Origin of the sequence: Sanguibacter sp. Leaf3 (assembly GCF_001425965.1) — a bacterium.
Classification (GTDB): domain Bacteria; phylum Actinomycetota; class Actinomycetes; order Actinomycetales; family Cellulomonadaceae; genus Sanguibacter; species Sanguibacter inulinus.
Genome location: NZ_LMRH01000003.1, coordinates 57,672 through 115,342, shown reverse-complemented (window position 1 = coordinate 115,342; position 57,671 = coordinate 57,672). Strand labels below are relative to the sequence as shown.

Below are 57,671 nucleotides of genomic sequence, written 5' to 3'. Positions count from 1 at the left end.
GAAGCCCATCCCGAGGACTTGAGCCCGGATCCAGCAGCATCGAGGGAAGCCGTGATTCACGTGAAACACCGCGCTCGGGCGACCGTATGAGTGAGCTGCTCACCTCCTTTCCCGCAGAGGACGAGTCCACCCCGCTCGCCGCACAGCTCCTCGTGGATACTCGACGCCGGATGTCGCTCGAGGGCCGGCAGTTCCGCAAGCCCGAGAAGACGCGGATCATGACAGTCGCGAACCAGAAGGGCGGTGTCGGCAAGACGACGACCACCGTGAACCTGGCTGCAAGCCTCGCCCAGGGCGGTCTCAACGTGCTGGTCATCGACAACGACCCGCAAGGGAACGCCTCCACAGCGCTGGGTATCGATCACCGGTCGGGAGTTCCGTCGGTGTACGAAGTTCTGGTCGAAGGACTATCGATCGCGGAGACCGTCCAGGCCTGCCCGGAATTCCCGAATCTTCTGGTTGTTCCTGCCACGATTGACCTGTCGGGCGCTGAGATCGAGCTGGTCTCGCTCGTTTCACGTGAAACTCGACTCCGTCGAGCTGTCGACACCTACCTCACCGAACGGGAGGAGCAAGGGCTTCCGCGCATCGACTACGTTTTGGTCGACTGCCCTCCGAGCCTTGGTCTGCTCACCCTCAACGCCTTCGTGACGGGCCGTGAGGTGCTGATCCCTATCCAGTGCGAGTACTACGCACTGGAAGGCTTGAGTCAGCTGCTGAAGACCATCAAGCTCATTCAGGCCCACCTGAATCCCGACCTGCACGTCTCGACGATCTTGCTGACGATGTTCGACGCCCGCACGAACCTGGCCACGCAGGTGGCGTCCGAGGTGCGAGAGCACTTCGGTACAGAGACTCTCGCGACGTCCATCCCGCGTTCGGTCAGGGTGTCTGAGGCTCCGAGTCACGGTCAGACCGTGATCTCCTACGAGCCCAGCTCGACAGGCGCCCTCGCCTACCGTGAGGCTGCCCGTGAGCTCACAGAACGGGAGGCCGCGGCATGAGCATTCATCACCCGCAGATCCAGACAGTGTCCCGTCGCGCGGCGGCACAGGGGAATGGCAGCACGGTCGACGTCGACGTGTGGCACAGAGATGCAGCCCATTCCGTGATGACTACCGCTGGGGGCCCACCTTCAGCTCCTGGCATGCATCTTCGAGAGGATCACCTGTGAGCGAGAAGCGACGTGGGCTGGGTCGAGGGCTCGGCGCCCTGATCCCGACGGCTCCAGATCTCGAACGGCCCGTCGACGTGTTCTTCCCCCCGAAGCAGCCCGTCGAGGGGGAGGTGCCGAACACGACTGCTATCGCTGATTCGGCAGCGGTCGTGGCCAAGCTTCGCGCACCCCGCGAGACTAAGAAGACCACGAGCGGTGGGCAGCGATCCTCGATGCCCTCAGTCAGCTCCGGTGCGCCCGCACGCGATCGTGGGACCGTCCAGATCGAGGCTGTTTCACGTGAAACGTATCTTGCGGCGACCGGTGCTGAGCCAGAATCGTCCCTCGTGCCGGTCCCGGGGGCGACCTTCGCGCATCTTCCGGTCGAGTCGATCCGCCCTAACGCTCGTCAGCCCCGCACCGTCTTCGACGAGGCTGACCTAGCGGAGCTGGTGGGCTCGATCCGCGAGATCGGCGTGCTCCAGCCGATCGTCGTGCGTCCGACCTCCGAGCCCGACCAGTACGAGCTCATCATGGGCGAGCGGCGGTGGCGCGCGACGCAGGAGGCCGGGCTCGGCGCTATCCCAGCGATCATCAGGGAGACCGAAGACGGCGACCTGCTGCGTGACGCACTGCTGGAGAACCTCCACAGGTCGGCGCTCAACCCTCTCGAAGAGGCAGCTGCCTATCGTCAGCTCCTGGACGACTTCGGGTGCACGCACGAAGAGCTCGCGGTGCGGATCTCCAGGTCACGGCCGCAGATCTCGAACACCCTCCGGCTGCTGAGGCTGCCTCCTCTCGTGCAGCGACGCGTCGCTGCCGGGGTGCTCTCTGCCGGCCACGCCCGGGCACTCCTCGGACTCGCCGACGGGGCTCAGATCGAGCGCCTGGCGCAGCGCATCGTGGCCGAGGGACTCTCGGTCCGCGCGACAGAGGAGATCGTCGCCCTCGGAGGCGACGAGGAGCCCGCCAAGCCGGTTCAGCGTCCTCGGGCGGGCACCCGGGTCCAGGCGATCGACGACCTCGCCAGCAGGCTCTCAGACCGCTTCGAGACACGGGTGAAGGTGGACCTCGGCAAGACCAAGGGGAAGGTCACCGTCGAGTTCGCGACCGTCGACGACCTGAACCGCATCCTCAACGTCATGGCGCCCGAAGAGCCGGGGCTCTTCCAGAAGGACGTCTGAGCAGGAGGACGTCTAAGCGACACCGCAGAGGTGGAGGCGCACCTCGGCGCCCTGGACGACGAAGGGGACGGACCGCATGGTCCGTCCCCTTCGTCGCGCTCCAGCACCCGGTCTCGTCATCGGTGATCCGCCGGGAGCCGGGAGCCGGGAGCCGGGAACACAGCCCAGAGCCCCGGACCGAAACTCGGAACCCGGTGGAACCCGGTACCCAGACGCCAGACCTCAGACGACGGGCGCGGGCAGCGCGTTCTCGACGACCGACCTGTAGAGCGCCGGCAGGGCCCACCCGCTCGCCACCACGGCCTGAGGCAGCAGCGACGTCTCGGTCATCCCGGGTGCGACGTTGACCTCGAGGAACTGGATGGTCCCGTCAGGCTGCACGATGAGGTCGGTCCTCGAGATGTGCCGGAGCCCGAGGGCCTCGTGGGCAGCGATCGCCGTCGCGCCGACGGCCTCGGCCTGCGCCGACGTGAGTCGTGCCGGCGCGAAGTACTCCGTGCGCCCCGGGTTGTAGCGGGCGTCGTAGTCGTAGGGCCCGTCGGTGACGATCTCCACGGCAGGCAGGGCCCGCAGGCCCTCAGACGTCTCGACCACCGACGCGGCCACCTCGATGCCCTCGACGGCACGCTCGATGAGAGCCACGTCCCCGTAGGCGAAGCAGCTCACCATCGCCTGAGGCAGGTCGGTCGCCGACCGCACCAGGCTGACACCGAGCGCAGAACCACCGCGTGACGGCTTCACCACGAGAGGCAACCCGAGCTTGTCGACCACGGCTGCCATGACGGCCTGTGCTCCGAGCTCACGGAAGAGGCTCTGGGGGAGGGTCACATAGTCAGGCGTGTCGAGGCCCGCACGCGCCACGACAGACTTCGCGACGGGCTTGCTCCACGCGATCCGAGAGGCCCGCGGACCGGTGCCGACGTAGGGGACGTCGAGCAGGTCGAGGACGTCGCGGATGGAGCCGTCTTCACCGCTCGCCCCGTGCAGCAGGGGCCAGACGACGTCGGGCCGGGTCTGCGAGAGCGCGGGGAGGAGGTCTGCATCCACGTCGTGCACGGAGACGTCGATGTTGGCCGACCTGAGGGCCTCGGCGACACGTCGGCCAGAGCGCAGGGACACGTCGCGCTCGTGCGAGAGGCCACCGGCCAGCACGAGGACGCGGGGAGAGTGAGTCATACGAGGTCCGGTCCTGGGTTGTCGGTGTCTGTCACGTCGTCGAGGTGGGCTGTCGTGCCGAAGATCTCGACGAGCTCCCGCTCTGCGTTGACGACAGAGGCGAGGCGTCGGACGCCCTCACGGATGCGGTCGGGGGTCGGGAAGCAGTAGGAGAGCCGCATGTGGTCCCCGCCGGTGCCGTCGGCGAAGAAGGCCGTCCCCGGCACGTAGGCGACGCGACCGGTGACGGCGCGCGGGAGCATGGACTTGGAGTCCAGGCCCTCGGGGAGCTTGACCCACGTGTAGAAGCCACCGTCCGGCACGGTCCAGGACGCGTCGGGCATGTGCTCGGCCAACGCACCCACCATCGCGTCGCGACGTTCCCTGTAGAGCACCTGGAAGGCCTTGATCTGCGCCTTCCAGTCGCTGGTCTCGAGATAGGTCGAGATCGCCATCTGCGAGGCGTTGGACGGGCACAGGATCGCCGACTCGGACGCCAGGACGAGCTTCTCGCGGACGGCGTGAGGCGCGACGACCCAGCCGACCCGGAACCCGGGAGCGAAGGTCTTGGAGAAGGAACCGAGGTAGAGCACACCGTCACCGTCGGTGGCGCGCATGGCCTCGAGGGGTTCGGAGCCGAAGCCGAGCAGCCCGTACGGGTTGTCCTCGACCACGAGGACGCCGTGGCGCCGCGCGATCTCGAGGATCCGCGGCCGCCGCTCGAGGCTCAGGGTGACGCCGGCGGGGTTGTGGAAGTTCGGGATCGTGTAGAGCAGCTTGACCCTGCGCCCCTGTGCGGCGAGGGATGTGAGCGTCTCCTCGAGCGCCTCGGGGATCAGCCCGTGCTCGTCGAGCGGGACGTGCACCACGTCGGCCTGGTAGGAGCGGAACACCCCCAGCGCACCGACATAGCTCGGTGCCTCGGCGACGATGACGTCGCCCGGGTCGATGAAGATGCGGGTCACGAGGTCCAGGGCCTGCTGCGACCCCGTGGTGACCACCACGTCGTCAGGGTGCGCGTCGATGCCCTCGAGCTTCATGACCTCGAGGATCTGCTCGCGCAGCGCCTCGTGACCCTGACCGGAGCCGTACTGGAGCGCGGTGGTCCCGTGCGTCGCGATGAGGCGCTCCATGCTCGCGGCGATGCTCTCGAGCGGGAGACCTTCGAGGTAGGGCATGCCGCCGGCGAGCGAGACGACCTCGGGACGGTTCACCACGGCGAAGAGGGCTCGCACCTCGGAGGCCCGCATGTTGTGCGCGCGCATGGCGTACGCACCGAACCACGGGTCGAGCCGGGTGCCTGGTGTCGAGGGAGTCGGAGGCGTCACCTCGTCAGTCTCCCACGACCACTCAGAGGATCTCGTGAAGGAACACCAGACGGACGGTGCCGCTCTCGGCGGGTCGCCGCGTGCCGCAGACCGGGTGCCGCGTGCCGCAGACGGTGCGCCACCAGACGCAGGAGGGGTCCCTGGCGAGTGCCAGGGACCCCTCCTGCGTGCTGCTCGGTCAGGTCTGTGGACCGCACCGGCAACCGGGTCGTGCCTCGGTCAGCCGATCTCGGCGAGGACCGCCTCGATCTCCTCGACCAGCGCCTTCTTCGGGCGCGCACCGACGATGGACCTGACGAGCTCGCCCTGGTGGTAGATGTTCAGCAGCGGGATCGACACGACGCCGTAGGCGGCGGTCACCTGCGGGTTCTCCTCGGTGTCGACCTTCGCGATCGTCAGGCGTCCCGCGTAGTCGGCGGCGATCTCCTCGAGGACCGGCGCCACCAGACGGCACGGCCCGCACCACTCGGCCCAGAAGTCCACCAGGACGGGGACGTCGGACTCGAGGACGACGCTCTTGAAGGTCTCGTCGGTCGCGTGGACCGGGGTCGCGGTGCTCACTTCGCCTCCAGTGCTTCGACGGCCTCGACGAGCTCGGTCGGGGAGTCCTGCGCCCCGACGAGGTCTGCGAGGTAGTGCTGGGCGTCGAGAGCCGCGGCACAGCCAGAGCCTGCAGCGGTGATCGCCTGGCGGTAGGTGTGGTCGACGGCGTCGCCGCAGGCGAAGACACCCTCGAGGTTGGTGCGCGTCGAGCGACCCTGCACCTCGATGTACCCCTCGTCGTCGAGCGTGACCTGGCCCTTGACGAGCTCGGTGCGCGGGTCGTGGCCGATCGCGACGAAGAGCCCGCCGGCCGCGACGTCGCGCTCTTCACCGGTGAGGGTGTCGCGCAGACGCACGCCCTCGACCTTGTCGGCGCCGTGGATCGCGACGACCTCTGAGTTCCAGGCGAACTCGATCTTGGGGTCTGCGGCGGCGCGCTCGGCCATGATCTTCGAGGCGCGGAGCGTGTCGCGACGGTGCACCATCGTGACCTTCGAGGCAAAACGGGTGAGGAAGGTGGCCTCTTCGACTGCGGAGTCGCCGCCGCCGACGACCACGATCTCCTGGTCGCGGAAGAAGAACCCGTCGCAGGTCGCGCACCACGAGACACCGCGTCCGGACAGGCGTGTCTCGTCCTCGAGGCCGAGCTGACGGTAGGCGGAGCCTGTCGCGAGGATGACCGCGCGGGCCGAGAAGACCTCGCCGCCACCTGTCGTGACCACCTTGACGGGACCGTCGAGCTCGAGCGACACGGCGTCGTCCCACTCGATCTGAGCGCCGAAGCGCTCGGCCTGCTTCTGCATGTTCTCCATGAGCTCGGGGCCCATGATGCCGTCGACGAAGCCTGGGAAGTTCTCGACCTCGGTCGTGTTCATCAGGGCGCCACCGGCGGTCACCGAACCGGCGAGGACCAGCGGGGCCAGCCCTGCGCGCGCCGCGTAGACGGCAGCGGTGTACCCGGCCGGACCGGACCCGACGATGATGAGCTCGTGCGTGGGGGTGGTCTGTGCGGTCACTGGTCGTGTCCTTCGGTCGGTGTGTCTGTGCGACGGGCGTGGGGCTGTGCTGCTCGTGCCCGGCGGTGTCGCGGTTGCTAGGACGAGAACACCGGTCTGCACGGGCTTGTTCCCGTGCGGTGGTGCAGGAGTGGTTCGGACCCGAGGGCCCTGGAGATGGCTCCGCGGGGCCTCAGGAGAGGCTGATGTCGTAGATGTGGGCGCGGAACTTGCCGTCCGACGTCGCCGTCGGCAGGTCCGTGAAGAGGATCACGAGGTTCTGCGTCTCGACAGGGGCGGACAGCGTCATGGTGGTCTCACCGTCGAGGGGCCCTGAGGCGAGGACCTCGCCGCCCCGCGGGTTCGCGGCGTCGGTCGCGCGGATCTCGACGTTGCCGCCGGTGTTCTGCGTCGACAGGTAGACCGTCGAGACCGTCGCGGGCTGCTCGAGGGTGATCGCGTAGGCGAGGAGCCTGTCGAAGCCGCCGAAGTTCGAGGTCTTGTACTCGAGGGAGTACCAGGCCGTCGTGACGTCGTCGTCGATCGCGAGGCCGGCGTTCTCGTTGTAGTCCTCGTCGCCGGGGTTCGTGACGACCTGGCCGCCCGAGATCACGGGGAGGGCCGGTGCCGGGGGCGCTTCAGCGGGGGCTTCCTCAGCCGGGGGCTCGGCCGCGGGGTCGGCGTCCGCAGGGGCCTCCTCGGTCGGGGTCTGGCTCGCCTCGACCACGGCGGGCTCGAAGCCGGAGAACAGCGTGTTCTTCGCGACGACGCCGGCACCCACGACGAGCACGAGCATGAGGGCGAGCACGTAAGGAGTCGGGTTCAGGCGCAATCGTCTGCCGCTTTTCGTCGTCTGAGGGCGCGCGCCGGCGTCTGCAGGGCGTGCCGTGGTCGTTCCTGGGCCGTCCGGGCCACGGCCGGACGGGCCAGGCTCGGACAGCATCGCGGCAGGTGCCGCAGCAGGCTGGGTGGTGACGGGCTGGGTGGTGGTCGGTGCGCCTGCTGGAGCCGCTGGCGCCTGCTTGGTCGTCGTCGGGCCTGCAGCGCCAGCAGTGCCTGCCGCCGCTGCCGGACCCACCGGTGCCGCTGTGTGCCCGAGGGTCAGAGACGTCGCACCGGCAGCTGCCGCCGGAGGGGCGACCCTGGGGATGCGTCCGGTCGAGGGACGGCGGACCGGACCCGCGGGCGGCGGGGTACCAGGCCTGGCAGCCCCGCGCGAGGCCCCACCCGCCGCGAGGGTTCGGACGGACTGCCGGGTGACCTCGCGGGTCGCCGGGGGTTCGATCGGCTGCACGGCGACGGGGACCTCGCCGGTCACCGGGACGTGCTCCGAGTCCCAGGGTGCGAGCTCGGAGACGAGCTGTCCAGGAGTGACCGGTCCGTCGTCGTGGTCGCCGAGCGTGACCGAGCACAGGGTGTCGAGGTCACGCGGGACGGCCTGGTCGACGTCGCGGGGCGGGACCAGAGGAGCCCCGGGTGCCTGCAGGCGGGCCGGGCCGACGACACCGGGGTCGAGCGCCTCGACGTCGTGCGCGACGCGGGGCAGGTCGCCCGTCAGGGCGTAGTGCAGGAGTGCGACGAGGGCCACGGTGTCGGCGCGCGAGGCAGCGTCGCCGTCGAGCCGCGCCTCCCCGTGCACGAGGTCGCCGTCGATCCCGAGGCCCGTGACCCGGACCCTGCCCTGGTGGACGCGGATCGCCGAGGGACGGAGCGCACCGTGGTGGACGCCTCGGCGGCGCGCAGCCTCGAGGGCTGTCGCTGCGGCACCGATGACGGCTCGCGCGGCGTGCGGGGACAGCGGCTGGGCCTCGACGAGGTCGGCGAGGGTCGAGCCCACGTAGGGCTCGGTGACGACGATGCTGCGGGCCGCGTCGTGGAGGACGTCGATCACGCGGGTCACGTGCTCGTCGGAGACGAGGGCCGCACGGCGGGCCGCGTCGAGCGTGAGGGGAGCGTCGGCGGAGGTGATGATGCTCAGGCGGACGGGACGGTCGAGGATCTGGTCCGTCGCCTCCCAGGCCTCGATGCCGACGAGGTCGCTCGGGGCGCGTGCGTCGAGCCGGTAGCGGGCGACGACGAGCTCGCCACCTTGCAGGTCAGCCACCCCACGGACTCCCGTCAGTCGTCATCTGCGCGCGCCGGGACCGACGCCTGCCGCGCACCATCGTACGTGGCTCATGTGGAGAATCGGCGGGGGACGAAGCGGCGGAACGGTGCAGCCAGGCTCTTCAGCTCCGAGACCCCCATGATGCGCAGGGCGAGGACGTACACCGACGTCATGGTGGCCAGGACGAGGACCGTCACGCCCACCGCGCGGAGCCACGAGTCGCCCGGGGCGAAGCCCCACACGTGCAGGACGAGCCAGCCGAGCAGAGCCGCGATCAGGGCAGACACGACGAGCTGCACGTGCAGGCGCACGATGCGTGCGAGGTCGAGCCCCTCGAGCCTGTCGCGCATCCCTCGGACCCGCAGCAGCACGGCGCAGAGGTTGGACGCCGACATCGCGAGCGCGGCACCGACGGCCCACCACTGCCCGGGCGCCAAGAGCCAGACGGCGCCAGCGCCGACGACCAGCACGATGGTCACCGGGATCTGGATGAGGAAGACCGTGCGCCCGTCCTCGAAGGCGAAGTAGACCCACTTCATGAGGACCATCGCCCCGAGCGGCGCGAGACCGAGGGACATCGCCGCGAGGACGTTCCCGACAGCGGACAGCGAGTCGGCGTTGAGGGTCGGCACGATGATCTTGACGATCGGCCGTGACAGCACGAGGAACACTGCCGTCGCGAAGACCGTGAACACGCCGATGACCCGCATGCCCCGGGAGACGATCTCGCGCACCTTCGCGACGTCGCCCCCGGCCGCGGCCGCGCTCATGCCCGTGAACAGCGCCGTGGCGATCGACACGGTGATGAGGGAGTGCGGCAGCAGGTAGATCATCAGCGCCTGCGAGTACGCGCCCGGGCCGGCCACCGCGGCGTCGGCGATGCCCGCAGATGCTGCCTGCGGCGCCCCCGAGGTGATGTTCGCGGTGACGAGCACGGCGACCTGGTCGAGCAGGACCGCCGCGAAGGTCCACAGGCCGACGCGGCCGACCGAGCCCAGCCCGGCGCCCCGGAACCCGAAGCGCGGACGGTACCTGAAGCCGGATCGCCAGAGCGGCACGACGAGGATGAGCGCCTGCCCGACGACACCGAGGGTGGTGACAGCACCGAGGACGGTGACCTGCGCCGTGGACCAGGACGCGACGACCACGTCGGTCGGCAGGTGGGTCCCGGTGCTGGGGTCCACGAGCAGCACCCGGCCGAAGACGAGCAGGAAGATCGACAGCCCGACGATCGAGATGATGTTGTTGACGACAGGGGCCCACATGAACGGGCCGAACTGCCCGCGCGCGTTGAGCACCTGGCCGAGCAGCGTGTACATGCCGTAGAAGAACAGCTGTGGGATGCACCAGAAGGCGAAGGACACGGCCAGCGCCACCTGCGCGGGTGTCCAGCTGGAGTCCGTGTAGAGCGCGACCGCGACGCTCGCACCGAGCGTGCAGACGACAGTGATGACCAGCAGCACCGACCCGGCGAGCGTGAGCAGCTTGTCGAGGTACTCCTGGCCGTCGGGCGACCTGTAGGCCCGGACCACCTGCGGCACGATCACCGCGTTGAGCATGCCTCCCGCGATGACCGCGAAGAGGATGTTCGGGATCTTGTTGGCGATGTCGAAGGCGTCGGCGATCGGGCCCGTGGCACCGCCGACGACGGCCACCAGGAGGATGTTGCGGACGAGCCCGAGACCGCGCGAGACGGCCGTGCCCGACGCCATGACGATCGAGCTACGGCCCACCGACGAGGTCGAGGTGGCAGGCAGGGTCATCGGTCGTGTCCTTCGGCGTGCTGTGCGTCGTCTGCGGGCTCGACGAGCCCGACGGCGTCCGCGGAGACCCGGCGGTCCGAGCGTCCACGATGGACGGTACGCCAGATGCCACCGCCGAGCAGCAGCACGAGGAGACCGGCGACGACGGCCGTGCCCATGTTCTCCCAGTCGGCGCGGACCCTGACCTCGAAGGGCTCGGCGCTGCCGAGCACGGTCCCGTCGAGCGCGAGTACCTGGGCCGTCACGCGGACGTCGCCGCTGCCGACAGCACGCACCGGGACCTGCTCGCGGACCTCTTGGCCTGGTCCGATCGTCACTGGATCTGTCGTCTCGGCGACGAGCCGAGGGTCGTCAGGGTCGAGCGAGACCCGCAGCGTCACCGGCTGGTCGAGGTCGTTGACCACCTGGACGGGGATCTGGCTCCCCGTGCTGATGATGTTGAAGTTCTTGGCCGTCACGACCGAGACGGACGCCTTGATCCTGTCGACCTCTGCCACCGTCCCGGCGACGGCTGTGCTGCGACCGGCCGGGTCGGCGCGCCAGGAGACCGAGGTCACCGCTCGCGCGGCCTCCTCCACGGGGCCGACGAGGCTGGCCGGGTCGGGGACGACCTGGGCGAAGGTCCGCAGGTCGGCGACGGTGCTGTCGACCGTCGAGAGCTGGTCTCGGGTGATCGCACCCTCCGGGGCGGCGGACTCGGCCGGAGCCGTCCGCGCCACGTCGGTGTCCTCGGCGCCGATGAGCGTCGACACCGGACGCAGCCGGGTCCAGGGTGTCGACCCGAGAGACTCGAGCTGGGCACGCGCGACGGACGGGTCGGGCGCCCAGTCACGAGGGGCTGTCAGCAGGAGGTGGCGGCCCTCGGCGGGCCGCTCTCGGGAGACGATCGCGAGCTCGGCGAGCATCCGTTGACGGGCTGAGACGGCGGTCCCGGTCTGGGCCGAGGTCAGCTGGGCGCTGAGCGGGCCGTCGGGTACGAGCGCGGTGATCTCGCCGGACGACGTCGGGACCGAGGCGCGGCTGCTCGGGGTGTAGCTGAGCGTCGCCGACGGGGGCAACGAGCCGGGCGCTGCGACCACAGTGCTGGCCCCGGCGGCGGCGACGGCCGAGAGCGTCCGTGCGTCAGGTACGTCCTCTGCGGGCCACGACAGGTCCGTGCGCCAGGTGGCGGAGTCGCCCGAGAGGGTCGGTGACGACGGGACCGGGAGGCCGGCGGCGACGAGGGCCACGACGTCCTGGTCGTCCGCGGGCAGAGCGAAGACCTCGCGGTCTGCAGCCCCGTCGACGATCCTGCCGGAGGGCCCGGGGGAGGAGGTGTCCGTCGTGGCGGAGGCGTCGCCCCCTCCTGCTGGAGTCTGCTCCCGGACCAGGGACGGGTCTACGGCCCAGCCGACGTCGGCGAGGTCCTCGGTGCTCGCGAGCACCTTGGACAGCCGCCCGTCTGTCGAGGCCGCAGCGGTCAGGGAAGCCTCTGCCGCCGCAGGGTCGAGAGGGTCGACAGCCGGCCCGACGACGGGGACCAGGACGCTCACGTCGACGGGGGTCACCTCGGTGTCCTCGACCGGGAACCACAGGACGAAGGTGCGCAGCGCACCGACGGGGTCGAGGGAGGCCGGGGTCGTGCCGTCGCCGGCGAGCGTCACGGCCATGCCGCGCGGACCCCAGCCGTCGAGGCTGGTGAGCAGCCCCATCGAGTCGGCCTCGACCGAGAAGTCGACCATCGCCGAGTCTCCCGGAGCGAGGTCGGCCGGGACCTCGACAGACTCCAGGACAGTCCCGAAGGCGTCCGAGAGCGTGAGATCGGTCCAGGCGGTCAGGCGCTCGCGGGTGATGAAGCGGTACTTCGACACGCTCAGGGTCGCCACAGGCTGGGCGAGGGTCTCGGTCGTGGTGTTCGTGACCTCGGCGCGGACTGTGAGCGTGTCACCCGGGCGGACGACCTCGGGGTTCATCGAGACGAGCCGGACCGAGGTGGGGGTGGACGTGTCTGGCGTCGCCGCGGCGGCGAGAGACGTGGCCCAGGAGGGCGAGGCGAGACCGGCGACCAGGCACACGAGCAGGAGCGTGGCGAGGAGGAGTCCGGCGGCTCGCGCCGTGCGCGTCTGCGTGCCCCGCGCCCTGACGTCTAGGGCTGCCATGTCGGGGCGTCGGGCGGTGCGGTCCAGCTGCGCTGAGGGTCCTGCAGGATCTCGAAGGCTGCGGCGGCGAGCCGGCGCTCGTTGGGATAGCTGAGGGTCGCCGAGAGCTCTGTGAACGCCACCCAGGCGACGTCTTCTGCCTCGGAGTCCGGGTCGCCCTCGACCGTCAGGTACCCGCCGACGGCCTCGAGCAGGAAGTGGTGGACCACCTTGTGCACCCGGCGGTCGTCACCGGTGAACCAGTAGTCGATCACACCGAGCCGGCGGTGGATCGTCCCGACGATCCCGGTCTCCTCGGTGATCTCGCGGATCGCGGCCTCTTCGGCCGTCTCGACCCCTTCGAGGTGGCCCTTGGGCAGGCACCACTCCAGGCGGCCGGCGCGGTTGCGGCGCGCGATGACCGCAGCGTGCAGGTGACCGTCGATCTCGGCGACCACGAGGCCGCCTGCTGAGGTCTCCTCGACGACCGGGAGGTCGGAGGAACCATAGGACGAGGGCGCGCCAGATGACCCCGCTCGCCTGGCTGCCTGCGGGTCGATCCGCAGAGGATGGCCTCCCGGCGGCGCGGGGACCGGAGAGCGGCCCTCGGAGTGCGCTGCGCTGGACATGTCGGCCACTTTATCTTTGTCTGGCAGGCTTTGATGTTGTGTCGAAGTCCACGAGGTCTGCCAGCGGGTCCACCAGCCCTGAGAATCCGGCCCTAGCGAGCGGTCGGGAGATCGACGTGCCCGCGAATGTCGCCCTGCTCAGACGGCGCCTGTCGACCGTTCTGTCCCAGATGGCCCCCGAGGCCGTCGAGCTCGGTGAGATCTTCGCCGCAGCAGGTCACGAGCTCGCGCTCGTCGGGGGCCCCGTCCGGGACGCCTTCCTCGGGCGGTCGAGCGCCGACCTCGACTTCGCGACCTCTGCCCGGCCCGACGACACCCAGCGCCTGCTCGCCGCCTGGGGTGATGCGCACTGGGACATCGGCAAGGAGTTCGGCACGATCGGTGCCAAGAAGTTCTCCCGCGGGGGTGCGCCCGAGGTGGTCGTCGAGGTCACCACGTACCGCACCGACGAGTACGACCCCGCCTCGCGCAAGCCTCTCGTCGTGTTCGGCGACACCCTCGACGGTGACCTGTCCAGGCGTGACTTCACGGTCAACGCGATGGCGGTCCGGCTGCCGGACCTCACCTTCGTCGACCCGCACGACGGTCTGACCGACCTGGCCCGCGAGGTGCTGCGCACCCCGATCGAGGCTGTGCGGTCCTTCGACGACGACCCGCTGCGCATGATGCGCGCGGCGCGCTTCGCCGCGCAGCTGGGCTTCACGGTCGACCCCTCGGCCGACTCTGCCGTCCGTGACATGGCCGAGCGCATCACGATCGTCTCGGCCGAGCGGGTGCGTGACGAGCTGTCGAAGCTGCTCGTGTCGAGGTTCCCGCGCCAAGGGCTGCACGTGCTCGTCGAGTCGGGGCTGGCAGACCACGTGCTGCCCGAGCTCGTCGGCATGAAGGAGGCCGTCGACGAGCACAACCGGCACAAGGACGTGTACGAGCACTCGCTGACGGTCCTCGACCAGGCGATCGACCTCGAGACCGGTCCTGACGGTCCGGTTCCCGGTCCGGACCTCGTGCTGCGGCTCGCCGCCCTGCTCCACGACATCGGCAAGCCCGCGACCCGCAAGTTCGAGAGCAACGGGACGGTGAGCTTCCACCACCACGAGATCGTCGGTGCCAAGCTCACCGCGAAGCGGCTGCGCGCGCTGCGCTTCGACAAGGAGACCGTCAACCAGGTGTCCAGGCTCGTCGAGCTGCACCTGCGGTTCCACGGCTACGGTGACGGCGCGTGGACCGACTCCGCGGTGCGCCGGTACGTGACCGACGCGGGTCCGCTGCTCGAGCGCCTGCACAGGCTCACCCGGGCCGACTGCACCACGCGCAACAAGCGCAAGGCGCAGCGTCTGTCGAGCGCCTACGACGACCTCGAGACTCGCATCGAGGTGCTGCGCGGTGAAGAAGAGCTCGCGTCGATCCGCCCGGACCTCGACGGTCAGCAGATCATGGAGGCCCTCTCGCTGAAGCCTGGGCCAGAGGTGGGACAGGCGTACAAGTTCCTCATGGAGCTGCGCCTGGACCGCGGCCCGATCGGCCCGGAGGCCGCCCGCGAGGAGCTCGTCCGCTGGTGGGCCGCGCGGAGCCCAGAGCAGGCCTGACCTCGCTCTGCCGACAGGCGCCGTCGGCGGTGGCTGGGGTCAGTCGGCTGCCGGGTGGGTCGCCTCCCAGGTGCGGAAGGTGTCGGCGATCTCGGGGGCGTGGGTGTGGTGCAGGTAGTGCTCGCCGTCGAGGGGGACCACGGTCCCGTCGTCGGCCTCGGCCGCCTGCTGCTCGTGGAGCGGGAGCCAGTCCGGGTTCTTCTCGTTGTGCGCGACCACGAAGAGCAGCAGCGGCAGGTCGGTCGGGAAGGTCGAGCCGAGAGCCCGCTCGAAGTTCGCGGGGATGTGCGCCATCTCGTCGCGGTAGGTCGAGGAGAGGGAGTTCTTGTTGCTGAGCATGCGCATCTGCTCGCGCACGTGGTCGCTGTAGACAGGGCCGTCCGTGGCGTCGGAGCCGCGCGAGCCGGCTGATGCCCCGGTGCCGTCGGAGCCCTCGGTGCCCTGAGCACCGTCGAGACCGTCACCGGCGACAGCCGACAGCACCCGCACCAGGCCGAGGGACTTCGCAGCCCCCATCAGCCCTGTCGGGAACTGCGTGTCCATGCCGGGCTGGCCCGGCACGCTCGAGTCGATCCCGACGAATGCCGTCACCTCGTCCGGGTACCGCGTCGCGTACTCGATGCCGTAGAGCCCGGCGATCGAGTGGCCCATGAGCACGTAGCGGTCGACGTCGAGGGCCTGCAGCGCCTCGTGCACCTCCGACACGATGTTCTCCGTGGTGCGCGGCACGTCGGTGCCGTCGCTCAGGCCGTAGCCGAAGGGCTCGACGACGACCACCCGGTGGTCCTCGGCGAGGTCCGTGACGAGCGGGCCGAAGTCGAGCACCGGGGAGGCCGTGCCGAAGCCGGGCAGCAGGACCACGTCGGGGCCGTCACCGGTCACCTGGACGTTCATCTGCCGACCGTCGACCGTCACGGTCTGCCCGTAGGACTCGATGCGGTCCTTCTCCCGTCCCGTCGCGACAGCATTCACGACAGTCGTCGTGGCCAGACCGACCGCGAGCACGGCGCCCACGGCCGTCACCGACAGCAGCAGTCTCTTCACAGGCTTCTTCACACGCACCTCTCCCGGGGCGCACCCTGCGCCCCACGGAACAGCATCGGCCGCAAGCCTCCCCGGCGCGTCAGTCCCACGTGGACACCTGACGTACCGCGCTCGTCGTACGCCGACGTCACTCCCGCGGGCGATCCGGTCCGAGGTGGGGGACGGGATACTGGGTGGGTGACCCAGCCCCGAGCGCCCCGACCGTCCGGCTCGGCCGCCCGGGTGCGCGACGTCGCCGCGGTCCTCGTGGTCGTCGTCTTCGGTGTCCTGCCCTTCCCCGACGAGGCTTTCAGAGCCGGCGGGCCCGCGCTGGCCGTCGCCCTGCTGCCCGTCCTGGTGCTCCCGTCCCGGCGCAGCCGACCCCTGCTCGCGCTCGCGGTGTCTGTCGGGTGCGTCGTCGTCGTGGCCCTGGCCGGGACCTTCGCCCCGAGTGCGCTGCTGGCCGTCGCGATCACCGCCTTCTCGGCGGCTGACCGCACCCGTCGACCCGTCGCCGTCGTGAGCGTCCTCGCGGCGGCCGTCGCCGTCTTCCTGGTCGCCACGGTGCCTCTCGACGGCGACCTGCTCGACCCCCGGGTCTTGCAGTTCGTGCTCTTCGTCGTCCTCGGCGGTGCCCTCGGCGACGCGAGCAGGTCGCGGCGCGAGGCCGAGACGTCGCGGCAGCAGGTCCTCGACGCCGTGACAGAGCGTGCCGAGCGAGCCGAGCGGGACCTGGACGACGAGGCCCGTCGACGCGTGACGGAAGAGCGTGTGCGGATCGCGCGGGACCTGCACGACGTCGTCGCCCACCAGATCGCGGTCATCAGTCTGAGCGCCGGGGTCGCGTCGTCGTCGATGGAGACCCGGCCCGAGCGGGCGCGCGAGGCTCTCACGACGATCCGGAGCGCCTCCCGGACCGTGCTGACCGACATCGGCGGGCTGATGGCCCTGCTGCGCGCCGACGACGCCGACGACCTCCGCGACCTGCACCCCCAGGCCGGGCTGGCCCAGGTCGACGAGCTCGTGGCGCGCTTCGCCGGCGTCGGGCTGCGGGTCGACCTGGACCGTGCACCGGGCGTCGTCGAGACCGCCGCGCTCTCGCCCGCGAGCGACCACGTCGCGTACCTCGTCCTCCAGGAGGGGCTCACCAACGCGCACAAGCACGGGACCGGGGACTCGGCGGCCGTCGTGGTGCGGAGCAGGGGAGGAACCCTCGACCTCTCCGTCACCAACCCTGTGCGCCCCGGAGCCAGCCCCGAGAGCCTGGACGGTCATGGACTCCGTGGGCTCCGTGAGCGGGTCGCGTCGGTCCGGGGCCGCGTCGAGACCTCCCAGGCCGACGGCCTGTTCAGGCTCGACATCTCCGTCCCCGTCGAGAGCAGGGTGGCGCTGTGATCACCGTCCTCGTCGTCGACGACCAGCCCCTGGTGCGTCAGGCCGTGCGCGACATCCTCACCGACAGCGGCGACATCGAGGTGGTCGGGGAGGCCTCCGACGGCCATGAGGCCGTGCGCGCTGTTGCTGCGACCTCCCCTGACGTCGTCGTGATGGACATCCGCATGCCGCACCTCGACGGGATCGCTGCGACAGCGCAGATCTGCGCAGGCCCGGCGGCCGGCACCAAGGTGCTCGTCCTGACCACCTTCGAGGACGACGAGTACGTGGTCGCTGCGCTGCGGGCCGGAGCCAGCGGGTTCGTCGGCAAGGGGGCAGAGCCTGACGACATCGTCCGCGCTGTCCGCACGGTCCACCTGGGGGAGGCACTGCTGTCCTCGGCCGCCACCACGGCGCTCGTGCGCAGGTTCGTGCAGCAGCACGTCCCACGAGACGACGCGTGGCAGGACGACGGCCTCGACCGCCTGACCGGGCGCGAGCGCGAGGTGCTCCTGCTCGTCGCCGCGGGGCAGACCAACCAGGAGATCGCGACAGGCCTCGTCATCTCGACGCACACAGCCAAGACCCACGTGAACCGCATCATGACCAAGCTGGACGTCCGCGACAGGGCGCACCTGGTGATCCTCGCCTACGAGTCGGGGCTCGTGGCACCCCGGCGGTGACCCGGTGACCCGGCGGTGAGCCGGCGGTGCATCGTTGGCCCGTTGGCCCGGCGGCTCACGAGGTCGGTCTGACGCCCACGAGGTCGTCCCGGAGACCTCGACGTCGTACCGACACGCCAGATCTGTCTGCCCGCGTCCAGTCCCCGGCGTGTCTGGACGACCTCGTGGCAGGAGGGACGACCTCGTGAGGCAGGTCGCGGCACGGCAGGGCAGGACACGGCACAGCACAGCACGGCACGGCACGGCAGGGCAGGACACGGCACAGCACAGCACAGCACGGCAGGGCAGGGCAGGGCAGGACACAGCACGGCACGGCAGGTGAGGTGGTGCGGGTCAGGCACCTGCGGGTGACGTCGGTCGGGGGGAGCGCAGCCCACGAGCCCCGAAGACCGCGGCCGTCGTGAGGTACCCGAGCGCGAGCACGGCGAACACCGGGCGCGAGTACCCCGAGTCCGGCAGCGTCACCGCCGCGATCGCCGCAGCCGCGATGAAGGCCGAGTTGTAGACGACGTCGTAGAGCGCGAAGGCCCGCCCCCGGAACTCGTCAGGGGTGTCCCGCTGCACGATCGTGTCGACGGCGATCTTCGCGCCCTGCGCGGCGAGGCCCAGCAGCGCGGCGCAGACCAGCAGGACTGGCAGCCGCACGGACGTCAGCAGCACCAGCTGCGCAGCCCCCGCCAACAGCAGGCACAGCACGACCCACACCTGCGAGCCTGTCCGCCGGGCCAGCACAGGGGTCGTCAGCACTGCAGCGCCGAAGCCGACCGCGGAGGCCGCGAGCACCGACGCGAAGACCGCGAGCCCCGCATCCGGGTCACCCGGGTCGGCCAGCAGGTTCCGCGACAGCAAGATGCTCGCCACGAAGGTGACCCCGTAGAAGAGCCTGTGCACGCCCATCACCGCGAGGGCCTGTGCTGGCGTGCCGATCTGCCCGAGCGCCCGCCCGCCCTCGACCAGCCCACGACCCAGACGGGCCAGGCGCTCGCGGACCACGTCGGCGTCCGCGAGCTCGCCCGGGCCCAGGCTGTCGGTGCCGAAGCGGGCCGCGACAGCCGCGGCGCACGCGAAGAAGACTGCCGCCGCGCCGAGCGACGCGGCGTCCTTCGACGGTCCCGCTGCCATCACGAGGCCGAGCAGGAGCCCGACCAGACCACCGAGCGCGGCGGCGCCCGCACCGAAGGTGGGCACCACGGAGTTGGCGGTGAGCAGCTGCTCCCGCGGCACCACCCGCGGCAACGACGCCGCGAGGGCCGCCAGCACGAACCTGTTGAGCGACAGGTTCGCCAGGGCCAGGACGTAGACGACGGGACCGATGCCCCACAGCAGGACCCACACGCCGATGAGCAGCGTGACGCCGACCCGAGCGAGGTTGACGCGGACGAGCACCTGCCGGCGTCGCCAGCGGTCCAGCAGCACCCCGGCCCACGGGCCGACCACGGTGAACGGGGCGAGCAGCACGGCGAAGGCCACAGCGATCGAGCCGGCCGTGCCCTGGCTCTCGGGGGAGAAGAAGAAGAGCGTCGCGAGCCCGACCTGGAACATGCCGTCGCCCGCCTGCCCCACGAGGCGCACGGCGAAGAGCCGTCGGAAGTCGCGGCCGCGGAGGAGGCCTGCGAGATCCTGTGGGACTGACATGCGGGCAAGCCTAGGGGAGACGAGAGAAGACCCGGGGCCTGGGGGAGGCTCGGGTCTTCGGGGAGGGGAGCGCGGGGTGACGGGCGCGACAGGGCTTGATCTGTCGGGTGCGGGCGCGCGCTGTCTCTTCGGTCGCGACAGCCGTGCGCTCCGCTACGGCYGGAGGCCCAGGCGAAAAGCGTGCGCTGGGGGCTTGGTCTGTCGGGTGCGGTATCGCGCTGTCTCTTCGGTCGCGCTGCCCCTGCGCTCCGCTACGGCCGGGAGSCCCAGGCGAAAAGCATGCCTGGGGCTCCCAACCTTCGCTGCGCTTCGGGTCAGCGCTCGTTGGTACCAGCGATGAAGGCCTCGAGCTCGACGCGGCCCTTGGTGTCTTCCATCTGGACCGGCGGCGACTTCATGAAGTACGTCGACGCGGAGAGGATCGGGCCACCGACGCCGCGGTCCTTCGCGATCTTCGCGGCACGGACGGCGTCGATGATGATGCCGGCCGAGTTGGGCGAGTCCCAGACCTCGAGCTTGTACTCGAGGTTGAGGGGAACCTCACCGAAGGCGCGACCCTCGAGGCGGACGTAGGCCCACTTGCGGTCGTCGAGCCAGGCGACGTAGTCCGACGGGCCGATGTGGACGTTGCGGTCGGAGGTCTTGCCACCGAGAGGTCCGTCGAGGTTCGACGTCACGGCCTGGGTCTTGGAGACCTTCTTGGACTCCAGGCGCTCACGCTCGAGCATGTTCTTGAAGTCCATGTTGCCGCCGACGTTCAGCTGGTACGTACGGTCCAGCACGACGCCGCGGTCTTCGAAGAGGCGGGCGAGCACGCGGTGCGTGATGGTCGCGCCGACCTGCGACTTGATGTCGTCGCCGACGATCGGGACGCCAGCGTCCTCGAACTTCTTGGCCCAGACGGGGTCCGAGGCGATGAAGACGGGGAGCGCGTTGACGAAGGCGACGTTCGCGTCGATCGCAGCCTGCGCGTAGAACTTCGCAGCCTTCTCCGAGCCGACGGGGAGGTAGCAGACGAGGACGTCAGCCTTGACGTCCTTGAGGGTCTGGACGACGTCGACCGCTGCAGCGTCCGACTCCTCGATGGTCTCGCGGTAGTACTTGCCGAGGCCGTCGAGCGTCGGGCCGCGCAGCACGTTGATGCCTGTCGGCGGGACGTCGGCGATCTTGATGGTGTTGTTCTCCGACGCCTGCGTGGCGTCGGCGAGGTCGAAGCCGACCTTCTTCGCGTCGACGTCGAAGGCAGCCACGAACTCGAGGTCCGAGATGTGGTACGGGCCGAACTGGACGTGCATGAGACCGGGGACGGTCTCGTTCTTGTCGGCGTTCCTGTAGAACTCGACGCCCTGGATCAGGGAGGTCGCGCAGTTTCCAACGCCAACGATGGCGACGCGGATGGCAGTCATCCTCGCTCCTTGCTGTCTGTGTCGCGACCGAGGTCGTCGACAACGTATGGATTGATCTGATCTGGTGCTGCAGGTTGTGCGTCCGCCGTCAGGCTGGCGCCCGGGGTCACCCCCGTGGTCCGGGCACGACGACGGTCGCGCTCGGTGTTGATGAGGCCGTCGAGCCATCGAACTTCACGTTCGACCTGCTCGAGGCCATGTCGTTGCAGCTCGAGGGTGTACTCGTCGAGCCTGTCCCGGGTCCGTGCGGACGAGTCACGCACGTTCTCCAGGCGCTCGTTGAGCCGGCTGCGCCGACCTTCGAGGATGCGGATCCTGGTCTCGGCGTCTGTCTGCCCGAAAAACGCGAACCTCACGTCGAAGCTCTCGTCCTCCCACGCGGCCGGACCTGACGACGCGAGCACGGACTGCAGGTGCTCCTTGCCGTCGGCCGTGAGCGTGTAGACGATGCGCGCCCGCTTGCCCGAGAGTGCGTGCGGGGGAGCCTCGTCCGACGCGGCACCGACGATGAGACCGCGTGTCACGAGAGACTTCAGGCACGGGTACAGCGACCCGTAGGACAGCGCCCGGAACGAACCGAGGACCAGGTTGAGGCGCTTGCGCAGCTCGTAGCCGTGCAGCGGGGAGTCGTTGAGGAGGCCGAGCACGGCGGTCTCCAAGACGGACGACTTGCTGCGCACAGACACCTCCTGGATACCCTCGTGAGCTCCCACGAGCACCCAAGACGGGACTCGATGTATCGGATCGATACATCGGAAGACTAGGCACATCGACACTGTCGCGCAAGGGTGGCTGCCCTCCGGTGTGCCTTCTCCGGGCCGGCCCAGGCCGGGTGAACCCTGAGTCTGCGCGGCTGCCGCCGGATGTGAAGGAGACGGGGAACTGGTGAGCGGGCGTGGCACAGAACTGGGTCGGCGACGCCCAATCGCGTGAACTCGAACGGCCCAGCCTCTACAGTTCACGGTGGGCTCGTGCGCTCCCGCACCACGGTGAGGCCAGACGTCCCGCCGGGCGCGCCAGGTGCGCGGCCCACCAGCAGACCTGGACCGGCCCTCCGCCGCGGTCTGCTCACATCGACAGCCGTAGGAAAGGTCCGCGCGTGGCAAGCTCGACTGGACGACCTCAGCAGGGTCCGTCAGGCACGACGCCTGTCCGGGTCTCCGCGACCTCTCGTGCGACCGGGGCCCCGGGCACAGCACGCCCCGCCGCAGCGCCGGCTGCCGGCGCGAAGGGCGCGACCAGGCCCCAGCGCGCCGCAACGAGCGCTCGCCCAGGCTCGATCCCGCCGGCGGCAGCAGGGAAGACCTCCCCGGCGAGGACCAGCACCGCGACGAAGACCGGCGCTGCCACCACGGCCCGCACGTCCGCGAAGAGCGGCGCAGCCGCGGGGGGCAAGGGCGCTGCAGGCGCCGGCTCGGGCGGCAAGGGCGGTGGCGGCGGACGTCGCCGGTTCTTCAACTACCCCCGCTACGGCAAGGGCCCGATCCGCCGCTGGATCCCCTCGTGGCGCTTCGTGCTCGGAGCGATCCTCACGGGCATCGCCCTGGTCTGCGGCGTCGTCATCGCCGCCTACGTGAGCCTGGCCGTCCCCACCCCCGACTCGGTGACCCTCCCCGAGAAGTCCACGGTCTACTACGCTACCGGCGAGCCCATGACGGTCTTCGCCGACCAGGACCGCGAGATCATCCCGGGCGACCAGATCCCGCAGCACGTGCGCGACGCCGCCGTGGCTGCCGAGGACCGCTCGTTCTACGACAACTCCGGGATCGACCCCAAAGGCCTCACGCGTGCCTTCATCGGCAACGTCAAGGCGGCCCTCGGTGACGGTCGGGTGACAGGTGGTTCGACCATCACGCAGCAGTACGTCGAGCGCTACTACACGGGCGAGACGACGACGAGCTACGCGGGAAAGTTCAAGGAGATGCTCCTCGCGGTCAAGATCGACCGGCAGGAGAAGAAGGAAGACATCCTCGCGAACTACCTCAACACCATCTACCTCGGACGCGGTGCCTACGGTATCCAGGTGGCGGCGACCAAGTACTTCGGCATCCCGGCCTCGGAGCTGACGGTCTCGCAGGGCGCGCTCATCGCGGGGATCATCCCGTCCCCGTCGAACTGGGACCCGCAGTCCAACCCTGAGAAGGCCCAGGAACGGTGGAAGTACGTGCTCGACGGCATGCTCGCCGAGGGGTTCCTCACCCAGGCGGAGTACGACGAGGCCAGCGCGACCTTCCCCGAGACCATCCCCTACGAGCAGACCAACCGGAAGGAAGGTCCGCAGGGATACCTCATCGACATGGTCGAGCGTGAGCTCGCGGCCCTGCCCGAGCCGATCACCCGCGAAGACCTCGACAGCGGAGGGCTGACGGTCCGCACGACCATCGACGCCAACATCCAGTCGATGGCCATCGAGTCTGTCAACGCCATGCCGCAGGACAGCTCGCCGAACCTCAAGAAGTCCGTCGTGACGGTGGACTCCACCACAGGCGGATACCTCGCGGTCTACGGGGGAGCGGACTATCTCGCCTCGCAGTTCAACAGCGCGACGATGGATGTGGCGCAGGCCGGTTCGACGTTCAAGCCCTTCACGCTCATGGCCGCCCTCCAGGAGGGCAAGACGCTCAAGGACACCTTCGACGGGAACTCTCCGAAGGTCTTCCGCGACTACGACAACTACAAGGCGACGAACTTCGCCGACACCAGCTATGGCCGCGTCTCGCTCGAGAAGGCCACCCAGGACTCCATCAACACGGCGTACCTGGAGCTCAACGACGAGATCGGGCCGCAGCTGACGGTCGACGCAGCCGTGGCCGCAGGGATCCCCGCCGACTCGGTCGACCTCGACCCTGTCCTGTCCAACGTCCTCGGCACGGCTTCGGTGCACCCCGTCGACATCGCCCGTGCCTACACGACCTTCTCGACCAACGGCGAGGCGCGAACCCCGCACATCGTCGCGACAGTCACCAAGAAGGTCGACGGCGAGGACGCCGTGGTCTACACGGCGAACACGACGGCCGAGCGCAAGTTCACGCCCGAGAACACCGCCGAGCTGACCTACGCGCTCACGCAGGTGGTCGAGAAGGGCTCGGGCAAGACCGCCTCGGAGCTCGGCGTCCCGATCGCGGGCAAGACCGGGTCGACCAACGAGAACAAGTCAGCCTGGTTCGTCGGGTACACCCCGAAGCTCGTCACGGTGGTCTCGCTGTTCCAGTCCGGGCCCAACGGCGAGCAGGAGAGCATCACGCCCTTCGGCGGCTACCGCAACGTCACGGGTGCGACAGTGCCAGCGGACCTCTGGACCGACTACATGGGCAAGGTGCTCGCAGGCCGAGACGTGGAGCAGTTCCCCGAGCGACCGTCTCCGCCGACCCCGACCTTCACGCCCACCCCCACGCCGGAGCCGACGACCGAGGCTCCGGAGCCGACCACGGCACTCGTGCCGGCTGGTCTCGTCGGGAGCTCCGGCGACGCGGCGTCCGGTGCGATCGCGGCCGCCGGGCTCACGCCCTCGGTGTCGGAGCAGTTCGACCCGAGCGCGCCGGGCACCGTCATCAGCGTCAACCCGGGTCCTGGCAGTGAGGTCCCGCTCGGGTCGACCGTCGCGGTGATCGTGTCGAAGGGGCCTGAGCCAGCGCCTGAGCCGGTTCCGACCACACCTGCGCCCGCGCCCGCGCCGTCGACCCCAGCGCCGGAGCCGACGACTGATCCAGCGCCGGTGGAGCCGCCTCCTGCCGATGACGGTGCCGGGCTCCTGCCCGGAGGATGACGCCTCTCGACGCCCGCGCGGCCCGCTCGACCTCGGTCGGGCGGGCCGTACCCGTCTCACGGGACGTCCAGCTGCCTGGCTTCTAGGGTCCGGGCGGGGGTTCCGGGCGGGACCTCGGGCGGGTACCATTGGACACTGTTGTGTGCGTCCGGCTGCCCGCCATCGGGCAGGAGGCGCACACCGAGCGGCCGGGACTCGTCCCGGCCGTACGTACGCACTAACCCTCCTGTCACGGAAAGACCGTGACCGCTGAGTCCGTAGGAGGTGGGTTCACACATGCGTCAGTACGAATTGATGATCATCCTCGATCCCGAGATCGAAGAGCGCACCGTCGCTCCGTCGCTCGACAAGTACCTCACGGTCATCTCGACCGAAGGTGGATCGGTCGACAAGGTCGACATCTGGGGCCGCCGCCGTCTGGCGTTCGAGATCCAGAAGAAGACAGAGGGCATCTACGCGGTGGTCGACTTCACCGCCACGCCTGCGACTGCCAAGGAGCTGGACCGTCAGCTCGGCCTCAACGAGGTCGTCCTGCGGACCAAGATCCTGCGCGCAGACGTCTGAGCACACGCTGAAGCACCTGCACGACCTCGCACGACCCGCACGGAATCGAATGGAGAGAAGCAATGGCTGGTGACACCGTCATCACGGTGGTCGGGAACCTCACGGGCGACCCGGAGCTCCGCTTCACCCCGTCCGGGGCTGCGGTCGCGAACTTCACGATCGCGAACACGCCTCGGACCTTCGACCGCCAGAGCAACGAGTGGAAGGACGGCGACACGCTGTTCATGCGCTGCTCGATCTGGCGTGAGGCTGCTGAGAACGTCGCGGAGTCCCTCACCAAGGGAACCCGCGTCATCGCTCAGGGCCGACTCGTGCAGCGCTCGTACGAGACCCGTGAGGGTGAGAAGCGCACCGTCGTCGAGCTTCAGGTGGAGGAGATCGGTCCTTCCCTGAAGTACGCGTCCGCGAAGGTCACCCGGGCCCAGCGCTCGGGCGGCGGTGGCGGAGGCGGCTTCGGCGCCAGTTCTGGTGGACAGGCACAGGCAGACGACCCGTGGGCGACCGCAGGTCCGGCGTCGTCGAACAGCGCAAGCTCGTTCGCCGACGAGCCGCCGTTCTAGTCCCCACCCCGTAGATCGCCTCCGGTCTCGTCCCCGCGCCACGCGCGCGGATGTCCGGAGCACCCTTGAGTGAAGGAGCAACCGCAATGGCAAAGCCCGTTGTGCGTAAGCCGAAGAAGAAGTCCAACCCCCTGAAGTCGGCGAAGATCGAGACCGTCGACTACAAGGACACCGCGCTGCTGCGTAAGTTCATCTCGGACCGCGGGAAGATCCGCGCCCGTCGTGTCACCGGTGTGTCCACCCAGGAGCAGCGTCAGATCGCGCGTGCAGTCAAGAACGCACGCGAGATGGCTCTTCTCCCCTACTCGTCATCTGCACGCTGAGAAGGGGCTGAAGACACATGGCAAAGCTGATTCTTACCCACGAGGTCACCGGCCTCGGTGAGCCTGGCGACGTCGTCGACGTCAAGGACGGGTTCGCCCGTAACTACCTCGTCCCGCGCAGCCTGGCCACCCCGTGGTCCAAGGGTGCCGAGTCGCAGGTGACCGCGATCCGCAAGGCCCGCAAGGCCCGCGAGATCGCCACCCTCGACGAGGCCAAGGCCACGCGTGACTCGCTGCAGTCGAAGCCTGTCGTCGTGAAGGCGAAGGCCGGCAACGGCGGTCGCCTCTTCGGCGCCGTCACCACGGCCGAGATCGCCGACGCGGTCGCTGCCCTCGGTGGCGTCACCGTCGACAAGCGCAAGATCGAGATCACCCAGCCGATCAAGTCGACCGGAGACTTCTCCGTGTCGGTCCGCCTGCACCCTGAGGTGTCGGCGAAGATCGCTGTGAAGGTCGTCGAGGCCTGAGCATCTGACGAGCGCCCCCTCGGGGCGTGAGCCTGCAGCTCGTGCACGACGCGAAGGGCCCGGACCTCCTCGGAGGACCGGGCCCTTCGCCGTGCCCTGGGTGATCGTGTCGACGCCGAGGTCGCACGCACCGTGCCCAGGTCGCACGTACCTTCCCGAGGTCGCACGCATCGTGCCGAGGTCGTGAGGACACGCCAGGACGAGGACCTCTGGGGCGGAAGCCGGCGTGTCTGTACGACCTCGTGGTCGTCTGTGCGACCTCAACAGGGGAGTCAGGCGCCGGAGACCATCCAGCGGTCGGAGCGGGCGCGCAGGCCTGTCGTGACGGCGCGGGCGAGCATGAAGACGCCGGCGAAGGCGAGCCACAGCCACGCGAGACCGGCTGGACCCTCGGGAGCCCACGCGCGGACGGCAAGGGCGACAGGGGTGTAGACGACCACGGTGAGCATGCCGGCCCATGCGAGGTAGCGACCGTCCCCGGCACCGATGAGCACGCCGTCGAGCACGAAGACCCAGCCGGCGAGCGGCATGAGCGCCCCGGCGACCACCATGCCGAGCGTGATGGCGACCCGGACCTCGTGGTCGGTCGTGAAGAGCAGAGCGAACCACCAGCCGCCTGCAGCGATGACCACGCCGATGGCCGCTCCGGCGCCGACCCCCCACTGGAGGGTGCGACGCAGGATCGCCCGGGTCTCGGACACGTCGCCGGCACCGAGCCTGTGACCGATGAGTGCCTGCGCGGCTATGGCGAGGGCGTCGAGGGCGAAGGCGGCCAGACCCCACACGCTGTTGAGCACCTGGTACCCGGCGAGGTTCACAGCCCCGAGGCCCGTCGCGACGAAGACCGTGAGCAGGATGGCGAGCCGCAGCGAGAGGGTCCGGACGAAGAGGGGTACCCCGGCGCGGGCGTTGGCGAGGATCCCTCCGGAGGCTGGGCGCAGCGAGGCACCGGCTGCTCGTGCTCCGCGGACGACGACGACCGTGAGCACGGCGCCCATCGTCAGCTGGGTGGCGGCGGTCCCCGCAGCCGAGCCGGCGATGCCGAACCCGAGCCCGTAGACGAGCGCGACGTTGAGGACCGTGTTGGTCACGGCCCCGCCGACCGCGACGTACAACGGCGTGCGGGTGTCCTGGAGGCCGCGCAGCACGCCTGTCGACGCGAGGACCACGAGCATCCCCGGGAGGCCTGGGCTCGACCAGCGCAGGTAGGTCACCGCGTGCCCGGCGACGGCGCCGTCGGCACCCATCGCGCTGATCGCCCAGGGGGCGGAGAGCCACAGCGCCGTCGCGAGGACGACACCGAGACCGGCGGCCAGCCACATGCCGTCGACACCGGACTGGAGCGCCTCGGCGCGGCGGCCTGCACCGACCCTGCGGGCGACCGAGGCCGTCGTCGCGTAGGCGAGGAACACGCACAGCCCGACGAGGGTCAGCAGGATCGTCGACGCGACCGAGAGCCCCGCGAGGTGCGCCGTCCCCAGGTGGCCGACGACCGCGGAGTCGACGAGGACGAAGATCGGCTCGGCGACGAGCGCCCCGAGAGCGGGCACGGCGAGCGCGAGGATCTGACGGTCGAGGGGACGACGGGGTCCGCGGTGCTCACGGGGCGCAGCACTGTCCGCCACGTGGTCCCTCCCAGGGTCGAGGCATGGATATGTGGACAACGAATCTTCTCATCCACAGGCAGATCGGCGGAATTCCGGGGCTGAGAGCCTGATATTTGGCTGAGATCCGCGGTTGTCCCCAGTTATCCCCATGGTTATGCACACTGTGGATGACCAGCAGCCAGCACCTGAGGAAGTTATCCCCAAGGGTGGGGACAAACCTGTGGACGACGTGGTTGATCGAGGGACTGGAGGCGCGTACGGTGCAGGCGGCAACCACCGACGAAGACCCCGTGTCGGTGGCGAGGCGTAGACCTGAGACCTCGCCCGCACAGCAAGGACGGACCACCATGTCGATCGACGAGCTTGACACCGGCTACAGCTCTTCCAGCCAGGGCTCGGGGTCGTCAGGACCGGGGTTCGACCGCACCCCGCCCCAGGACATCGCCGCAGAGCAGAGTGTCCTCGGCGGCATGCTGATCTCGAAGGACGCCATCGCCGACGTCATCGAGCAGCTCAAGGGCACAGACTTCTACAGGCCTGCGCACGAGGCCATCTACGACACGATCCTCGACCTCTACGGCCGCGGCGAGCCTGCTGACGCCATCACCGTCGTCGCTGAGCTCACCAAGCACGGCGAGATGGGCCGCATCGGCGGGGCCCCGTACATCCACACCCTCATCTCTATGGTGCCGACAGCCGCCAACGCGGGCTACTACGCCCGCATCGTGCGCGAGCGGGCTGTGCTGCGCCGCCTCGTGCAGGCCGGGACGCGCATCGTCCAGCTCGGCTACGCGACCGACGGCGGTGATGTCGACGAGCTCGTCAACAACGCGCAGGCCGAGGTCTACGCCGTCACCGAGACCCGGTCCTCCGAGGACTACGCGGTGCTCGGCGACGTCATCGGCGGAGCCGTCGACGAGATCGAGGCCGCAGGCCACCGCGGCGAGGGGATGGTCGGCGTCCCGACAGGCTTCGCCGACCTCGACAGGTTGACGAACGGTCTGCACCCCGGCCAGATGATCGTGCTCGCGGCACGTCCGGCTATCGGAAAGGCGCTCGCGCTCGACACTCCGCTCCCGACCCCCACGGGCTGGACCACGATGGGAGAGGTCCAGGTCGGCGACCAGCTCCTCGCCGCCGACGGGACGCCGACTGTCGTGGTGGCTGCGACAGAGGTCCTTGTGGACAGGCCGTGCTACGAGGTCGTCTTCGACGACGGGACGACGATCGTCGCCGACGCCCAGCACGAGTGGTCGACGAGCGACCATGCGTCCCGTCGCAAGCACGGCCTGCTCGGGACCGTGCGGACCACCGAGGAGATCGCGTCTTCGGTCCGGTGCGCGACGGCGGACCGCCGTGCGAACCACGCCGTAGTGACAACAGGAGCCCTTCAGCTCCCTGAAGCAGACCTTCCGCTCCACCCTTACGCGTTGGGCGTGTGGCTCGGCGACGGGCACTCGGCATCCGCCAGGTTCACGTCGGCCGACCCGGAGATCGCGATGCGCCTCGAGGGTCTCGGTCTCGTCGCCCAGCGTCGGACAGGTGCCGTCGGCCGTGCTGAGCTCTACACGCTCCAGCTTCCGGCTGAGGCGCCCGTCGCAGAGCGCCTGTGCGCTGTCTGCGGTGTCTCGTTCGTGCCGCGCACCTCGCAGGTCAAGACCTGCGGTCGGTCCTGCGGTGGCCGGGCGAGTGCCTACTCCGCGCCCATGCCGAACCCGACCTGCCCGGACTGCGGCGCCCCGAGCACAGGGCTGCGCCGTTGTCAGGACTGCCACAACGCCCGGGGGACCGTCGCCGGGATCCTGCGGACGCTCGAAGTGATGGACGACAAGCACATCCCTGTCTCCTACCTGCGCGGCAGCGAGGAGCAGAGGCGGGAGCTGCTCGCAGGGCTCCTCGACACCGACGGCACGGTCAACCCCACCGGCAGCCCACAGGTGACGGTGACCAGCCGCCGCCTCGCGGAGGACACCAGAGAGCTCGTGCACAGCCTGGGGTACCGGACCGGGTGGTCCGAGCGGACCGTCAAGGGCCGCTCCGTCCTCTCGTCGACCGCCTACACGATCACCTTCACGACGGACGACGACGTCTTCGCTCTCGAGCGCAAGAAGCTGGTGCACAAGGACCGTCGCCGTCCCTCGACCCCTCGGCTGCGGAGCAGGTTCATCGTCGACGTGCGCCCCGTGGCGAGCGTGCCGGTCCGGTGCGTCGAGATCGCGCACCCGGAGCACCTGTATCTCGCGGGCCGGTCGATGGTGCCCACGCACAACTCCACGCTAGGAATCGACATCGCGCGGTCGGCGTCGATCAAGCACGGGTTGACGTCTGTCGTGTTCTCGCTCGAGATGAGCCGCAACGAGATCACCATGCGTCTGCTGTCCGCCGAGGCGCGCATCCACCTGCAGAAGATGCGCAACGGCTCCATGGGCGAAGAGGACTGGCAGAAGCTCGCCGGGACCATGGGCAAGATCTCCGAGGCGCCGCTGTTCATCGACGACTCGCCGAACATGTCGCTCATGGAGATCCGCGCCAAGTGCCGACGCCTCAAGCAGAAGCACGACCTCAAGCTCGTGGTCATCGACTACCTCCAGCTGATGACGTCCGGCAAGCGCGTCGAGTCCCGCCAGCAGGAGGTCTCGGAGTTCTCCCGTGCGCTCAAGCTGCTCGCCAAAGAGCTCGAGGTGCCGCTCATCGCGATCTCGCAGCTGAACCGTGGCGCCGAGCAGCGCACCGACAAGCGCCCCGCGATGTCCGACCTGCGTGAGTCAGGCTCGATCGAGCAGGACGCCGACATCGTCATCCTGCTGCACCGCGAAGACGCCTACGAGAAGGAGTCGCCGCGCGCCGGCGAGGCCGACCTCATCGTGGCCAAGCACCGTAACGGCCCGACCGACGTGCTGACCGTCGCCTTCCAGGGGCACTACTCCCGCTTCGTCGACATGCAGGCGTGAACGCGGGGGATACCGGAGAAGAGCACAGGGTTGAGAGCTGTCCATCCGGCCGCACGTCGACTGGCGGCGGTCCTCGCCGTCGTCCTGGTGGCCTGACCCGTCCGACGCTGTCAGGCCGGACCGCCCGTGGGTGTGTAGCGTCTGGCGGATGAGCCACGACGCGCAGGACCATGTCTCGACAGGACACCTCCCCGGGCGGGACGTGGTCGGCGAGGCCGTGCAGCGCGCCCACGAGGACTTCCGGTTGCTCGACGAGGGCGAGGTCATCCAGGACGTCCCGGCGCTCGCGGACGCCGACCCGGACCTCTTCGGGGTCGCGCTGGTCCACGTCGACGGCACGGAGCACACGGCCGGTGACTCCGGGCACAGGTTCACGATCCAGTCGATCTCGAAAGCCTTCGTCTACGCGCTCGTCTGCCAGGAGATCGGCCACGACGCCGTGCTCGCCAAGGTCGGGGTCGACAACACGGGTGTGCCCTTCGACTCTGTCCTGGCGATCGAGCACAACGAGGGCCACCCGATGAACCCGATGGTCAACGCGGGTGCGATCGCCACGACGGGGTTGGTCCCCGGGGCGAGTCGCGACGACCGCTGGGGCTTCGTGCTCGACGGGCTGTCGCGGTTCGCGGGCCGGGACCTCGAGGTCGACGAGGACGTCTTTGCGTCGGAGTCGAAGGAGAACGAGCGCAACCTCGGTCTCGCGCACCTGCTCCAGGGCCACGACAGGCTCAGCGGTGACCCTGCGGAGGTCGTCGACACCTACACCCGGCAGTGCGCGCTGCTCGTCGACGCTCGCGACCTCGCGGTCATGGGCGCGACGCTCGCCGGTGGCGGTGTGAACCCGGTGACCGGCGTCCAGGTCGTCGACCCGTCGATCTGCCGCGACACGCTGAGCGTCCTCGCGTCGACCGGGATGTACGAGCGGTCGGGGGAGTGGCTCTTCGAGGTGGGGGCACCGGCCAAGAGCGGCATCTCCGGGGGGATCGTCACGGTCTCGCCGGGCAAGGGGGCCATCGGTACCTACTCGGCGCTGCTCGACGACGCGGGAAACTCGGTCCGTGGTCGCCGCGCCACGGCACAGCTCGCGCGCGAGCTCGGGCTCGACGTCTTCGCGTCACTCCCTGCGCCCCGGCACTCGTCGACCACCTGACCGGAGTGTCGGTGCGTCGCGTCTAGGCCGACTCGTCCTCCGGACCATCTGCCGGGAAGCACCGACCGGCTGGACCGCTCTCGAGGAGGCGGTCGGGCCGGTGAGGTCCCCAGGACCGCAGCCGCTCAGGACCGCAGCCGCTCAGGACCGCAGCGCCCACCCGCAATAGCTGCGCCATGCGTGGACCGCCGTGCGGGTGTGCCGTCGGAGCGTGCGGAGGTCCTCCGGGATGCTGCCCGGCCGGGCGAGAGCGCGGTCGAAGGGGAGCCGCAGGACCGCTCCTGCCGGGGCCTTCTCGAGCGTGGTCCCGCGCTGCCTGCCGTACACCTCGGTCTGGACGACGGCGACGCGGGCCAAGAGCGCGCTGTCACCCTCGGCGATCGCCGCCGTCAGCCGCAGGGCGTCGGCGGTCCCGAGCGGGGTCGCGGGGGCCGCGACGGCGACGGCGACGTCGCCCGACCGCAGCAGGTCGAGGGCGTCAGAGGCCGCGCAGACACCGACGTCCCAGATCGCCGACTGCGGGTCGACCCGGTTGACCTCGTCGCCGCCGCAGCGCTCGACGAGACCGGTGCCGCCCGTGCCGAAGAGCCCTGGGGCGCCGCGGGCGTCGTCACGGGTCGCTGCGAAGGCGAGCGCCGCGAGGGTGCTGGCCCCGGCTCCCGAGGTCACGGAGACGATCGCAAGAGTCCTCACGACTCGACCTCCGGGTCTCGGGCCACCTGGATGACGTGCGGACGGCCACCACGGCGGATGAACCGACCGCGTCCGGGCGGGAACCTCTCGGGGTAGATCCGGCTGACCAGCTGGCCCTCGCTGCGCTCGCCCGACATGAGCAGGATCGAGCCGCCGGTGTCCCGGGTCACCTGGATCATCTGCGAGTACATGGCGCGGCTCGCCCCGGCGACAGGCCGGGTGAGCACGACGTGCAGACCGAGGTCGCGCGCGCTCGGCATGTATGGCATGAGCGGCGCGAAGGGATCCGCACCACCCGCCGAGACGATGTCGTAGTCGTCGATGAGCACGACGATGCGCGGCTCGCGCGCACGCTCCTCGGGCGAGCGGCCGGGCCGCTGCTCGAGCTCGCTCGCGATCGACTCGGCGAGCCCGCGCGCCTGGGTCGCGTTCTTGGCGTGCGCGGCGAGATAGTCGTCCTCGACGACGTCGGGGACGTTGCCCCGCGGGTCGACGACGGCGATCGCGAGCTCGTCGCTGCTGAACCTCTCGATGAGGCCCTTCGCGATGGTGCGCAGCAGCGTCGTCTTGCCGCACCGCGAGTCGCCGAGGACCACGAGGTGCTGGTCGTCGCCGGTGAGCTCCCAGAGCGCGGCCTCCATGGTGTCCTGGCGCAGCCCGATCGGGACCACGTCGGGCTCGTCGAAGGCGTCGGGCAGCTCGGCGCGGTCCACGTCGAGCGGCAGGAGGCGGATCGGCGCGGCGGCCGGGCCGCTCCACGACTCTGCGGTCCGCCGGGCGAGGGCCTCGAGCTCGTCACCGACGGCGTCGTCGCCGACGACGTTGAGGACGGGCAGCGCGACCTGCGCGAGATTTTTCGTGTCGAGGATCGCCCGACCCGGGGTGTCGGCCGAGAGCGTCGCGGACAGCTTGCGGTCGATGCTCGACTCCGCAGGGTCGTTCAGGCGCAGCTCGACGCGGGTGCCGAAGAGCGCCTGGTGGCCCATCCGCAGCTCGCTCCACCGGGTGAGCCCGACGACGAGGTGGATGCCGAAGCTCGCAGCCCGCGTCATGATGTCGGTGAAGGCTGTCTCGATCTCCTCGAAGTCCTGACGGATCTGCCCGTAGCCGTCGACCAGCAGCACGATGTCGGCCGCGTCGAGCTCGGGGATGCGGCCGGCTGAGTGCATCGAGCGCAGCTGCACCATCGAGTCGATCGAGTACTTCTTGAACACGGACTCGCGCAGCGCGAGCATGCCGCTGAGCTCTTCGACGAGCCTGAAGAGCCTGTCCCGGTGCGAGCGCGTCGCGACACCACCCACGTGCGGGAAGTGCTCGATGCGCTGGAGCCCACCACCGGTCAGGTCCATGCCGTACACGGCCACGTCCCGCGGGGTGTACGTGAGCGACAAGGAGGCCGCGATGGTGCGCAGCAGCGTGCTGCGCCCGGTCTGCGGAGCGCCGATGACGGCGACGTGCCCACCCGCGCGGGCGAGGTCGAGGCGCCACGGTGCCTGGGACTGCTGTGTCGGGTCGTCTTCGAGGCCGATGACGACGCTCAGCCCGGGGGTGCGCTCGCCGGCCTTCTCGAGCACCAGCCCGAGGGCCAGCCGGTCCGGGAGCGGCGGGAGCCAGACGGGGCTCACCGCGCGGTCGTCGTCGCGCACCCTGTGCACGGACTCGTCGACGAAGGTCCGGCTCGTGTCCGGCCGGGTCAGCGACGGGGTCGCGGAGGCCTGCTCGGTGCTCCCGGGGGTCGAGATCCCGTTGAAGGTGGGCAGCAGGAGCGGGCGTGCCTCGGCCTCGTCGTCGCGCGAGGCACGCTGGCCGTCGACGGGGCCTGAGACGAACCCGGACCTGAACCGCGTGTAGACGCTCGTGTCGACCTTGAGGTACCCGTAACCCGGCAACGCCGGCAGGTGGTACGCGTCGGGGGTGCTGAGGACCACCTGCGACTCGGGCTCGCTGAAGGTGCGCAGGCCGAGCCTGTACGAGAGGTACGTGTCGAGGCCGCGGAGCTTGCCACCCTCGATGCGCTGGCTCGACAGCAGCAGGTGCACACCGATCGAGCGGCCGATGCGCCCGATCTGCAGGAACAGGTCGATGAAGTCGGGCTCGGCCGTCAGCAGCTCGCCGAACTCGTCGATGACCACGAACAGGTGCGGCATGGGAGCCATCTCGGGACGCTCGGCACGGAGCTGGCGGTAGTGCGAGATAGACGGGGAGGACCCGGCCTCCTTGAGCATGCGCTGGCGCCGGACGACCTCGCCCTGGATCGACGCGCGGGCGCGCGTGGTGAGCTGCGGGTCGTCGGCGAGGTTGTCGATCAGCCCGGCGAGGTGCGGGAGCCCCGCGAAGGGTGCGAAGGCTGCCCCACCCTTGTAGTCGACGAGGATCATCGAGAGGTCTTCGGGCGGGTGCGTCAGCGCGAGGGACAAGATCAGCGTACGGAGCATCTCGGACTTGCCCGAGCCTGTGGCGCCGATGCAGATGCCGTGCGGGCCCATACCCAGCTGCGCGCTCTCCTTGAGGTCGAGCCGCACGGGGTAACCCTGGTCGTCGGTCGCGAAGGGCACGTTGAGGAACTGCGCGGGCGACCGGGGACGCCAGAGCGTCTCGGGGTCGACGTCGTCGAGGCTGTCGATGCCGAGCAGCTCGTAGATGTCGAGAGTCCTGTTGCCCTCCTCGTCCTGGGTCGCCGAGAGCGAGAGGCGCATGGCGGCCATCGCGCGGGCTGTCGACTCGAAGAGCGGCACACCGGTCTGGTCCGGCTCGAGGCTGACGTCGAGGGCGTCGGGGGTCCCCGGGGAGGCGGTGAGCGTCCCGGTCACGGTCCCGTCCAGCGTGATCCGCACGTCGAGCTCGCTCGGCTCGTCGAGCCGGTCCGAGAGCAGGTGCACGACTGTCACGCCGAGCTCCTGGAGCGTCGCGCCGGCGCCGACAGGCAGGGTCGACGCGCGACGTCCGTGGTCGTCGACGACCACGAGGAGACGAGACGGCTGGCTGCGCACAGACCCTGTCCGCTTCGAGGAGTGGGCGTGCTGGAGCCTGTCGGTCAGCGTGCTGCCGAGCACGTGCGCGAGGCTCGAGAGGTCGGGCGCGACCCTGCGGGCAGGGACAGGTCCGTCGAACAGCTCGGGGTCCTGGACGTGCGGGAGCAGGTCGAGACCCTGCCAGTCCGCGCTGCGGTCGGGGGCGTAGGCCGCGGCGATCGAGAGGTCGTCGGGTCCGTGCTGTGCGGCGAGCTGGAGCAGCATGCTGCGGACCGTCGCGACGGTGTGCGCGCGGTCGCCCACGACAGCCATGACGGCCACGTCCCGCAGGTCGACGGTCACCGGCATGGCCTCGACCCGCTCGACCTGGTCGGCGATCAGCCGGGCCTCGGACAGCAGGATCGGGTCGTGAGGCTCCATCGGCGACGAGGCCGGCGGGACCGTGAGGTCGAACCACGGCACGGCGCCCGTGCCCACGCGGACAGTGAGGAAGTCGGCGTCACGGCGCCGACGCTCCCACAGGCGTCGCGGGTCGCGGACGAGCGCCATGAGGGCCGAGGGCTCGGGGTGCATCACGGCGGCGTCGCGCCGGGCGTCGGCTGTGCGGGCAGCGAGGTCCCGGCGGAGCTTCTCGAGGTAGTCGAGGTAGAGCTCGCGCTTGGCGCGCTCCTGCTTGGCCGCACGGCCGCGCGAGGAGACCGCGAAGCCGATGCCGCCGACGATCGCGACGACGAAGACGAGCGCTGCGACGACCATGAACAACGGCTGCCCGTTGCGCATGACGACCATCATGACGACCGAGGTCATGGCACCGACGATCGGCAGGAGCATCTGGAGCGGCGTGCGGCCGCCCTGATCGTCGCCGAGCGGGGGCGGGGGCGCGATCGACTCGGGCTCCGGCGCGGTGACCGGCACGGTGGTGCGGGTCGGGCGGTGGACGATCTTGAGACTCATGCGGCGCTCCCGCGGGTGTCGGCGCGTCGGCCGGCCACGTCGACGACAGCAGCCGCCAGACGGAGCGCAGCGAGCGTGGTGGAGGCGCGGAGCCTGTGGCTGCCGACGGGTCGGGCCGCACCGTGCGCGCGGTCGTAGGGGAGTGCCACGGCGGGCACGGGGAGCAGGCGGAGCATCTCGCCGAGGGCCGCCGTGCGCTCGCGGCGCACGTCGTCGACGGCCAGGAGCACCTGGACGCCAGCCTCCTCGACGGTGCGGGCGAGGTCGACCGCGCGCTGCAGCGAGGTCCTGTCGGCGGGGGTCGTCACGACCACGGCTGTGCTCGCCGAGAGCACCCGGCCGACGGTCGAGGCGTCGCGGACACCCCAGTCGGTGACGACGAAGTCGAAGAACCTGCCGGCCGGCGCGACGGCCTCCCACCAGCGGGAGTCGTCGGCGGGGCGCACGCCAGCCTCGGCCCCAGAGTCCGCGCCGTCGGATCCGGAGCCCGCGCCGCCGGCTTCGGGGACCGGCGCGGCCAGGTCGAGGCAGTAGAGCCCACCGAGGGTCTGCACCAGCCCGACCGTCGCGGCGTCGGAGCGGCGCGCGGCCCGGCGTGCCGTCTCGTCGGCCGGCGTGCTGGGCGCCGGGGTCGTGAGACCCGCGTGCCACAGCGCAGAGCGTGCTGTGCGGGACGCGTTGACCAGGAGGATCCGCTGGTCACGACGAGAGGAGAGGACAGAGGCCAGCAGACCACCGACGGTCGAGCAGCCCGAGCCACCAGCCACGCCCACCACCCCGACCCGGGTGCTGAGCGCGAGCGGTGCCCGCACGGCCTCGTCGAGCCTGCGCAGCTCTTCGGCGCGGGACGGCAGAGCAGCCACGAGGGTCGTCCAGGCGCGTCCCATCAGAAGGTCCCGACCAGGTCGGCGAACACGCCGAGGCGTGCGAGGACGAGGGGGACCAGGGCGAGGACGGCGATCAGCTCGACGATGTTCGCGAGGCCGCGCAGACGCGCCTTGAGGTACTCGCTCGGGTGCGACCCGACGAGCGCAGCGACCAGGACGGCGACGCCGAGAGCGACACCGACGGCCTGCTCGGGCTCGGTGCTGCCGAGGTCGACGAGGAGCGCGACCAGCGGCACGAGCCCGGCGAGCATCAGCACGAGACGCTGGGGCGCGAGGGGGAGGACCCGGGTGCGCAGCAGGAGAACGACGGCGAGGCAGGCCGTGAGGACCCGCGTCGCGGTGTCAGGAGCCCCGGCGAGGACCCAGGCGCACGAGCCGACGACGACAGCCGTCGCGACCGTCGCCCAGGTGAGCGCACGGTGGGTCGCGTCGACGGCGCGGCGTGCGGCTGCCCGCGGGATCCGGTTGCCCTCGACGACACGGTCGTCGAGCCCGCTCAGCCCGCTCACGGTCATCGCGATCCCGGGCAGCAGGCCGAGCAGCAGGGTGCCGACCACGGCGACGACAGCCGCCGAGTGCAGACGCTCCCAGCCGAGGGCGTGCATGGCGGCGAGCGCGCCGACCAGCACCGTGCCGACGACCCCGCCGAGCCCGAGACCGACGTCGCGGGCCCCCGCGGCCCCGACCAGCCCGACGATCAGGCTGGTGAGCCCGAACCAGACGATCGCCGACGTCCCGAGCGTCCCGTCGGCGTGGTCGGCGCTCACCAGGAGCGCGGCGACAGCGGCACCGCCGACAGCACCCGCGGTGAGGACCACGGCCGGGCCGGTGAGGTGGCGACGGCAGAGCACGGACGCGACCACAGCCACGCCGGCGCACACCGCGAGCAGCGTGACCAGGGGGACGTCGAGCGACGAGACGGCCACCAGCGCCGCATAGGCGCCCAGGACAGCTGTGAGCACCGACGCGGCGACGACTCCCCACACGGGGCGCCACGCGTCGGCGCGGCTGTCGACGGCGTCCGCGACGACGTCGGTGACGTCGGCGACCTCGGGCGGTGGGGGAGCCTCGTCGACCCGCACGATGCGCAGCAGCGCACCGTGCTCGACCGACTGCTCGGCGAGCGTGAGCGATGAGTCCAGCTGCTCGCCGACCCGCGTGACGAGGGCGACCGGGCGCGCCGAGCGCGCCTCGCCCTCGTCGAGCAGCACCAGCACGTCGGGCAGCATCGCGGCGACGGGCTCGTCGTCGGGGAGGACGAGGTCGGCCTTGCGGCCCTCGCCCTGGATCGTGACGCGGGTGTACTCGGTCACTTCTTCTCCTCCTCGACGACGCGCTGCGTCGCCGGGTCGATCGTCACGCCCGTGGCCGGGTCTGTGTAGTAGCCGGTCTCGGTGTCGAGGTACCAGTCGATGCGGGGGTCGATGAGGTTGCCGTCAGGGTCCTCGGCCAGGCCGGTCTCCCGGTCGACGAAGAACCCGGTCTGCGGGTCGATGAAGTTCCCGGACACCGGGTCCGCGAGGAACCCCGTCTCCGGGTCGAGCGGCATGTCCGGGGTCTCGGGGATCGGGTTCGCCGCGAGCGCGGCCCTGAAGGACGCCACAGCCTGGTCTTCCTTGCGGTTGTCGAGCAGGTTCACCACGAAGGAGAACCCGAGGCAGCCGACCCCGGCGACGGCGGCGATGACCACCGAGCCGATGAACCTGCGGACGTTCGTGTTGACCTTGCGGCGCTGCTCGAGCGCCCCGAAGGACAGCGCAGACGACAGGCGCTCGCGGTGCGTGCGGGTCGACTCGACGAGGATCCTGTCGCGGTCGGTCACTGGGGTGCCTCCGGTCGGGTGGGGTCGGCGACGTGCAGGGTGCGTGTGCCCAGCGCGATCCGCGAGCCGGCCGGGGCGGGCGTGCGCACGTGCGGGGTGAGCGGCGAGAACTGCTGGCCGGGCAGCGCCACGGCCGAGCCGTTCGCCGATCCGAGGTCGGTGACCCACAGCAGCGGCCCGTCGAGCTCGAGGACGGCGTGGCTGCGCGAGATCGACCGGCCGATGTCCGGGATGCCCAGCAGGTAGTGCGTACCCGTCGGGTCGACAGGGCTGCGCCCGACGATCGTCGTGCCGAGCACCGTGACGGTCGCGCCCTCGTCGGTGACCACGACGACGCCGGGGGTGCGGGCCGTCTCCTGCGCCATCCACGGGTCGGCCGGAGCCGGGGCCTGCTCGGCAGGGACCGGCACCGAGGAGGCGGGGACGACGAGCAGCGGGTCGCGGCCGCGGGCGAGGTCTGCGGTCAGCCCGCGGCCGGGGACGAGCGCCCGCGCGGACGGCATCGCGCTCGCGCGGTCGACGGTCCGCAGACGCGTGAGGCGCAGCCCCAGGCTGCGACCGGTCCGGACGCGGTCTGCCACGACGAGGAGAGCCACCACGGCGGCGAGGACGCCACCGACGACAGGGTGCAGCAAGAACCCCAGGCCGAAGGCGGCGGCGACGGTGAGCAGGTCGACGGCGGTGGCTGCCGCTCGACGCGCGCCCGCAGGCCTGACGTCGTGCAGGAGGATCGCGTGCGGGACGGCGCTGCGGTCGGCGACCGAGGTCCCGTCGTCGCGGTGCTGCTCGGCCACGGACGAGAAGGCGTGCATCGTCCACCCCTCTCGTCGGTCTGCTGCGTCTGCTGCTGTGGTCTGTCGTGCGGGCCGTGCCGTTCGTGAGGCTCGCACCTGCGGACGCCTGAGCGTCCAGGCGCGGTCTGCCGGGCACGAACCTATCCTGCGCTCAGCCCTCTGTCCTCGTGTCCACAGGGGCGAGGTACCCAGTGAGAGGTACCCATCGCGGGACAGCGTGTCTCTGCTTACGGTATGGACGACCGCTCGACGACGGGAGAGAACCATGAAGTTCGCGATGGAAGCCGATGCACTGCAGGTGCTCGGGCAGAAGACGGCGACCGAGTCTGACGACTTGGGTCAGCTGGTGCGGAACCTGAAGGAGGCTGCGGAGCCTCTGGAGTCCACGTTCAACGGTGTGGCCAAGGCGTCGTTCATCAGCTTCAAGGAGCGCACGGACGACATCTCCTCGATCCTCAACAACGCGTTGGTGGGGATCACGGAGTCGATCGGTGGTCAGAACCTGGCGTTCACGACTGCTGCTGACGAGGGTGCTGACCAGCACCGTTCTGCTGAGGGCTCCGCTGACTTCCAGGGTGCCGACACGTCCAAGTTCGCCCCCCGGGCCTAGAGGAGGATCGTCATGTCCAGCAACCAGATGGATCGTAACGACTACGACATCAGCTCGTCGCAGGCGGCTCAGTCGAACTTCGAGCGTGCTGCGGGTGCGCTCGAGGCGGCCCTGGCTCGTCGTGACATGGATGTCAAGAACGCGATGGCTGTGTACTCCGCCGACGGCGTGAGCGACAGGTATGCGGCGATGGAAGCCCAGTGGAACCAGGCCGGTACCGAGGTCAAGGGCATCATCTCCGCGATCCGCACGTCTCTGTCGGAGAACGACGAGATCGCCCGCCGCGGGCTGCAGCAGGCCGCCTCCTACATCCCGGACTGAGCCATGAACATCGTCCACCCTGTCGCCGACGAGTGGGGCGAGGACTACGCAGTCTTCGCCGCCTCTGCCGAGCACGTCGTCCTCAGCGAGCCGCTGGCCGCGTTCCTCGACTACGCCGTCACGGAGCGCCTGCGCCCCGTCCTGATGACGAGCACCGGGACGCGCCTGAGCCCTTTCGTGTCGCTCGCGATGCGCAGGGCGGGCGGGCTGTGGGCCGTGCAGAGCGCGGACGGTGCGACGTACGACGGGCTCTCCGGGTACAGGATCGACACGCTCCGTGACCTCTGGGAGCGTCCGGGCCAGGGGACAGAGCGTCTGCCGTCCTACACGACCCTGGCCACCACGCACGAGCAGCAGTTCCCCGGTGTGCTGATGTTCGACGTCTTCGCGCACCAGCGCGCTGCCTCGGACACCACTGTCGGGACCCTGTCGGAGGCGATGATCTCCGCGCTCGGCGGGTCGCCCCTCGAGCTGTGGGGTCCCTTCGAGCCGCTCGTCGACCGTTGGGACACGCGGGTCCTCACCGAGGTCGCCCGCCGCGAGATGCCTGCGACGGACGCGCTGCACGGCCTGAGCCGTGACGGCTCCTTCGTGGACCTCTTCGTCGGTCGCACCCGCCGAGGGATCCTCGAGCAGATCAAGGGTGGGGTCGCCCTGCGGCGCTATCCCGACCACATCGGTGGTCTGGTGCAGACGGCGTCGCAGGCTCTCGCGACCATCGCCGACGAGTTCCAGCCGACGATCGGCTTCGTGTCGCTCGCCGAGACGGACATCGGGACGTGGGTCGAGCCGGCTGCCAAGCGGCCGGAGGTCCCGCTCGCCGTGATCATCGGGCCGCGTGGTGTGCACGACCTCGACATCGATGCCGCAGCCCTCGCCGAGAAGCACGACATCACGATGCTCGGGCGCAAGCGCACACCGAGCCTGCTCGTCAGGTTCAGCAACCCCGACCAGGGTCTCTGGGCCCAGCTCGTCGCCTTCGCCCACGACCTCGGTGCCGAGCGCATCGCGGCCGCCACAGGACTCGGGAGGGTCTGACATGCCAACCGAGATCGTGCTGCTGAGCGAGGTCGAGCCGACCTCGGCCGTCATGGTGCGGGCCGCCGCCGTCGACCACCCCGACGGGACGTTCCTGGAGTACCGCGACGGTCAGATCCGCCAGTTCGTCGACGCGCAGGGCCGAGCCCTCCTGTCGATCTACAGGAGCCGACCCGTCCGGGAGCCCCGTGAGGCGGCCGACATCGTGATGAGGCCACCGACGGCCTTCGGTCTGTGGACCGACATGGCCGTCCCCTACGGGGACACGGGCGCCGGGCGGGCGCTCGCCGAGTCCATCGCCGCCGCCGTCGGCGGGACCATCGCCGACCGAGTCTGAGGGAGACGACCATGACGCAGTGGAAGATCGACCCCAGCGGGGTCCAGAGCATCCTCACGACGGTGAACACCGACGCGACCGAGCTGGGCACAGCCCTCTCCGAGGACAAGTTCCAGGCTGTCCTCGACGGGCTGACCTGGGGCGGGATGATCACGCAGGACGTCCCGACGGCCGTGAACGCGCTGTTCGCCGACCAGACCGCGAACCTCACGAACATCAACAACCGGATCAACGCCGGCACCGTGGGTGTGGCCAACGCGGTCATCGCCTACAACAACGGGCAGGAAGACATGTCCGCCACCTACCAGGCCGAGCTGCTCAGCTCCGCCGTAGACGGTGACTTCTCGTACTTCGTCGAGCACGGACACCAGGGCTGAGGACCACACCATGACGACGACACCCACGATGTGCGTGAACGACGGCGGGTTGATCAACCCCGACGCGTTCCCGGCACGCGCCAGCGACCTCGACACCGGGGCCATCACCGGCTCGGCGACGAGCATCCGTGCGATGGCCACGACCGTCCACGACGAGACCAGCTCGATCGACACGACGTGGGCCGGGCTCAGCGGCAGCTACGAGGCCCCCGAGCAGGAGCAGGTCTACGCCCTCATGACTCCGGCGGTCACCTCCGCCACCGAGCTCAAGACGGCCTTCGACGCGGCTGCTGGTCACCTCGACACCTACGCCGGGGTCCTCGACGGGATCAAGAGCCGTCTGTGGACCTTCGAGACGACCGCAGCGGACTTCCGCGCCGAGGTCATCAACGGTGTCGAGACGATCGCGGCCGAGAGCAACGAGGCGAACGTCGAGGACTACGCCGAGTGGGCCTTCCAGTGGGTGCCCGGGGTCGAGCAGCGCACTGTCACGGTGCCCTGGTACGAGGACAGCGCGACCGTCGAGCGCAACCAGAAGCTGCTCGAGGAGTACGCAGGGCTGCTGGAGGAGATCTCCACGGCGGCCACGCAGTGCGCCAACGACATCAACGCCCTGGTGCAGAACTCGTGCGTCGCACCCGTCGAGGCGATCCCCGCCGAGGCCTTCAACAACCCCGAGATGCCGATGCCGTGGGGCGAGTCCCGGGACGAGGACCGCAACTGCCCAGAGTCTGTCGGCCACGGCGCCGCGAACTTCGGCATCGGCATCGCCGAGGGTGCCGGGATGCTCGTGCTCGGGTACAACCCCGAGAACGGCGAGTTCTTCCAGGGCGAGGCCTGGGGCCAGGCCTGGGGCGGGCTCGGCAACCTCGCCGGCTCCCTCGTGCTCGCCACGACCCCAGCCGCCACGATCGCCAACATCATGGCCGCGACGGGCAACGGCAACGCGTTCACAGATTTCATGTACGACCGTCAGAAGGTGGTCGCCGGGACCGTCGGCTCGATGATCGGCTTCGACATCGAGAACCCCGACGACCCGTGGCACAAGTGGAAGGAAGACGGTGTCGCGACGGGCACCGAGTCGATCCTCAACGTCGGCACCTTCTTCATCCCCGGTGCCGGGCAGGTCGGCGCGGGCCTCAAGGTCGGCAGCGCGAGCGCGAAGGTGGCGAAGATCGCGGCCGTCGGCGCCGACTTCCTCATCCCCGGAGGCTCGTGGGTCGTCAAGGGCGGCGTGCGCGTCGCGACAGGTCTGAGCGACCTCCTCAAGGTCGCCGACAACAGCGTCCCCGGCCTCGGCGCGACCACCCAGGTCGGTGTCAACGGCGTCAAGCTGTCGCCGACAGCCCTCATCAACGCGATCGACGACGTGCCGGTGTCCCAGGCGACCCCGCCGCCGAGCTCGTCGATCGTCCCGAGCGGCGACGGTGCGGGTGTGAACCCACCGGCGTCGGTCCTCCCGGACGTGAGCGGGCCGACGAACGGACCCGGCCCGAGCCTCGACGACGTGGCGCCCGGCGGGCGTGGCCCCGAGGCACCTGCGCCTGCGGACCCCGCGCCGGCTGCTCCCGGACCGCAGGACGGGACGTCCCCGTCCGGCCCGCGCCCCGAGACGGCACCCGAGCCGACCCCGGGCTCCGAGACAGGACCGCGCCCCGAGCCGACCCCGGTGCCCGAGGACGGGCCGTCGCCCGCACCCGCGCCTGAGGCCGGACCTGCTCCCGAGCCCGCGCCTGCCCCCGAGGGGACTCCCGACGGTGGCCCCTCGCCGACCCCGGTGCCCGAGACGGGTTCCGCCCCGGAGGCAGGTCCTGCTCCCGAGCACGGTGCCGAGCCGAGCCCGTCGCCCGAGCCCGCCCCCGAGGCTGGGCCGTCACCCGAGACGACCGAGCCGGGTGGCGCACCCACCCACCCCGGACCCGAGGCGCCGGCACCGGCTCCGGAGGCAGGCCCCTCACCCGAGACGCCTGCGCCCGAGACCCCGCGTCCCGAGCCCACCCCCGGCGGTCAGCCCTACGACCCCGAGGCCCCGGTCCGTGACACGTCCGACCAGAGCCAGGCACCCGGCCGCCCCACCCAGGCCGACGTGGACGAGGCGCTCCGCAACGCGCCCGTCGACGAGCACGGTCGACCCGTCGACCACCGCGACGGCGAGCCACTGCGCGGGGACAACGCCAACGGCTCGCGTGGCTGGCACATGAAGTGGGACCCGGACGGACAGCAGTGGATCGCCGAGAACCCCGGCAACCCCACCACGCCCTCCGGCGTGCCGGAGTCCGCGCTCGGCCCTCAGGCCGGAGACACGGGCCTCGGGACCGTGGAGTCGCCGCGGGTCTACCACTACGATCACCCGGCCGCGCAGTTCGCGGACGCTCCGCAGCCCGACGCCCTCGACCTCGTCGAGATCACACCTGGCGAGAAGTACCCGGTCGGGACCGTCGAGCACATGCACTCCCGGTGGTCGGAGTACCTGGCCTCGCACACCGACGACGCGATGTCCTGGGACAGCTGGCGCGACATGTACGTCCGGAACCTCGGGCACCTGCCGCGGGGCTCGGCCTTCGAGCAGGCGTACTTCGACGTGCGAGGGCTCGACGCCGCCGAGTGGGACCGGCAGACCACGATCAGCTCCAAGGTCGAGGACATCGACATCGACCGGAACTACGACGGGCTGAACGTGAGCGAGACCCTCGCTCTGGAGATGAAGTCGGGCAGCACGATCGACCCGGCCCAGCTCGCGAAGGACAAGAAGCTCGTCGCCGAGTACGGATGGGACGTCCACTACGTCTTCGGCAGCCAGCCGTCTCCGTCGACGATCCAGCAGCTCGCCGACGCCGGGGTGACCTACGAGGTCTTCCACAGCGTGCCTGTGGCAAGACCATAGACTGCACGCCAGACCCACGACCAGCAGCGATGACACGGAGGACCCAGTGACGACCGAGCAGGACGAGCTGTTCCAGGCGTGGCTCGAGGAGATGCACCCCCGGCTCGCCCGGTTCGAGGACCTGACCATGCCGGCCGGGTGGCCCGGGGGGTACAGCCGCGAGTCGCTCGTCGCCCTCGAGCAGCACATCCTCGACAGGTGGCCCGACAAGAAGTCGTTCCTCGACGAGAACGACACGGACTTCATCGAGGGCGCGACGCGGTACATCGGGGAGACGTACCTGCGCCTCGCGGGCGGGGGATGGTCGATCAACCACGACCCGGAGTTCATCTACACAGGGCGACCGGTCGTGCGGTTCGACACGGAGAGCCCCATGCCGGTCTCACCCGTGCACCTCATGACGACGATCCTCGCCCGGCGCACCGGGAACGTGCTGTCCCGGATCTGGGACGGTCAGGCCGCCGCGGTCGAGCGGCGACGCGAGGCCGAGGGTCCGGGCTGGCAGCCGCGCCGCGACCCCGTCCCCGGCGTCGTCGCTGCTCAGAGCCCGTCGTCGTCCGAGCTCGACGCCTGGATCCAGCGCGTCCCGCAGCTGGTGGACTCCCTCAGGTCGCGAGCAGGCGCGCGTGCCGCCCGGCTCGACCTCACCCTGGCCTCGCTCGAGCCGCTGGGAGAGCTCGCGCTCGAGGACGTCGACGGAGGACGCCTGAGCCGCGAGACCTACGGGGACGTCAAGGCCTCGTACGTGGCGTACCTCGGAGCCGTGGCCCTGCGGGCGGCTGGAGGAGCCTGGGTCCTCGTGCCCGGGGAGCGCGACGACTCCAACCCCTTCGTCGGGCGTCCGTACGTCGAGCGCTTCGACGAGTCGGGCGACCGTCGCACCGCAGCCCTCGAGCCCGCTGTCGACAAGGTGGCGGTGTCCCGCGACGCCAGCGTGCTCAGCCGGATCGTCGGAGGGTACGCGGGCTGACCTGCCGCGACGGGCGGGACGGGGCCCCTCGCCGGAGACGGCGCGAGGGCGGTCGGCCTGCTCGTGGAGTACGCGCTGGGGAACTTCTCGGAGCCGTCTCCGTGCGGGCGCCCGCCTGAGAGAGGCCCGACGGAGGCGGGGCGTCGGCGGCACCGTCGAGCAGGGGAGCCGGGCGCCGAGGTCCGGCGCTGCACGGGCCCGCTGCTCCCGCGACGGGGGAGCCGGGACAGCGACGCCTCCAGCCAACCCATGTATCTTGATATCAAGACAAGTTCGCCCAGAGCCACGCCAAGGAGCTGCCCGACGATGAGCAAGATCATCTACACGTACACCGACGAGGCCCCGATGCTGGCCACGCACTCGTTCCTCCCCGTCGTGAGCGCCTTCGCCGGCACCGCCGGTGTCGAGCTCGAGACGCGCGACATCTCGCTCGCAGGCCGCATCGTCGCGGCCTTCCCGGAGCGCCTCACCGCAGAGCAGCGGATCGGCGACGCCCTCGCTGAGCTCGGCGCCCTCGCGACGACGCCCGAGGCCAACATCATCAAGCTGCCCAACGTCTCGGCATCGCTGCCGCAGCTCAAGGCCGCCATCGCAGAGCTCCAGGCGCAGGGCTACGACCTGCCCGACCACCCGGACGACCCTCAGACCGACGCCGACAAGGACGTCCGCGCGCGCTACGACAAGATCAAGGGTTCCGCCGTGAACCCCGTGCTCCGCGAGGGCAACTCGGACCGTCGCGCTCCGCTCTCCGTCAAGGAGTACGTGCGCAAGAACCCGCACCGCATGGGCGCCTGGACCCCCGAGTCCAAGACGAACGTCGCGACGATGGGCCATGACGACTTCTTCTCGAACGAGAAGTCTGTCGTCCTGGGTGCCGACGACGTCCTGCGCATCGAGCACGTGAACGCCGCCGGTGACGTCACCGTCCTGCACCCGGGCGTGAAGGTCCTCGCCGGAGAGGTCGTCGACGCGTCCTTCCTGGACGTCGCCGAGCTGCACACCTTCCTCGCCGAGGCGATCGCCCGCGCCAAGGCCGAGGACGTCCTGTTCTCGGTGCACCTCAAGGCCACGATGATGAAGGTCTCCGACCCGATCATCTTCGGCCACGTCGTCCGCGCGTTCTTCCCGGCTGTCTTCGAGCAGTACGGCGCGGAGCTCGAGGCCGCTGGCCTGAGCCCGAACAACGGTCTCGGAGGGATCCTCGACGGCCTCGCCGCCCTGCCGAACGGCGACGAGATCCGCGCAGCCTTCGACAAGGGCCTGGCCGACGGACCGCGCCTCGCGATGGTGAACTCCGACAAGGGCATCACCAACCTGCACGTGCCGAGCGATGTCATCGTCGACGCGTCCATGCCTGCCATGATCCGCACCTCGGGCCACATGTGGGGCCCGGACGGCAGCGAGCAGGACACCATCGCGGTGATCCCCGACTCGAGCTACGCCGGCATCTACCAGGCCGTCATCGACGACTGCCGCGCCAACGGCGCCTACGACCCGACGACCATGGGCACCGTCCCGAACGTCGGGCTCATGGCACAGAAGGCCGAGGAGTACGGCTCGCACGACAAGACCTTCGAGATCCCCGAGGCCGGTACGGTCCGCGTGGTCAACCAGGCGGGCGAGGCTCTGCTCGAGCACGAGGTGCGTGCCGGTGACATCTGGCGCGCCTGCCAGACCAAGGACGTGGCCATCCGTGACTGGGTCAAGCTGGCCGTCAACCGCGCCCGCGCGACCGGGACGCTGACGATCTTCTGGCTCGACGAGAAGCGTGCCCACGACGCGAACCTCATCAAGAAGGTCGAGGCGTACCTGCCCGAGCACGACACCACCGGGCTCGACATCCGCGTGCTCGCCCCCGCCGAGGCCACGACGCTCTCGGTCGAGCGCATCCGCCGCGGTGAGGACACCATCTCGGTGACTGGCAACGTGCTGCGCGACTACAACACGGACCTCTTCCCGATCCTCGAGCTCGGCACGAGCGCCAAGATGCTCTCGATCGTGCCGCTGCTCAACGGTGGTGGGCTCTTCGAGACCGGTGCCGGGGGCTCCGCCCCGAAGCACGTCCAGCAGCTCGTCGAGGAGAACTACCTGCGCTGGGACAGCCTCGGCGAGTTCCTCGCGCTCGCGGCCAGCCTCGAGCACTTCGCCGACGCGAACAGCAACGAGAAGGCCCGCGTCCTCGGTGCGACGCTCGACCGTGCCACCGGCACGTTCCTGCTCGAGAACAAGTCGCCGGGCCGCAAGCTCGGGACGATCGACAACCGTGGCTCGCACTTCTTCCTCGCGCTGTTCTGGGCCGAAGAGCTCGCGCAGCAGACCGACGACGCCGACCTCGCCGCAGCCTTCGGGCCGCTCGCGGCGTCGCTGCGCGCCGACGAGCAGACGATCGTCGACGAGCTCATCGCCGTCCAGGGCTCGCCGGCCGACATCGGCGGGTACTACAAGGTGGACGCTGCCAAGACAGACGCCGTGATGCGTCCGTCGGCCACCTTCACGAAGGCTCTCGCCTCGCTCTGACGCGGCTGATGCACCCGTGACGGGCCCGGTCTGGGCGAGCTCTTGACGAGCTCGCCCAGACCGGGCCCTGTGCGTTCGGCGCCCACGGTGTCTCGGGGCGGTAGGGGAGTCCGGCGTGGGGGGCGGCATCACGGGGCGTGATGGCGGTGCGCCAGACGGCAGGCGGAGTGTCGCCCGTGCTCTGCGGTGACCGGCAGGCGTCGGTGGCGCGTGAGACGCTCGGAGCATGATCTCCGCTCTCCTCCTCTCAGCAGGCCTCGGCGCAGTCCCCGGATTCTTCGAGGCGAACGGCCGGCCCGCGTCGGGCGCGCCCCGCGTCGGCTTCGTCGCCGCGGCGACGAGCATCTACCCCTCGGCCCCGTGGGTCGACGCAGACCGTGCAGCGCTCACGGGCTTCGGGCTCGACCTCGTCGAGATCGACCTGACAGTGCTCGACGGGGACGCTCTCGCTGCAGCGCTCACGGGCCTCGACGCGATCTACCTGGCAGGTGGCAACACCTTCGTGCTGCTGCACCACCTGCGCCGGTCAGGGCTGGACGAGATCCTCCCGCAGCTGCTCGACGACGGGATGCTGTACCTCGGTGCGAGCGCTGGTGCCGCGGTCGCCGGCTCGGACATCGAGCCGCTGGGCCTCATGGACGACCCTGCGGAGGCCCCGCAGCTCGACTCCACGCGTGGGCTCGGACTGGTCGACGCGGTCCTCCTCCCGCACGCCGACGGTCAGCTGCCTCCGTACCCGTCGAGCCTCGTCGACAAGATCGTCTCCACCTATGGCCAGCGGTTCCCGATCCAGCGGATCGACGACGACCAGGCGCTGCTCGTCGTGGACGGCGTCGCGACGATCGTCCCGTCGCCGCTCGGCTGATCGGCGTTGGGCTGATCGGTGCTCGGCTGGTCGCCGCTGTGCTGGTGGCCCTCGCCCGTACGAAAGCCAGGTGCGGGCTCGGGACGCAGACGACCGAGAAGGCGGGATGCGGGCTCGGCAAGCAGCGCTGTCACCTGCGGTGACCTGAGGGGCGCGGGGTCGTCACGCGCTGCGTCCCCAGCGTCGGCGGGTGTCTCACCGGCACGAGGTGTGGCACCCGCCGAACCCCGGAGGGCTGCCTGACTCTCGTCAGGCTCGACGCTATTCACAGGGGAATGGCACGCTGCGTCTCCGCGGCGTTGATATAGGTATAGCAGTGCCCTGAGGGGCGCGCATCCTGAACGGGGCCTGGGAGTCCTCTCACCCGCACGATCCGCAAGATACCAACAGAAACTGGCTGTGTGACGGTCGTCATCGTCGTTCACCGGGCGAACCTGGGAGAACCCTGGAACACTAGTTCACGGTTCAACCGAACACATTCTTTCTGGAGGTTGTCATGGGCATTCTTGGTTACATCGTCGTCGGTCTCATCTGCGGAGCAATTGCCAAGGCGCTGCTCAAGGACCGCGCTGTCGGCGGCTGGCTCGCCACGCTGATCCTCGGCATCGTCGGCGCCATCGTCGGTGGATGGCTCGGCAGCTTCTTCCTCGACACCGACCTCGGCGGGTTCTTCGAGATCCGCACCTGGCTCCTCGCGATCCTCGGCTCGGTCGTCGTGCTCTTCATCTACACCTCGATCACGGGCAAGCGCACCCGCCGCTGACACCCAGCACAGCGTCACCCGCATCACCCAGGAGGGCCCCGCCGGGCGGCGGGGCCCTCCTGTGCGTCCGGAGAGATCCGGCGCCCCGGGCCATCGAGCCCGGTCTCGTGGGCGTGGGCAGGGAGCGCCGCACCGCGTGATTTGATGGATGGATGCAGACAGCAGCCGACTACGTCGCAGACCTCGCCGCCTTCATCGCGGCCAGCCCGTCCTCGTACCACGCCGCCGCCGAGGCGGCCCGCCGCCTGGACGAGGCCGGCTTCGTCCGTCTCGAGGAGACCGACGCCTGGTCCGCAGCCGAGCAGCGCGCCTACGTGGTCCGCGACGGCGCGATCATCGCGTGGGTCGCACCGGAGCAGGCCAGCCCCACGACGCCCTTCCGCATCCTCGGTGCCCACACCGACTCGCCCGGTTTCAAGCTCAAGCCGAAGCCGACCACCGGCTCGCACGGCTGGTTGCAGGCCGGGGTCGAGGTCTACGGCGGCCCTCTGCTCAACTCCTGGCTGGACCGCGAGCTCGAGCTCGCCGGTCGCCTCGTCACCGCGGACGGTCGTGAGGTCCTCGTGCGGACCGGGCCGTTCCTGCGGATCCCGCAGCTCGCGATCCACCTCGACCGCGACGCGAACAACGGCCTGACCCTCGACCGCCAGCGGCACACGCAGCCCGTCTACGGCGTCGGCGACAGGTCGGAGGCCGACCTCCTCGGTCACCTCGCCGGGCTGGTCGGTCTGAGCGGCGACGAGGTCGTCGGCTACGACATCCTCACGGCCGACACCGCAGCCCCCGCGCGCTTCGGGCTCGACGACGCCCTCTTCGCCGCGGGGCGCATGGACAACCTCACGTCGGTCTTCGCAGGGCTGCACGCGTTGCTCGGTGCAGCCCACGAGCCCAGCGCAGACCACGTGAGCGTGCTCGCGGCCTTCGACCACGAAGAGCTCGGCTCGGAGACCCGCTCGGGGGCGTCCGGACCGTTCCTCGACGACATCCTCACCCGCGTCGGGGCGACGCTCGGGGCGAGCGCGTCGCAGCGGCTCCAGGCCTACGCCGCGTCGTGGTGCCTCTCGGCAGACGCTGGACACTCGGTCCACCCGAACTTCCCGGAGAAGCACGACCCGGCGAACCAGCCCGTCGCCGGGCGCGGGCCGCTGCTGAAGATCAACGCCAACCAGCGCTACGCGACCGACGCACACGGCGCCGCGCTCTGGGCTCGCAGCTGCGCGGCGGCCGGTGTGCCGTACCAGGAGTTCGTCTCCAACAACACGGTGCCCTGCGGCTCGACCATCGGACCCCTCACGGCCACCAGGCTGGGCATCCGCACGGTCGACGTCGGCGTCCCGCTCTTGTCGATGCACTCGGCCCGCGAGCTCGCGCACGTCGACGACCTGCACGGCCTCGCCGCTGCGGTCGGCGCCTTCTTCGCCGGCTGAGACCCAGACCGGGGGAGCGACCCGGACACACGGCGGACGACTGGCGTCAGCCGCACACACGACACTGCCGGAGGGCAGGACCACGAGGAGCCGCACGGTGAGCACGATCGTCTCGATCCAGAGCCAGGTGGTGGCCGGCCACGTCGGCAACGCCGCAGCCGTGCCGCAGATGCAGGACGCCGGCTTCACCGTCCTCGCGGTGCCGACGGTCCTGTTCTCCAACCACCCGGGCCACGGGCGCTTCCGTGGTCGGGTCACCGACCCGACCCTCGTCGCGGACCTGCTGCTCGGCCTCGAGGAGCACGGGGTGCTCGACGACACCGTGTGCGTGGTGAGCGGATATCTCGGCTCTCGCGAGACCGGTGAGGCCGTCGCAGCCTTCGTCGACAGGGCGCTCGTCACCGGCCCCGGGATCGTCTACGTCTGCGACCCCGTCATGGGAGACACCGGGTCGGGCGTCTTCGTCGCACCAGGGGTGGTCGACGTCCTGCGCGACGAGCTGGCCCGCCGGGCGCACGTCCTCACCCCGAACCAGTTCGAGCTCGGGCTGCTCGTCTCCGGGCCGGCTGTCGCGGCACCGGGGGAGGGTACCGTCGACGACCTCGCCGCCGCCGCCCGGACCCTGATCGGGCCGGTCCAGCACGGTGTGGTGGTCACGGGGTGCTATCTCGTCGACACCGAGCCCGGGGTGATCGAGACCGTGGTGGTCGAGCGCGAGAGCGTGACTCGGGTGCCGTCGATCAAGGAGTCTGACGCCCCGAACGGCACAGGTGACCTCTTCAACGGTGCGCTGACCGCCGCGCTCGCCTCGGGTGCGACGCTGCCCGACGCTGCGCGCGACGCCGCAGACGCCGTCTCGCGCGCGCTGCGCTGGACGGCCGTGCAGGGATCACGGCACCTGCTGCTGCCACCGACCGGGTGGGACCCGGCCGAGCGCTGAGACCGGACCCTGTGGACGACAGGTCGTCGGGACCTCACCCGTCCTAGGCTGTCGTGCATGGCTCTCGTGACGTGCGACTTCTTCTCCGACGTGCTCGGTCTGAGCACCACCATGACGGTGGTGCTGCCGCAGCGCACCCACTCCCAGATCGGGATGGAGGGCACCGAGCGCGCAGGCGCGACGCCGACCCTCTACCTGCTGCACGGACTGAGCGACGACGCGACCACGTGGGCCCGTCGCACGTCGATCGAGCGCTATGCGACCGAGCTGGGCATCGCTGTGGTCATGCCGCAGGTGGCCAAGAGCTTCTACTCCGACGAGGTCTACGGCGACCCGTACTGGACCTTCCTCACCGAAGAGCTGCCCGTCCTCGCGCGGTCCTTCTTCCACCTCTCCGACCGCCGCGAGGACACCTTCGTCGCCGGCCTGTCGATGGGTGGCTACGGCGCGTTCCAGTGGGCGCTGCGCAAGCCGGAGCAGATCGCCGCAGCAGCCAGCCTGTCGGGCGCCCTCGACGTCGCGTCCCTCCACGAGGCCGTCCTCGAGCGGGGCGAGGGCTTCGAGGTGCTCCGCAAGGTCTACGGCGACACCTCCGTGCGGGGCACCGACTCCGACCTGCTGCACCTGCTGAGCACGGTCGACCCGGCCACGCTGCCCGCGCTCTACCAGATGTGCGGGACCGAGGACTTCCTGCTCCAGTCGAACCTCGACTTCCGCGACACCGCCGCGAGGCACGGCGTCCCGGTCACCGTCGACCTGCGCCCTGGCGACCACAGCTGGGGCCTGTGGGACACGACCGTCCAGGACGTCCTCGCGTGGTTGCCGCTGCGCTAGATAGTCGCACTGGGCGTACAATAGTGTCACCCACGACACGGAGGTGAGACATGCAGACCCAGCGTCCGATGTCGACCGTCACGCCCACGCTCGACGGCGATGTGCTCGTGGCTCTCGCCTCAGCGCCTGACGTCACCTTCACCACCGGGCAGATCGAGCGACTCCTGAGGCTCGGCGAGAGCTCCAAGGGATCGCTGACCGGGATCCGCAAGGTGCTCAACAGGCTGACCGCCGAAGGAGTCGTCGAGCGTCAGCAGGTCGGCGGCACCATGGCGTACACGTTCAACTCTGAGCACCTCGCTGCATCGCCGATCCGCGAGCTCGCCAGACTGCGGGCGACCCTTCTCGAGCGCCTCGAGGAGACCACGACGGCGTGGGCTGTCCCACCCGTCTTCGGTGTGCTCTTCGGATCCGCGGCGCGAGGCCGCATGGGCACCGAGAGTGATATCGACCTTCTCCTCGTGCGCCCTGTCGAGGCAGACGAGGAGATGTGGGACCAGCAGGTCCTGTCGTTGACCGCTCAGGTGCGACGCTGGACCGGCAACGATGCAGACGTGCTGGTCCTGGACGAGAGCGAGGTCGTCGCGAACCCGGTCGACCCGGTGCTCGTAGAGGTCGCAGTCTCGGGGCTGCCCTTCGCAGGGCGGGCGACCTGGCTTCGTGGGCTGCAGGCCCGGCACGGGCGACGATGACGCCGCGCGAGACCGAGGCATCGCGAACGGAGATCGACGGTCGTTCGTCGAAGGCCGAGCAGTTCCAGCTGGCGGCGCAGATGGTCCGAGACCTCGACGAAGGCGACGGTGCGCTCGACGACGCAGTCGTGACCTTGTGCGTGCACGCCGGTATCGCGGCGGCAGACGTGATCCTCATGCGGACGACCGGGCGGTACTCCAAGGGCGCGAGCCACGCCGACGCTGCTGGCGCGCTCGCCAAGGTCGCGAGAGAACCGTCGAGAGCGCTGTCGACCCTGCTCCGGATGAAGACCAGAGCCGGCTACTCGGCGCAGCCCGTGCAACGCGCCCAGGTGGTCGCGGCCGAGCGGGCCATGGACCTGCTGATCAGGGCCATGCGCGCATGACCTCGACTGTCTCCCATCGGCCCTGACCTGGCTGCCCACAGATCACCCGCGAGGTGGTCATCGTCACATCTCCGGTCCCGTACAGTCGTCGCCATGGATCGCAGCCTCCCCCTCGACGCGCACCGCGGTGCCGCAGACGACGTGTCCCGTGACGCCGCCGAGGCGTACGGTGCCCAGGACTACCCGACGGCTGAGCGCGGCTGGACGCTCGCCCGCGACTACTTCGTCGCGAACGGCCACTCCCTCGAGGCGGCTGCCGCCGCCGTGGGCCTCGGAGACGTCTTCTGGGACACCGGACGAGGCGCCGAGGCGAGCGTCGCGTACGCCGAGGCGCTCGCGGTCTACAGGGCTGCCGGGCTGACCCGCCAGGTCGCCGGGTGCCTCATGAACCTCGGGCTCGCCCACGGTGCAGCCGAGCGCCTGGCCGAGGCTGAGACCGCCTACGTCGAGGCCCGCGAGACCTACTCGACCCTCGGTCTCGAGCGTGAGACCGCCAGCGCGAACCTGAGCCTCGGCGGGATCCTCGCGGCTGCGGCACGGTTCGACGACGCAGCCACCGCGTACACCGCGGCCCTCGCGTTCTACGAGAAGCACCAGCTCCGCTCACGCGTCGCCGACTGCGCGGCCGGGCTGGCGCTCGTGCTCCGCGAGACCGGTCACCTGGCCGAGGCCGACACGAGCTACACCGCCGCCCTGGACATCTACACCGAGCTGGACCTGGCGCGTCAGCGGGCTGACGCACTCGCGGGCCGCGGAGCGACCCGGCACGCCGCCGAGCGCCTCGACGACGCCGAGGCCGACTACACGGCAGCCCGCACCACCTACACCGACCTCGGGCTCCACCGCCCGGCTGGCGCGTGCCTCGTCGCCCTCGCTGAGATCTACACGGCCGCAGGGCGTACCGACCAGGCCGACGCCGCCTACGAGCTGGCCCGGGGCGAGTACTCCGGCAGCACCGGGCCGCGGTGACCTGGTGATCCGCGAGCACGTCGCACGGGTCTACTGGTCGCTGAGCCGCTGGACGCTCAAGACCGAGCCGATCGACCGGGACGGGGCGGGCATCCTCGTCGGGGCCCCGCACACGTCCAACTGGGACTTCATCCACATGCTCGCCATCACGGCACGGGCGGGTGTGCCTGTGCGCTACCTCGGCAAGCACACGCTGTTCAAGCCGCCTTTCGGATGGCTGATGCGTGCCCTCGGCGGGATCCCCGTGGACCGCCGCGCTCCGGCAGGGCTCGTCGACGAGCTCGTCTCTCGTGTCGCCGCAGGGGAGAAGTTCTACCTCGTCGTCACGCCCGAGGGCACACGCAGCAAGGGCGAGTACTGGAAGTCAGGCTTCCTGCGGATCGCCCGCGAGGCAGGGCTCCCCGTCACGCTCGGCTACGTCGACCGCACGACCATGACCGCCGGCCTCGGGCCGACCTTCACCCCGAGCGGCGACGTCCGCGCAGACATGGAGCTCGTCCGGGCCTTCTACGCCGACAAGGCCGGTCACACCCCCTCGCGCCGGACAGAACCACGCCTGCGCGAAGAAGACCAGCCCACCCAGGACTGAGCGCCTCAGCCCGCGATCGCGTCGCGGTGGTCCTCGGCGACGAGGCGCCTGAGCGACGCGAGCAGGTCGTCTGCGGTGAGCAGACCGACGGTCTCGCTGCCGTCGGTGACGAGCACGCCGCCGGTCTCGGAGACGGCGAGCTCGGCGAAGGCCTCGTCGAGGGACGTGCCGAGCGGGATCGACGCGAGGGTCGCCCCGGGGTGCACGTGCTCGAGCGGACGCAGGTCGTCGCGCGAGACGTGCCCGAGGCCGAGCATGCGCATCGACCGACCGGCACCGATGAAGTTCTCGACGAAGTCGTTGGCCGGCTGGGACAGCAGGCGCAGGGGGGTGTCGATCTGCTCGATCACGCCGCCCTTGCTGAAGACCGCCACGCGGTCGCCGAGCTGGACGGCCTCGTCGATGTCGTGGGTGACGAGCATGACCGTCGTCCCGAGCTCGGACTGGATGCGGCGGAACTCGCTCTGCAGACGTCGGCGGCCCTCGGGGTCGACGGCACCGAAGGGCTCGTCCATGAGCAGGACGGGTGGGTCGACCGCGAGGGCCCGGGCCACACCCACGCGCTGGCGCTCGCCGCCGGAGAGCTCGTGCGGGAAGCGCTTGGAGTAGGTCTCAGGTGCCAGCCCGACGAGGGCGAGCAGCTCCTCGACGCGCGCCTTCGTGCGCTTGCGGTCCCAGCCGACGAGCCCCGGGACCGTGGCGACGTTCTGCGCGACGGTGCGGTGCGGGAACAGCCCGACGTGCTGGATCACGTAGCCGACACGGCGACGGAGCGCGACGGCGTCGGTGCTCATGATGTCCTCGCCGTCGAGGGTGATCCGGCCACCCGTCGGCTCGACGAGGCGGTTGACCATGCGCAGGGTCGTCGACTTTCCGCAGCCCGACGGACCCACGAGGACCAGCAGCTCGCCCTTGCGGACCTCGAGGTCGAGGTCGGTGACCGCGACGGTCTGGTTGC

The 57,671-nt window shown here is 70.3% G+C and carries 49 protein-coding genes (1 of these 49 only partly in view); 29 read left to right on the top strand and 20 right to left on the bottom strand.

Annotated elements, in window-relative coordinates; all coding sequences use genetic code 11:
* Positions 1 to 86: 86 nt before the first annotated feature.
* Together ASG53_RS13895 and ASG53_RS13890 are read left to right on the top strand one after the other, a co-directional pair.
* Positions 87 to 1,004 carry a ParA family protein gene (locus ASG53_RS13895; protein ID WP_056134604.1) on the top strand — a complete coding sequence of 306 codons (918 nt, stop codon included), beginning with the start codon at positions 87 to 89 and terminating at the stop codon, positions 1,002 to 1,004.
* Positions 1,005 to 1,170: 166 nt separating this feature from the next.
* The gene (locus ASG53_RS13890) at positions 1,171 to 2,340 is read left to right on the top strand and encodes a ParB/RepB/Spo0J family partition protein (RefSeq protein ID WP_056134601.1); all 1,170 of its coding nucleotides are present in this window, start codon (positions 1,171 to 1,173) and stop codon (positions 2,338 to 2,340) included.
* A gap of 222 nt (positions 2,341 to 2,562) precedes the next feature.
* Here ASG53_RS13890 and ASG53_RS13885 read toward each other — a convergent pair whose 3' ends face one another.
* The 8 genes from ASG53_RS13885 to ASG53_RS13850 all read right to left on the bottom strand — a co-directional run bounded on the left by ASG53_RS13885 (position 2,563) and on the right by ASG53_RS13850 (position 12,977).
* Positions 2,563 to 3,516: a D-alanine--D-alanine ligase family protein gene (locus ASG53_RS13885; protein WP_056134599.1), complete on the bottom strand. Its 954-nt coding sequence runs from the start codon at positions 3,514 to 3,516 to the stop codon at positions 2,563 to 2,565.
* Positions 3,513 to 4,823, bottom strand: a complete 1,311-nt coding sequence (locus tag ASG53_RS13880; protein WP_056134596.1) for an aminotransferase-like domain-containing protein — start codon at positions 4,821 to 4,823, stop codon at positions 3,513 to 3,515. Before ASG53_RS13880 ends, ASG53_RS13885 begins: the two co-directional genes overlap by 4 nt.
* Before the next feature lie 219 nt (positions 4,824 to 5,042).
* Positions 5,043 to 5,384 (bottom strand): thioredoxin, encoded by a 342-nt coding sequence (gene trxA, locus ASG53_RS13875; protein WP_056134595.1) that lies wholly within the window; start codon positions 5,382 to 5,384, stop codon positions 5,043 to 5,045.
* Positions 5,381 to 6,382 (bottom strand): thioredoxin-disulfide reductase, encoded by a 1,002-nt coding sequence (gene trxB / locus ASG53_RS13870; protein ID WP_056134594.1) that lies wholly within the window; start codon positions 6,380 to 6,382, stop codon positions 5,381 to 5,383. The genes trxA and trxB overlap by 4 nt, the downstream gene beginning before the upstream one ends.
* 172 nt (positions 6,383 to 6,554) lie before the next feature.
* Entirely contained in the window at positions 6,555 to 8,465 is a 1,911-nt protein-coding gene (locus ASG53_RS13865) for a protein kinase family protein (protein ID WP_056134591.1), read from the bottom strand.
* A 71-nt stretch (positions 8,466 to 8,536) separates the two neighbouring features.
* A complete protein-coding gene (gene murJ, locus ASG53_RS13860) occupies positions 8,537 to 10,231 on the bottom strand; it encodes a murein biosynthesis integral membrane protein MurJ (protein WP_056134588.1) in 1,695 nt (564 codons plus the stop codon).
* Positions 10,228 to 12,369, bottom strand: a complete 2,142-nt coding sequence (locus ASG53_RS13855; protein WP_056134585.1) for a DUF6049 family protein — start codon at positions 12,367 to 12,369, stop codon at positions 10,228 to 10,230. The genes murJ and ASG53_RS13855 overlap by 4 nt, the downstream gene beginning before the upstream one ends.
* Positions 12,357 to 12,977, bottom strand: coding sequence for an NUDIX hydrolase (locus ASG53_RS13850; protein ID WP_056136303.1), 621 nt, complete (start codon positions 12,975 to 12,977; stop codon positions 12,357 to 12,359). The genes ASG53_RS13855 and ASG53_RS13850 overlap by 13 nt, the downstream gene beginning before the upstream one ends.
* A gap of 170 nt (positions 12,978 to 13,147) precedes the next feature.
* On the opposite strand from ASG53_RS13850, the gene ASG53_RS13845 reads away from it, so the two are divergent.
* Positions 13,148 to 14,563 (top strand): CCA tRNA nucleotidyltransferase, encoded by a 1,416-nt coding sequence (locus tag ASG53_RS13845; protein WP_235533945.1) that lies wholly within the window; start codon positions 13,148 to 13,150, stop codon positions 14,561 to 14,563.
* Between the two features lie 39 nt (positions 14,564 to 14,602).
* On the opposite strand, the gene ASG53_RS13840 is transcribed toward ASG53_RS13845, so the two are convergent.
* Positions 14,603 to 15,619 (bottom strand): alpha/beta fold hydrolase, encoded by a 1,017-nt coding sequence (locus tag ASG53_RS13840; RefSeq protein ID WP_056134579.1) that lies wholly within the window; start codon positions 15,617 to 15,619, stop codon positions 14,603 to 14,605.
* 165 nt (positions 15,620 to 15,784) lie between these two features.
* Here ASG53_RS13840 and ASG53_RS13835 point away from each other — a divergent pair, with 165 nt between their 5' ends.
* Positions 15,785 to 16,981 (top strand): sensor histidine kinase, encoded by a 1,197-nt coding sequence (locus ASG53_RS13835; RefSeq protein ID WP_056134577.1) that lies wholly within the window; start codon positions 15,785 to 15,787, stop codon positions 16,979 to 16,981.
* Entirely contained in the window at positions 16,978 to 17,643 is a 666-nt protein-coding gene (locus tag ASG53_RS13830; RefSeq protein ID WP_056134574.1) for a response regulator transcription factor, read from the top strand. The genes ASG53_RS13835 and ASG53_RS13830 overlap by 4 nt, the downstream gene beginning before the upstream one ends.
* A gap of 333 nt (positions 17,644 to 17,976) precedes the next feature.
* Here ASG53_RS13830 and ASG53_RS13825 read toward each other — a convergent pair whose 3' ends face one another.
* The 3 genes from ASG53_RS13825 to ASG53_RS13815 all read right to left on the bottom strand — a co-directional run bounded on the left by ASG53_RS13825 (position 17,977) and on the right by ASG53_RS13815 (position 21,364).
* A complete protein-coding gene (locus ASG53_RS13825) occupies positions 17,977 to 19,278 on the bottom strand; it encodes an MFS transporter (protein ID WP_056134571.1) in 1,302 nt (433 codons plus the stop codon).
* A 314-nt stretch (positions 19,279 to 19,592) separates the two neighbouring features.
* Entirely contained in the window at positions 19,593 to 20,684 is a 1,092-nt protein-coding gene (locus tag ASG53_RS13820; RefSeq protein ID WP_056134570.1) for an inositol-3-phosphate synthase, read from the bottom strand.
* Complete coding sequence (locus ASG53_RS13815) at positions 20,681 to 21,364, bottom strand: PadR family transcriptional regulator (RefSeq protein WP_056136301.1); 684 nt, start codon at positions 21,362 to 21,364, stop codon at positions 20,681 to 20,683. The genes ASG53_RS13820 and ASG53_RS13815 overlap by 4 nt, the downstream gene beginning before the upstream one ends.
* 419 nt (positions 21,365 to 21,783) lie before the next feature.
* Between ASG53_RS13815 and ASG53_RS13805 the strand changes: the two genes are divergently transcribed.
* From ASG53_RS13805 to rplI, 5 genes are all read left to right on the top strand, one after another.
* Positions 21,784 to 24,450 (top strand): transglycosylase domain-containing protein, encoded by a 2,667-nt coding sequence (locus tag ASG53_RS13805; protein ID WP_156382814.1) that lies wholly within the window; start codon positions 21,784 to 21,786, stop codon positions 24,448 to 24,450.
* A 276-nt stretch (positions 24,451 to 24,726) separates the two neighbouring features.
* On the top strand, positions 24,727 to 25,014 hold the full coding sequence (rpsF, locus tag ASG53_RS13800; protein ID WP_056134550.1) for a 30S ribosomal protein S6: 288 nt from the start codon (positions 24,727 to 24,729) through the stop codon (positions 25,012 to 25,014).
* A gap of 62 nt (positions 25,015 to 25,076) precedes the next feature.
* Positions 25,077 to 25,574 (top strand): single-stranded DNA-binding protein, encoded by a 498-nt coding sequence (locus ASG53_RS13795; protein WP_056134547.1) that lies wholly within the window; start codon positions 25,077 to 25,079, stop codon positions 25,572 to 25,574.
* 86 nt (positions 25,575 to 25,660) lie between these two features.
* Positions 25,661 to 25,897 carry a 30S ribosomal protein S18 gene (rpsR, locus tag ASG53_RS13790; protein WP_012868730.1) on the top strand — a complete coding sequence of 79 codons (237 nt, stop codon included), beginning with the start codon at positions 25,661 to 25,663 and terminating at the stop codon, positions 25,895 to 25,897.
* A gap of 17 nt (positions 25,898 to 25,914) precedes the next feature.
* Positions 25,915 to 26,364: a 50S ribosomal protein L9 gene (gene rplI / locus ASG53_RS13785; RefSeq protein WP_056134544.1), complete on the top strand. Its 450-nt coding sequence runs from the start codon at positions 25,915 to 25,917 to the stop codon at positions 26,362 to 26,364.
* 272 nt (positions 26,365 to 26,636) lie between these two features.
* On the opposite strand, the gene ASG53_RS13780 is transcribed toward rplI, so the two are convergent.
* The gene (locus tag ASG53_RS13780) at positions 26,637 to 27,989 is read right to left on the bottom strand and encodes an MATE family efflux transporter (protein ID WP_056134542.1); all 1,353 of its coding nucleotides are present in this window, start codon (positions 27,987 to 27,989) and stop codon (positions 26,637 to 26,639) included.
* Positions 27,990 to 28,318: 329 nt separating this feature from the next.
* Here ASG53_RS13780 and dnaB point away from each other — a divergent pair, with 329 nt between their 5' ends.
* Positions 28,319 to 30,922 (top strand): replicative DNA helicase, encoded by a 2,604-nt coding sequence (dnaB, locus tag ASG53_RS13775; protein WP_056134538.1) that lies wholly within the window; start codon positions 28,319 to 28,321, stop codon positions 30,920 to 30,922.
* Positions 30,923 to 31,070: 148 nt separating this feature from the next.
* Positions 31,071 to 32,072, top strand: coding sequence for a glutaminase A (gene glsA / locus ASG53_RS13770; RefSeq protein ID WP_056134536.1), 1,002 nt, complete (start codon positions 31,071 to 31,073; stop codon positions 32,070 to 32,072).
* A gap of 141 nt (positions 32,073 to 32,213) precedes the next feature.
* Here glsA and ASG53_RS13765 read toward each other — a convergent pair whose 3' ends face one another.
* The 6 genes from ASG53_RS13765 to ASG53_RS13740 are packed head-to-tail and all read right to left on the bottom strand — an operon-like array spanning position 32,214 to position 40,212.
* Positions 32,214 to 32,765 carry a hypothetical protein gene (locus tag ASG53_RS13765; protein WP_056134532.1) on the bottom strand — a complete coding sequence of 184 codons (552 nt, stop codon included), beginning with the start codon at positions 32,763 to 32,765 and terminating at the stop codon, positions 32,214 to 32,216.
* Positions 32,762 to 36,691, bottom strand: coding sequence for a type VII secretion protein EccCa (gene eccCa, locus ASG53_RS13760; RefSeq protein WP_056134529.1), 3,930 nt, complete (start codon positions 36,689 to 36,691; stop codon positions 32,762 to 32,764). The genes ASG53_RS13765 and eccCa overlap by 4 nt, the downstream gene beginning before the upstream one ends.
* Positions 36,688 to 37,578 (bottom strand): hypothetical protein, encoded by an 891-nt coding sequence (locus tag ASG53_RS13755; protein ID WP_056134527.1) that lies wholly within the window; start codon positions 37,576 to 37,578, stop codon positions 36,688 to 36,690. Before ASG53_RS13755 ends, eccCa begins: the two co-directional genes overlap by 4 nt.
* On the bottom strand, positions 37,578 to 38,891 hold the full coding sequence (locus ASG53_RS13750; RefSeq protein WP_056134523.1) for an EsaB/YukD family protein: 1,314 nt from the start codon (positions 38,889 to 38,891) through the stop codon (positions 37,578 to 37,580). Before ASG53_RS13750 ends, ASG53_RS13755 begins: the two co-directional genes overlap by 1 nt.
* Positions 38,888 to 39,400, bottom strand: a complete 513-nt coding sequence (locus ASG53_RS13745) for a hypothetical protein (RefSeq protein ID WP_056134520.1) — start codon at positions 39,398 to 39,400, stop codon at positions 38,888 to 38,890. Before ASG53_RS13745 ends, ASG53_RS13750 begins: the two co-directional genes overlap by 4 nt.
* Positions 39,397 to 40,212: an FHA domain-containing protein gene (locus ASG53_RS13740; RefSeq protein WP_056134516.1), complete on the bottom strand. Its 816-nt coding sequence runs from the start codon at positions 40,210 to 40,212 to the stop codon at positions 39,397 to 39,399. Before ASG53_RS13740 ends, ASG53_RS13745 begins: the two co-directional genes overlap by 4 nt.
* 259 nt (positions 40,213 to 40,471) lie before the next feature.
* Between ASG53_RS13740 and ASG53_RS13735 the strand changes: the two genes are divergently transcribed.
* The 17 genes from ASG53_RS13735 to ASG53_RS13655 all read left to right on the top strand — a co-directional run bounded on the left by ASG53_RS13735 (position 40,472) and on the right by ASG53_RS13655 (position 56,713).
* Positions 40,472 to 40,804: a hypothetical protein gene (locus ASG53_RS13735; protein WP_156382813.1), complete on the top strand. Its 333-nt coding sequence runs from the start codon at positions 40,472 to 40,474 to the stop codon at positions 40,802 to 40,804.
* A gap of 12 nt (positions 40,805 to 40,816) precedes the next feature.
* Positions 40,817 to 41,125, top strand: a complete 309-nt coding sequence (locus ASG53_RS13730; protein WP_056134510.1) for a hypothetical protein — start codon at positions 40,817 to 40,819, stop codon at positions 41,123 to 41,125.
* A 3-nt stretch (positions 41,126 to 41,128) separates the two neighbouring features.
* Positions 41,129 to 42,163 (top strand): DUF6177 family protein, encoded by a 1,035-nt coding sequence (locus ASG53_RS13725; RefSeq protein WP_056134508.1) that lies wholly within the window; start codon positions 41,129 to 41,131, stop codon positions 42,161 to 42,163.
* Between the two features lies 1 nt (position 42,164).
* Positions 42,165 to 42,500, top strand: coding sequence for a hypothetical protein (locus tag ASG53_RS13720; RefSeq protein ID WP_056134503.1), 336 nt, complete (start codon positions 42,165 to 42,167; stop codon positions 42,498 to 42,500).
* Between the two features lie 11 nt (positions 42,501 to 42,511).
* Positions 42,512 to 42,877: a DUF6507 family protein gene (locus tag ASG53_RS13715; protein ID WP_056134501.1), complete on the top strand. Its 366-nt coding sequence runs from the start codon at positions 42,512 to 42,514 to the stop codon at positions 42,875 to 42,877.
* Between the two features lie 10 nt (positions 42,878 to 42,887).
* Complete coding sequence (locus tag ASG53_RS13710) at positions 42,888 to 45,761, top strand: hypothetical protein (RefSeq protein ID WP_056134497.1); 2,874 nt, start codon at positions 42,888 to 42,890, stop codon at positions 45,759 to 45,761.
* A 46-nt stretch (positions 45,762 to 45,807) separates the two neighbouring features.
* Positions 45,808 to 46,731 (top strand): hypothetical protein, encoded by a 924-nt coding sequence (locus ASG53_RS13705; RefSeq protein ID WP_056134495.1) that lies wholly within the window; start codon positions 45,808 to 45,810, stop codon positions 46,729 to 46,731.
* Positions 46,732 to 47,037: 306 nt separating this feature from the next.
* Positions 47,038 to 49,248: an NADP-dependent isocitrate dehydrogenase gene (locus tag ASG53_RS13700; RefSeq protein WP_056134492.1), complete on the top strand. Its 2,211-nt coding sequence runs from the start codon at positions 47,038 to 47,040 to the stop codon at positions 49,246 to 49,248.
* A gap of 226 nt (positions 49,249 to 49,474) precedes the next feature.
* Positions 49,475 to 50,113, top strand: coding sequence for a Type 1 glutamine amidotransferase-like domain-containing protein (locus ASG53_RS13695; RefSeq protein WP_200945510.1), 639 nt, complete (start codon positions 49,475 to 49,477; stop codon positions 50,111 to 50,113).
* 496 nt (positions 50,114 to 50,609) lie between these two features.
* Complete coding sequence (locus ASG53_RS13690) at positions 50,610 to 50,876, top strand: GlsB/YeaQ/YmgE family stress response membrane protein (RefSeq protein ID WP_056134489.1); 267 nt, start codon at positions 50,610 to 50,612, stop codon at positions 50,874 to 50,876.
* Between the two features lie 152 nt (positions 50,877 to 51,028).
* On the top strand, positions 51,029 to 52,303 hold the full coding sequence (locus ASG53_RS13685; RefSeq protein WP_056134486.1) for a M18 family aminopeptidase: 1,275 nt from the start codon (positions 51,029 to 51,031) through the stop codon (positions 52,301 to 52,303).
* Positions 52,304 to 52,400: 97 nt separating this feature from the next.
* On the top strand, positions 52,401 to 53,243 hold the full coding sequence (gene pdxY, locus ASG53_RS13680; RefSeq protein ID WP_056134485.1) for a pyridoxal kinase: 843 nt from the start codon (positions 52,401 to 52,403) through the stop codon (positions 53,241 to 53,243).
* A gap of 57 nt (positions 53,244 to 53,300) precedes the next feature.
* Positions 53,301 to 54,077, top strand: a complete 777-nt coding sequence (locus ASG53_RS13675; protein ID WP_056134483.1) for an alpha/beta hydrolase — start codon at positions 53,301 to 53,303, stop codon at positions 54,075 to 54,077.
* A 50-nt stretch (positions 54,078 to 54,127) separates the two neighbouring features.
* Positions 54,128 to 54,769: a nucleotidyltransferase domain-containing protein gene (locus ASG53_RS13670; RefSeq protein WP_056134481.1), complete on the top strand. Its 642-nt coding sequence runs from the start codon at positions 54,128 to 54,130 to the stop codon at positions 54,767 to 54,769.
* Positions 54,766 to 55,155 carry a hypothetical protein gene (locus ASG53_RS13665; RefSeq protein WP_056134476.1) on the top strand — a complete coding sequence of 130 codons (390 nt, stop codon included), beginning with the start codon at positions 54,766 to 54,768 and terminating at the stop codon, positions 55,153 to 55,155. The genes ASG53_RS13670 and ASG53_RS13665 overlap by 4 nt, the downstream gene beginning before the upstream one ends.
* Before the next feature lie 93 nt (positions 55,156 to 55,248).
* Positions 55,249 to 56,124 (top strand): tetratricopeptide repeat protein, encoded by an 876-nt coding sequence (locus ASG53_RS13660; protein WP_056134473.1) that lies wholly within the window; start codon positions 55,249 to 55,251, stop codon positions 56,122 to 56,124.
* A 4-nt stretch (positions 56,125 to 56,128) separates the two neighbouring features.
* A complete protein-coding gene (locus tag ASG53_RS13655) occupies positions 56,129 to 56,713 on the top strand; it encodes a 1-acyl-sn-glycerol-3-phosphate acyltransferase (protein WP_056134470.1) in 585 nt (194 codons plus the stop codon).
* Between the two features lie 5 nt (positions 56,714 to 56,718).
* Here the strand turns inward: ASG53_RS13655 and ASG53_RS13650 are convergent, their stop codons facing one another.
* Positions 56,719 to 57,671, bottom strand: the 3' portion of a protein-coding gene (locus ASG53_RS13650) for an ABC transporter ATP-binding protein (protein WP_179913318.1). Its footprint extends 112 nt past the window's final position; the window shows 953 of its 1,065 coding nt (coding positions 113-1,065); its start codon lies off the right edge, out of view; it ends in the stop codon at positions 56,719 to 56,721.

Coding starts and splice junctions, on each gene's coding strand:
- murJ (WP_056134588.1), bottom strand. CDS start 10,231: ATGACCCTGCCTGCCACCTCGACCTCGTCGGTGGGCCGTAGCTCGATC.
- ASG53_RS13675 (WP_056134483.1), top strand. CDS start 53,301: ATGGCTCTCGTGACGTGCGACTTCTTCTCCGACGTGCTCGGTCTGAGC.
- ASG53_RS13725 (WP_056134508.1), top strand. CDS start 41,129: ATGAACATCGTCCACCCTGTCGCCGACGAGTGGGGCGAGGACTACGCA.
- ASG53_RS13740 (WP_056134516.1), bottom strand. CDS start 40,212: ATGCACGCCTTCTCGTCCGTGGCCGAGCAGCACCGCGACGACGGGACC.
- dnaB (WP_056134538.1), top strand. CDS start 28,319: ATGTCGATCGACGAGCTTGACACCGGCTACAGCTCTTCCAGCCAGGGC.
- ASG53_RS13695 (WP_200945510.1), top strand. CDS start 49,475: ATGATCTCCGCTCTCCTCCTCTCAGCAGGCCTCGGCGCAGTCCCCGGA.
- rplI (WP_056134544.1), top strand. CDS start 25,915: ATGGCAAAGCTGATTCTTACCCACGAGGTCACCGGCCTCGGTGAGCCT.
- ASG53_RS13670 (WP_056134481.1), top strand. CDS start 54,128: ATGCAGACCCAGCGTCCGATGTCGACCGTCACGCCCACGCTCGACGGC.
- ASG53_RS13660 (WP_056134473.1), top strand. CDS start 55,249: ATGGATCGCAGCCTCCCCCTCGACGCGCACCGCGGTGCCGCAGACGAC.
- ASG53_RS13850 (WP_056136303.1), bottom strand. CDS start 12,977: ATGTCCAGCGCAGCGCACTCCGAGGGCCGCTCTCCGGTCCCCGCGCCG.
- ASG53_RS13895 (WP_056134604.1), top strand. CDS start 87: ATGAGTGAGCTGCTCACCTCCTTTCCCGCAGAGGACGAGTCCACCCCG.
- ASG53_RS13825 (WP_056134571.1), bottom strand. CDS start 19,278: ATGTCAGTCCCACAGGATCTCGCAGGCCTCCTCCGCGGCCGCGACTTC.
- ASG53_RS13795 (WP_056134547.1), top strand. CDS start 25,077: ATGGCTGGTGACACCGTCATCACGGTGGTCGGGAACCTCACGGGCGAC.
- ASG53_RS13720 (WP_056134503.1), top strand. CDS start 42,165: ATGCCAACCGAGATCGTGCTGCTGAGCGAGGTCGAGCCGACCTCGGCC.
- glsA (WP_056134536.1), top strand. CDS start 31,071: ATGAGCCACGACGCGCAGGACCATGTCTCGACAGGACACCTCCCCGGG.
- rpsF (WP_056134550.1), top strand. CDS start 24,727: ATGCGTCAGTACGAATTGATGATCATCCTCGATCCCGAGATCGAAGAG.
- ASG53_RS13845 (WP_235533945.1), top strand. CDS start 13,148: ATGGCCCCCGAGGCCGTCGAGCTCGGTGAGATCTTCGCCGCAGCAGGT.
- ASG53_RS13730 (WP_056134510.1), top strand. CDS start 40,817: ATGTCCAGCAACCAGATGGATCGTAACGACTACGACATCAGCTCGTCG.
- ASG53_RS13885 (WP_056134599.1), bottom strand. CDS start 3,516: ATGACTCACTCTCCCCGCGTCCTCGTGCTGGCCGGTGGCCTCTCGCAC.
- rpsR (WP_012868730.1), top strand. CDS start 25,661: ATGGCAAAGCCCGTTGTGCGTAAGCCGAAGAAGAAGTCCAACCCCCTG.
- ASG53_RS13665 (WP_056134476.1), top strand. CDS start 54,766: ATGACGCCGCGCGAGACCGAGGCATCGCGAACGGAGATCGACGGTCGT.
- eccCa (WP_056134529.1), bottom strand. CDS start 36,691: ATGAGTCTCAAGATCGTCCACCGCCCGACCCGCACCACCGTGCCGGTC.
- ASG53_RS13700 (WP_056134492.1), top strand. CDS start 47,038: ATGAGCAAGATCATCTACACGTACACCGACGAGGCCCCGATGCTGGCC.
- ASG53_RS13685 (WP_056134486.1), top strand. CDS start 51,029: ATGCAGACAGCAGCCGACTACGTCGCAGACCTCGCCGCCTTCATCGCG.
- ASG53_RS13715 (WP_056134501.1), top strand. CDS start 42,512: ATGACGCAGTGGAAGATCGACCCCAGCGGGGTCCAGAGCATCCTCACG.
- ASG53_RS13690 (WP_056134489.1), top strand. CDS start 50,610: ATGGGCATTCTTGGTTACATCGTCGTCGGTCTCATCTGCGGAGCAATT.
- ASG53_RS13755 (WP_056134527.1), bottom strand. CDS start 37,578: ATGGGACGCGCCTGGACGACCCTCGTGGCTGCTCTGCCGTCCCGCGCC.
- ASG53_RS13710 (WP_056134497.1), top strand. CDS start 42,888: ATGACGACGACACCCACGATGTGCGTGAACGACGGCGGGTTGATCAAC.
- ASG53_RS13855 (WP_056134585.1), bottom strand. CDS start 12,369: ATGGCAGCCCTAGACGTCAGGGCGCGGGGCACGCAGACGCGCACGGCG.
- ASG53_RS13820 (WP_056134570.1), bottom strand. CDS start 20,684: ATGACTGCCATCCGCGTCGCCATCGTTGGCGTTGGAAACTGCGCGACC.
- ASG53_RS13735 (WP_156382813.1), top strand. CDS start 40,472: ATGGAAGCCGATGCACTGCAGGTGCTCGGGCAGAAGACGGCGACCGAG.